The 57671-nt window shown below is 72.9% G+C and carries 48 protein-coding genes (2 of these 48 only partly in view); 16 read left to right on the forward strand and 32 right to left on the reverse strand.

The features are described 5' to 3' along the window. Both ACWDR0_RS04210 and ACWDR0_RS04215 read left to right on the forward strand, forming a co-directional pair. Positions 1–141, forward strand: partial view of an ABC transporter ATP-binding protein gene (locus tag ACWDR0_RS04210; protein ID WP_456350069.1) — the final stretch only. 1593 nt of this gene lie to the left of the window's left edge; 141 of the gene's 1734 nt are visible here — the last part of the coding sequence; the start codon falls outside the window, past its left edge; its stop codon occupies positions 139–141. Continuing rightward, entirely contained in the window at positions 138–2123 is a 1986-nt protein-coding gene (locus ACWDR0_RS04215; protein ID WP_456350070.1) for an ABC transporter ATP-binding protein, read from the forward strand. Before ACWDR0_RS04210 ends, ACWDR0_RS04215 begins: the two co-directional genes overlap by 4 nt. 76 nt (positions 2124–2199) lie before the next feature. Here the strand turns inward: ACWDR0_RS04215 and ACWDR0_RS04220 are convergent, their stop codons facing one another. From ACWDR0_RS04220 to ACWDR0_RS04235, 4 genes are all read right to left on the reverse strand, one after another. After that, a complete protein-coding gene (locus ACWDR0_RS04220; RefSeq protein ID WP_456350071.1) occupies positions 2200–3312 on the reverse strand; it encodes an RNA polymerase sigma factor in 1113 nt (370 codons plus the stop codon). Between the two features lie 418 nt (positions 3313–3730). Continuing rightward, complete coding sequence (dnaG, locus tag ACWDR0_RS04225; protein WP_456350072.1) at positions 3731–5668, reverse strand: DNA primase; 1938 nt, start codon at positions 5666–5668, stop codon at positions 3731–3733. Positions 5669–5745: 77 nt separating this feature from the next. Then, positions 5746–7020, reverse strand: coding sequence for an NAD(P)/FAD-dependent oxidoreductase (locus tag ACWDR0_RS04230; protein ID WP_456350073.1), 1275 nt, complete (start codon positions 7018–7020; stop codon positions 5746–5748). Positions 7021–7174: 154 nt separating this feature from the next. After that, positions 7175–8629 carry a deoxyguanosinetriphosphate triphosphohydrolase gene (locus ACWDR0_RS04235; protein WP_456350074.1) on the reverse strand — a complete coding sequence of 485 codons (1455 nt, stop codon included), beginning with the start codon at positions 8627–8629 and terminating at the stop codon, positions 7175–7177. 454 nt (positions 8630–9083) lie between these two features. On the opposite strand from ACWDR0_RS04235, the gene ACWDR0_RS04240 reads away from it, so the two are divergent. Together ACWDR0_RS04240 and ACWDR0_RS04245 are read left to right on the forward strand one after the other, a co-directional pair. Beyond that, the gene (locus tag ACWDR0_RS04240) at positions 9084–9851 is read left to right on the forward strand and encodes a SanA/YdcF family protein (protein WP_456350075.1); all 768 of its coding nucleotides are present in this window, start codon (positions 9084–9086) and stop codon (positions 9849–9851) included. Between the two features lie 79 nt (positions 9852–9930). Continuing rightward, positions 9931–10512 carry a TIGR03086 family metal-binding protein gene (locus tag ACWDR0_RS04245; protein WP_456350165.1) on the forward strand — a complete coding sequence of 194 codons (582 nt, stop codon included), beginning with the start codon at positions 9931–9933 and terminating at the stop codon, positions 10510–10512. A gap of 462 nt (positions 10513–10974) precedes the next feature. On the opposite strand, the gene ACWDR0_RS04250 is transcribed toward ACWDR0_RS04245, so the two are convergent. Next, positions 10975–11592 carry an NADPH-dependent FMN reductase gene (locus ACWDR0_RS04250; protein ID WP_456350076.1) on the reverse strand — a complete coding sequence of 206 codons (618 nt, stop codon included), beginning with the start codon at positions 11590–11592 and terminating at the stop codon, positions 10975–10977. A 158-nt stretch (positions 11593–11750) separates the two neighbouring features. Between ACWDR0_RS04250 and ACWDR0_RS04255 the strand changes: the two genes are divergently transcribed. The 3 genes from ACWDR0_RS04255 to ACWDR0_RS04265 all read left to right on the forward strand — a co-directional run bounded on the left by ACWDR0_RS04255 (position 11751) and on the right by ACWDR0_RS04265 (position 13930). Then, the gene (locus ACWDR0_RS04255) at positions 11751–12356 is read left to right on the forward strand and encodes a Uma2 family endonuclease (protein ID WP_456350077.1); all 606 of its coding nucleotides are present in this window, start codon (positions 11751–11753) and stop codon (positions 12354–12356) included. Between the two features lie 254 nt (positions 12357–12610). After that, positions 12611–13171, forward strand: coding sequence for a hypothetical protein (locus ACWDR0_RS04260; RefSeq protein ID WP_456350078.1), 561 nt, complete (start codon positions 12611–12613; stop codon positions 13169–13171). 135 nt (positions 13172–13306) lie between these two features. Then, complete coding sequence (locus ACWDR0_RS04265) at positions 13307–13930, forward strand: class F sortase (protein ID WP_456350079.1); 624 nt, start codon at positions 13307–13309, stop codon at positions 13928–13930. Positions 13931–14012: 82 nt separating this feature from the next. Here ACWDR0_RS04265 and ACWDR0_RS04270 read toward each other — a convergent pair whose 3' ends face one another. The 4 genes from ACWDR0_RS04270 to ACWDR0_RS04285 form a co-directional block, all read right to left on the reverse strand. Next, entirely contained in the window at positions 14013–14720 is a 708-nt protein-coding gene (locus ACWDR0_RS04270) for a ScbR family autoregulator-binding transcription factor (RefSeq protein WP_456350080.1), read from the reverse strand. A 206-nt stretch (positions 14721–14926) separates the two neighbouring features. After that, on the reverse strand, positions 14927–16522 hold the full coding sequence (locus ACWDR0_RS04275) for an MFS transporter (RefSeq protein WP_456350081.1): 1596 nt from the start codon (positions 16520–16522) through the stop codon (positions 14927–14929). A gap of 326 nt (positions 16523–16848) precedes the next feature. After that, entirely contained in the window at positions 16849–17742 is an 894-nt protein-coding gene (locus ACWDR0_RS04280) for a putative protein N(5)-glutamine methyltransferase (protein ID WP_456350082.1), read from the reverse strand. A 238-nt stretch (positions 17743–17980) separates the two neighbouring features. Next, the gene (locus tag ACWDR0_RS04285) at positions 17981–18640 is read right to left on the reverse strand and encodes a hypothetical protein (protein ID WP_456350083.1); all 660 of its coding nucleotides are present in this window, start codon (positions 18638–18640) and stop codon (positions 17981–17983) included. 206 nt (positions 18641–18846) lie between these two features. Here ACWDR0_RS04285 and ACWDR0_RS04290 point away from each other — a divergent pair, with 206 nt between their 5' ends. Beyond that, on the forward strand, positions 18847–20886 hold the full coding sequence (locus ACWDR0_RS04290; protein ID WP_456350084.1) for an APC family permease: 2040 nt from the start codon (positions 18847–18849) through the stop codon (positions 20884–20886). A 188-nt stretch (positions 20887–21074) separates the two neighbouring features. Here the strand turns inward: ACWDR0_RS04290 and ACWDR0_RS04295 are convergent, their stop codons facing one another. The 3 genes from ACWDR0_RS04295 to dusB form a co-directional block, all read right to left on the reverse strand. After that, positions 21075–22175: an ArsR/SmtB family transcription factor gene (locus tag ACWDR0_RS04295; RefSeq protein WP_456350085.1), complete on the reverse strand. Its 1101-nt coding sequence runs from the start codon at positions 22173–22175 to the stop codon at positions 21075–21077. A 542-nt stretch (positions 22176–22717) separates the two neighbouring features. Next, positions 22718–25447 carry a pyruvate, phosphate dikinase gene (gene ppdK, locus ACWDR0_RS04300; protein WP_456350086.1) on the reverse strand — a complete coding sequence of 910 codons (2730 nt, stop codon included), beginning with the start codon at positions 25445–25447 and terminating at the stop codon, positions 22718–22720. Positions 25448–25895: 448 nt separating this feature from the next. After that, on the reverse strand, positions 25896–27083 hold the full coding sequence (gene dusB / locus ACWDR0_RS04305) for a tRNA dihydrouridine synthase DusB (protein ID WP_456350087.1): 1188 nt from the start codon (positions 27081–27083) through the stop codon (positions 25896–25898). 73 nt (positions 27084–27156) lie between these two features. On the opposite strand from dusB, the gene ACWDR0_RS04310 reads away from it, so the two are divergent. Then, the gene (locus ACWDR0_RS04310) at positions 27157–28605 is read left to right on the forward strand and encodes an MFS transporter (protein ID WP_456350166.1); all 1449 of its coding nucleotides are present in this window, start codon (positions 27157–27159) and stop codon (positions 28603–28605) included. Positions 28606–28883: 278 nt separating this feature from the next. Here ACWDR0_RS04310 and ACWDR0_RS04315 read toward each other — a convergent pair whose 3' ends face one another. Both ACWDR0_RS04315 and ACWDR0_RS04320 read right to left on the reverse strand, forming a co-directional pair. Further along, entirely contained in the window at positions 28884–29111 is a 228-nt protein-coding gene (locus ACWDR0_RS04315; RefSeq protein ID WP_456350088.1) for a DUF6243 family protein, read from the reverse strand. A gap of 318 nt (positions 29112–29429) precedes the next feature. Then, on the reverse strand, positions 29430–30815 hold the full coding sequence (locus ACWDR0_RS04320) for a glycine--tRNA ligase (protein WP_456350089.1): 1386 nt from the start codon (positions 30813–30815) through the stop codon (positions 29430–29432). 175 nt (positions 30816–30990) lie between these two features. On the opposite strand from ACWDR0_RS04320, the gene ACWDR0_RS04325 reads away from it, so the two are divergent. From ACWDR0_RS04325 to ACWDR0_RS04340, 4 genes are all read left to right on the forward strand, one after another. Continuing rightward, entirely contained in the window at positions 30991–32037 is a 1047-nt protein-coding gene (locus tag ACWDR0_RS04325; RefSeq protein WP_456350090.1) for a metal ABC transporter substrate-binding protein, read from the forward strand. Then, positions 32034–32804, forward strand: coding sequence for a metal ABC transporter ATP-binding protein (locus ACWDR0_RS04330; protein ID WP_456350091.1), 771 nt, complete (start codon positions 32034–32036; stop codon positions 32802–32804). The genes ACWDR0_RS04325 and ACWDR0_RS04330 overlap by 4 nt, the downstream gene beginning before the upstream one ends. 2 nt (positions 32805–32806) lie before the next feature. Beyond that, positions 32807–33703: a metal ABC transporter permease gene (locus tag ACWDR0_RS04335; RefSeq protein WP_456350092.1), complete on the forward strand. Its 897-nt coding sequence runs from the start codon at positions 32807–32809 to the stop codon at positions 33701–33703. A 177-nt stretch (positions 33704–33880) separates the two neighbouring features. Continuing rightward, positions 33881–34324, forward strand: a complete 444-nt coding sequence (locus ACWDR0_RS04340; protein WP_456350093.1) for a Fur family transcriptional regulator — start codon at positions 33881–33883, stop codon at positions 34322–34324. Between the two features lie 92 nt (positions 34325–34416). Here ACWDR0_RS04340 and ACWDR0_RS04345 read toward each other — a convergent pair whose 3' ends face one another. The 7 genes from ACWDR0_RS04345 to ACWDR0_RS04375 form a co-directional block, all read right to left on the reverse strand. Beyond that, positions 34417–34968 carry a hypothetical protein gene (locus tag ACWDR0_RS04345; protein ID WP_456350094.1) on the reverse strand — a complete coding sequence of 184 codons (552 nt, stop codon included), beginning with the start codon at positions 34966–34968 and terminating at the stop codon, positions 34417–34419. Positions 34969–34987: 19 nt separating this feature from the next. After that, entirely contained in the window at positions 34988–35812 is an 825-nt protein-coding gene (locus ACWDR0_RS04350; protein ID WP_456350095.1) for an isoprenyl transferase, read from the reverse strand. 93 nt (positions 35813–35905) lie between these two features. Continuing rightward, the gene (recO, locus tag ACWDR0_RS04355; RefSeq protein ID WP_456350096.1) at positions 35906–36688 is read right to left on the reverse strand and encodes a DNA repair protein RecO; all 783 of its coding nucleotides are present in this window, start codon (positions 36686–36688) and stop codon (positions 35906–35908) included. Between the two features lie 29 nt (positions 36689–36717). Then, on the reverse strand, positions 36718–37449 hold the full coding sequence (locus ACWDR0_RS04360) for a response regulator transcription factor (protein WP_456350097.1): 732 nt from the start codon (positions 37447–37449) through the stop codon (positions 36718–36720). Then, complete coding sequence (locus ACWDR0_RS04365; RefSeq protein WP_456350098.1) at positions 37446–38981, reverse strand: sensor histidine kinase; 1536 nt, start codon at positions 38979–38981, stop codon at positions 37446–37448. Before ACWDR0_RS04365 ends, ACWDR0_RS04360 begins: the two co-directional genes overlap by 4 nt. A 92-nt stretch (positions 38982–39073) precedes the next feature. Next, the gene (locus ACWDR0_RS04370; RefSeq protein WP_456350167.1) at positions 39074–41179 is read right to left on the reverse strand and encodes an MMPL family transporter; all 2106 of its coding nucleotides are present in this window, start codon (positions 41177–41179) and stop codon (positions 39074–39076) included. A 273-nt stretch (positions 41180–41452) separates the two neighbouring features. Continuing rightward, a complete protein-coding gene (locus ACWDR0_RS04375) occupies positions 41453–42352 on the reverse strand; it encodes an AraC family transcriptional regulator (protein WP_456350099.1) in 900 nt (299 codons plus the stop codon). 474 nt (positions 42353–42826) lie between these two features. Between ACWDR0_RS04375 and ACWDR0_RS04380 the strand changes: the two genes are divergently transcribed. Continuing rightward, the gene (locus tag ACWDR0_RS04380; RefSeq protein ID WP_456350168.1) at positions 42827–44185 is read left to right on the forward strand and encodes an MFS transporter; all 1359 of its coding nucleotides are present in this window, start codon (positions 42827–42829) and stop codon (positions 44183–44185) included. 91 nt (positions 44186–44276) lie between these two features. On the opposite strand, the gene ACWDR0_RS04385 is transcribed toward ACWDR0_RS04380, so the two are convergent. Further along, entirely contained in the window at positions 44277–44972 is a 696-nt protein-coding gene (locus tag ACWDR0_RS04385; RefSeq protein WP_456350100.1) for a TerB family tellurite resistance protein, read from the reverse strand. A gap of 323 nt (positions 44973–45295) precedes the next feature. Then, positions 45296–47056 (reverse strand): 2-isopropylmalate synthase, encoded by a 1761-nt coding sequence (leuA, locus tag ACWDR0_RS04390; RefSeq protein WP_456350101.1) that lies wholly within the window; start codon positions 47054–47056, stop codon positions 45296–45298. A 400-nt stretch (positions 47057–47456) separates the two neighbouring features. Between leuA and ACWDR0_RS04395 the strand changes: the two genes are divergently transcribed. Both ACWDR0_RS04395 and ACWDR0_RS04400 read left to right on the forward strand, forming a co-directional pair. Beyond that, a complete protein-coding gene (locus tag ACWDR0_RS04395) occupies positions 47457–48518 on the forward strand; it encodes a M4 family metallopeptidase (protein ID WP_456350102.1) in 1062 nt (353 codons plus the stop codon). Between the two features lie 72 nt (positions 48519–48590). Further along, positions 48591–48863, forward strand: a complete 273-nt coding sequence (locus tag ACWDR0_RS04400; protein WP_456350103.1) for a protealysin inhibitor emfourin — start codon at positions 48591–48593, stop codon at positions 48861–48863. A 72-nt stretch (positions 48864–48935) separates the two neighbouring features. Here the strand turns inward: ACWDR0_RS04400 and era are convergent, their stop codons facing one another. The 9 genes from era to ACWDR0_RS04445 form a co-directional block, all read right to left on the reverse strand. Further along, complete coding sequence (gene era / locus ACWDR0_RS04405) at positions 48936–49889, reverse strand: GTPase Era (protein ID WP_456350104.1); 954 nt, start codon at positions 49887–49889, stop codon at positions 48936–48938. 181 nt (positions 49890–50070) lie between these two features. Further along, positions 50071–51108: a WxL protein peptidoglycan domain-containing protein gene (locus ACWDR0_RS04410; RefSeq protein ID WP_456350105.1), complete on the reverse strand. Its 1038-nt coding sequence runs from the start codon at positions 51106–51108 to the stop codon at positions 50071–50073. Positions 51109–51167: 59 nt separating this feature from the next. Next, complete coding sequence (locus ACWDR0_RS04415; RefSeq protein WP_456350106.1) at positions 51168–52559, reverse strand: beta-xylosidase; 1392 nt, start codon at positions 52557–52559, stop codon at positions 51168–51170. Between the two features lie 349 nt (positions 52560–52908). Further along, complete coding sequence (locus tag ACWDR0_RS04420; RefSeq protein ID WP_456350169.1) at positions 52909–53343, reverse strand: hypothetical protein; 435 nt, start codon at positions 53341–53343, stop codon at positions 52909–52911. A gap of 734 nt (positions 53344–54077) precedes the next feature. Further along, positions 54078–54458 carry a cytidine deaminase gene (locus ACWDR0_RS04425; RefSeq protein ID WP_456350107.1) on the reverse strand — a complete coding sequence of 127 codons (381 nt, stop codon included), beginning with the start codon at positions 54456–54458 and terminating at the stop codon, positions 54078–54080. A gap of 88 nt (positions 54459–54546) precedes the next feature. Then, complete coding sequence (locus ACWDR0_RS04430; protein ID WP_456350108.1) at positions 54547–54927, reverse strand: MmcQ/YjbR family DNA-binding protein; 381 nt, start codon at positions 54925–54927, stop codon at positions 54547–54549. After that, the gene (locus ACWDR0_RS04435; protein ID WP_456350109.1) at positions 54924–56219 is read right to left on the reverse strand and encodes a hemolysin family protein; all 1296 of its coding nucleotides are present in this window, start codon (positions 56217–56219) and stop codon (positions 54924–54926) included. Before ACWDR0_RS04435 ends, ACWDR0_RS04430 begins: the two co-directional genes overlap by 4 nt. Beyond that, positions 56216–56713 carry an rRNA maturation RNase YbeY gene (ybeY, locus tag ACWDR0_RS04440; RefSeq protein WP_456350110.1) on the reverse strand — a complete coding sequence of 166 codons (498 nt, stop codon included), beginning with the start codon at positions 56711–56713 and terminating at the stop codon, positions 56216–56218. The genes ACWDR0_RS04435 and ybeY overlap by 4 nt, the downstream gene beginning before the upstream one ends. A 13-nt stretch (positions 56714–56726) precedes the next feature. Then, positions 56727–57671: the 3' portion of a PhoH family protein gene (locus ACWDR0_RS04445; protein ID WP_456350111.1), read on the reverse strand. The gene runs 177 nt beyond the window's last position; 945 of the gene's 1122 nt are visible here — the last part of the coding sequence; its start codon lies beyond the right edge, outside the window — the gene reads right to left on this strand; it ends in the stop codon at positions 56727–56729.

Consider the following 57671-nt stretch of genomic DNA (forward strand, 5'->3'; position numbering starts at 1 on the left):
ACCATCCGGGACGCCGACCGGATCGTGGTCCTCGACGAGGGCCGGGTCGTCGGCAGCGGTACGCACTACGAACTGATGGAGCGGAACGACACCTACCGGGAGATCGTGCTCTCCCAGCTGACGGAGGCTGAGGCCGCATGAGCGGGCCACGCATGATGACGGCCGGCTCGGCGGAGCGGTCCATGGACTTCAAGGGGTCGGGCAAACGGCTGCTGCGGCGGCTCGCGCCGGACCGGGCGCTGCTGTGGGTGATGCTGGCGGCCGCGGTGCTGAGCGTCGGGCTCTCGGCGGTCGGCCCGTGGGTGCTGGGCCGGGCGACCGACCTGGTCTTCGCCGGGGTCGTGGGCCGGCAGACCGAGGGGGGCACCGGCAAGGAGGAGGTGATCGAGGGGCTGCGGGCCGACGGCGACGACGGACTCGCGGACATGCTCTCGGGCGTCTCCTTCACACCCGGCGAGGGCATCGACTTCACCGCGGTGGGGCAGGTGCTGCTGGTCGCGCTGGTGCTCTTCCTCTTCTCGGGTCTGCTGGCGCTGGTCGCCTCCCGCTGTTCGATCAAAGTGATCAACCGGGCGGTGTACCGGATGCGGGAGGACGTCCAGGCGAAGCTGGAGCGGCTGCCGCTGTCGTACTTCGACCGGGCCAAGCGGGGCGAGGTCCTCAGCCGGGTCACCAATGACATCGACAATGTCTCCCAGACCCTCCAGCAGACGATGGGGCAGCTGATCAACTCGCTGCTGACGATCGCCGGTGTGCTGGTGATGATGTTCTGGATCTCGCCGCTGCTGGCGCTGGTCGCCCTGGTGACGGTGCCGGTGTCGGTGGTCGTGGCGGCCCGGATCGGCAAGCGGTCGCAGCCGCACTTCGTCCAGCAGTGGAAGTCGACGGGCAAGCTGAACGCGCATGTGGAGGAGATGTACTCCGGGCATGCGCTGGTGAAGGTCTTCGGGCGGCAGGAGGAGTCGGCCCGGGAGTTCGCCGGGCAGAACGAGGAGCTGTACGAGGCCGGTTTCCGGGCCCAGTTCCACAGCGGGATCATGCAGCCGGTGATGTTCTTCATCTCGAATCTGAACTATGTGCTGGTGGCCGTGGTCGGCGGGCTGCGGGTGGCGTCCGGGACCCTGTCGATCGGTGATGTCCAGGCGTTCATCCAGTACTCCCGGCAGTTCTCGATGCCGCTGTCGCAGGTCGCCTCGATGGCGAACCTGGTGCAGTCGGGCGTGGCCTCGGCGGAGCGGGTCTTCGAGCTGCTCGACGCCGAGGAGCAGCGGCCGGACCCGGTGCCCGCCGAGCTGCCGGGCACGGGACCGGTGGGACTGCGCAAGTCCGCGGCCGGGACGGCGACCGGGGAGACGGGCGGGGCGGGGCGGCCCGCGGGCCGGGTCGAGCTGGAGAAGGTGTCCTTCCGCTACGAACCGGACCGGCCGCTGATCGAGGACCTGTCGCTGCGGGTGGAGCCGGGGCAGACGGTCGCGATCGTCGGTCCGACGGGCGCGGGAAAGACCACACTGGTCAATCTGCTGATGCGGTTCTACGAGGTCACGGGCGGGCGGATCACCCTGGACGGGGTGGACGCGGCCTCGCTGCCGAGGGACGAGCTGCGCTCCGGAATCGGCATGGTGCTCCAGGACACCTGGCTGTTCGGCGGCACGATCGCGGAGAACATCGCCTACGGCGCGGCCCGCGAGGTGACCCGGGCCGACATCGAGGAGGCGGCGCGGGCGGCGCACGCGGACCGGTTCGTCCGGACCCTGCCGAAGGGGTACGACACGGTCATCGACGACGAGGGCGCGGGTGTCAGCGCCGGTGAGAAGCAGCTGATCACCATCGCCCGGGCATTCCTCTCGGACCCGGTGATCCTGGTTCTCGACGAGGCGACCAGCTCGGTCGACACCCGTACCGAGGTACTGATCCAGAAGGCGATGGCGAAGCTCGCGGAGGGCCGGACGAGCTTTGTGATCGCGCACCGGCTCTCCACGATCCGGGACGCGGACGTGATCCTGGTGATGGAGGGCGGCCGGATCGTGGAGCAGGGCACGCACGGCGAGCTGCTGGCGGCCGGCGGCGCCTATGCGCGGCTGTACTCGGCGCAGTTCGCCCAGGCGGTGGCGGAGGTCGACTGACCGTCCCTTCCGGGCCGCGCCGGAACGGGCCGGGCTCCTGCGGAGGCCCGGCCCGGGGCGGTGCGGTGCGGTGCGGTCAGTCGAGGTAGCCGCGGAGCTGGTCGGCGAAAGCGTGGTCGCGGAGCTTGTTGAGGGTCTTGGATTCGATCTGGCGTATCCGTTCCCGGGTCACACCGAAGATCCGGCCGATCTCCTCCAGGGTCCGCGGTCTGCCGTCGACCAGCCCGTACCGCAGCTGCACCACCTTGCGCTCGCGCTCGCCGAGGGTGGAGAGCACGGCCTCCAGATGCTCCCGCAGCAGCAGGAACGCGGCGGATTCGACGGGGGACGCGGCATCGCCGTCCTCGATGAGATCGCCGAGCGCGACATCGTCCTCCTCCCCCACCGGCGCATGCAGGGAGACCGGTTCCTGGGCGAGGCGCAGTACCTCGCCGACCCGTTCGGGCGGCAGGTCGAGCTGGGCGGCGACCTCTTCGGCCGTGGGCTCGTACCCGCGTTCCTGGAGCATCCGGCGCTGGACCCGGACCACCCGGTTGATCAGCTCGACCACATGGACCGGGACCCGGATGGTCCGGGCCTGGTCGGCGAGGGCGCGGGACATGGCCTGGCGGATCCACCAGGTGGCGTACGTGGAGAACTTGTAGCCGCGGGCGTAGTCGAACTTCTCCACCGCGCGGATCAGCCCGAGATTGCCCTCCTGGACCAGGTCGAGCATGGTCAGTCCGCGTCCGACGTACCGTTTGGCGACCGAGACCACGAGCCGCAGATTCGCCTCGATGAGGCGGCGCTTGGCCATCCGGCCGAGGACGACGAGCCGGTCGAGGTCGACGGCGAGCCGGGAGTTGTTGATGTCGGGGGTGCCGGCGAGTTTCTCCTCGGCGAACAGTCCCGCTTCGACGCAGCGGGCCAGCTCGACCTCCTCGGCAGCGGTGAGCAGGGGGATACGGCCGATCTCCCGCAGATACTGCCGGAACAGATCGGAGGACGGCCCGCCGCTGTCGGCCCGGGTCAGCGTCCTGGCGGCCTCCGGCACATCGACGGCATCGGCCTCCTCCGTCCCTTCGGGATGCCCCGGCGGCAGGGCCTGCGCGGGGACGGCGGGCAGGGTGTCCGCCGGATCGCCCCGGGACCCGGTGGAAGTGTCGGCGGGGGGCGGGGGCTGGCCGAGGGTCCGGGTCCGGGTCTGCACGGGGCGACCTCCAGGGTGGTCACTGCCGGTCGAGGGCGTGCGGCAGCGGGACGGCTGCGGACGGGCCGCGTCCGTCCCGTACAGGGTGAGCGGATCCGCGGACTGGAGACCCACCTGCCGGTGGACCGGCCGCGCTCCGAGGACTCGGGCACCGCCCCCAGTGTGGAGTACGGCACATCCTCACCACGAGGGTCGTGCGATGTTTTTTTGAGTCCGTTCCGTGACCGTGCGATTACCCTGACGCTTCGCCTCCGGCGCGGCCGCGGATACGGGCCCGGGCCCGTCCGGCGGGCGCTACCCGGGGAGCGGGCGGTGCCGGGGAGCGGGCGCTACCCGGGGAGCGGGCGGTGCCGGGGAGCGGGCGGGCGCCGCCCGGGGCCGGGCCCCTCCGCAGGGGACGGCGCGGCCGGACCGGGGGTCAGAGCGCCGCGGCGCCGTGGTTGCGGAGGGACTGGGCGTACTGCTGGAGGACCCACAGCTCGTTCTGGACGGCCGCGTACTGCTCGGGGTCGGCGCTCTGGCCGAGGCGGGCCAGGGTGCCCTGGACCTCGGCGATCCGGCGGTCCACGGCCCGCAGCCGGACCTGGACCAGCTGGACCCCGGCATAGGTCTCGTCGATGGTGCGGCAGTGGATCGCCTCCACCGCCAGCTCCGTCACCAGGGCGCGGACCGTGTCGTCGGGGGCGGCGTCCCGGACCAGGGCGAGATAGCCGGCCGCGTCCGCGGTGCCCTGCTCGGCGCCGCCCGCCTCGGCGATGGTCTGCCGGACCGCCGCGTACGGCGGGGCGGTGAACTCGTCGATGCCGTAGGCGTCGAAGGCGGGCGAGACCAGCCCGGGGTGCTGGAGGGCCAGCTTGAGCAGTTCGCGCTCGGTGCGGTGGGCGGGGCTGCGGAGGTTGAGCGCGGGACCGGCGGCGGGCCGGTCGGCGGGTGCTCCGGCGGCTTCGGGACCGGGGCCGCGCCGGTCGCCGCCGGGGCCCTGCGGGCGGCCGGGGCCAGGGCCGGGGCCGCGTCCGCCGCGGTCGCGGGCCCAGCGGGCGAGCTGGGCGACCCGCTTGACGACGAACTGGGTGTCGAGGATCCCGACCATGCCCGCGAGCTGCACCGCGGACTCGTGCTGGATCGCGATGTTCTTGATGCCGGCGACGATCGGCGCGGCCTCGTCGAGGGCGGCGGCCCGGCCCGCCGGGGTCTCCAGATTGTGGCGCTTCACCAGCTGGCGCAGGGCGAACTCGAAGAGCGGGGTACGGCTGCCGACCAGTTTCCGGACCGCTTCGTCGCCGTCGGCGAGCCGCAGCTCGCAGGGGTCCATCCCGCCGGGGGTGATCGCGATGGAGGTCTCGGCGGCGAACTTCTGGTCGTCCTCGAAGGCGCGCAGGGCGGCCTTCTGGCCGGCCGCGTCACCGTCGAAGGTGAAGATCACCTCGGCGGTGGCATGGTCCATCAGCAGCCGTCGGAGGATCTTGATGTGGTCGCCGCCGAACGCGGTGCCGCAGGTCGCGATGGCGGTGGTGACTCCGGCCAGATGGCAGGCCATCACATCCGTGTAGCCCTCGACGACGACGGCGCTGCTGGTCTTGGCGATCTCCTTCTTGGCCAGGTCGATGCCGTACAGCACCTGGGACTTCTTGTAGATCGCGGTCTCGGGGGTGTTGAGGTACTTGGGGCCGTTGTCGGTCTCGTAGAGCTTGCGGGCGCCGAAGCCGACGACGTCGCCCGCGATATCCCGGATCGGCCACATCAGCCGGCCGCGGAAGCGGTCGATGGGACCGCGGCGGCCGTCCTGGGAGAGCCCGGAGAGGGTCAGCTCCTTGTCGCTGAAGCCCTTGCCGCGCAGAAAGCGGGTGAGGTGGTCCCAGCCCTGGGGGCTGTAGCCGACGCCGAAGTGTTCGGCGGCGGCCCGGTCGAAGCCGCGTTCGGCGAGGAAGGCGCGGCCGGTCTCGGCCTCCGCGCCGTTCTCCAGCTGGTCGATGTAGAACTGGGCGGCGACCTTGTGGGCCTCGATCAGACGGATGCGCTCACCGCGCTGGTGGGAGGGGTTGTACCCGCCCTCCTCGTAGCGCAGGGTGATCCCGGCCTTGGCCGCCAGCCGCTCGACCGTCTCCGAGAAGGTGAGGTGGTCGATCTTCATGACGAAGGCGATCGTGTCGCCGCCTTCCTGGCAGCCGAAGCAGTGGAAGAGCCCCTTCGCCGGGCTGACCTGGAAGGACGGTGACTTCTCGTCGTGGAAGGGGCAGAGGCCCTTCAGATTCCCGCCGCCCGCGTTCCGCAACTGGAGGTACTCGGACACGACGGAATCGATCGGGACCGCGTCCCGTACCGCCTTGACGTCGTCATCGTTGATCCTGCCTGCCACGCGTGAAGTCTACGGCGCCGCGGCGGCCCTCCCGGGGGCCTGTGGACAACCGTCCCCGGGAGGGCCGCCGGACCGGGTCAGCCGGAGTCGCGGCCGGTCAGCTCGGTCAGGGGTACGGACGGGTCGGCCAGCGCCTCGGGGTCGACCGGGGCGCCGGACCTGATCAGCTCCTGCACCGGCCCTGTGACGTCCCACACATTCACATTCATACCGGCGAGGACCCGGCCCTCCCGGAGCCAGAAGGCGATGAACTCGCGCTTCGCGGCGTCCCCGCGGAGCACGATCTGGTCGTAGCTGCCGGGCGGCGCCCAGCCGGAGTACTCCAGGCCGACGTCGTACTGGTCGGAGTAGAAGTACGGGACGCGGTCGTAGACCGTCTCCCGGCCCAGCATGGAGCGGGCGGCGGCGGGCCCGCCGTTGAGGGCGTTGGCCCAGTGCTCGACCCGGATCCGGGAGCCCAGCAGGGGGTGTTCGGCGGCGGCGACGTCCCCGGCGGCGTAGATATCGGGGTCGGAGGTGCGCAGGGCGGCGTCCACGGCGATCCCGCCGCCGTCCGCCCGGTCCACCACGGTGAGGCCCGCGGCCTCGGCGAGGGCAGTGCGCGGGGCGGCGCCGATCGCGGCGAGCACGTCGTGCGCCGGGTGCTCCTCGCCGTCGTCGGTACGGACCGCGAGGACCATGCCGTCCTGGCCGGTGATCCCGGTGAGCCGGGCGCCGAAGTGGAAGGCGACCCCGTGCTCGGTGTGGAGATCGGTGAAGAACTGGCCCAGCTCGGGGCCGAGGACATGGTGCAGGGCGGTCGGCTCGGGCTCGACGACGGTCACCTCGGCGCCGTAGCCGCGGGCCGCGGCGGCGACCTCCAGGCCGATCCAGCCCGCTCCGGCGATCACCAGCCGTCCGTTCTCCCGGCCGAGCCCGGCCAGCACCTGGCGGAGCCGGTCGGCGTGGGCGAGCCGGCGGAGGTGGTGGACCCCGGCCAGCCCGGTGCCGGGGACGTCGAGGCGCCGGGGTTCGGCACCGGTCGCCAGCAGCAGCTTGTCGTAGTGCAGGACCGTGCCGTCGCCGAGGCGTACGGAGTGGGCCGCGGGGTCCACCGCGACCACGGTCTGGCCCAGGTGCAGCTCCACGTCCGCCTGGGCGTACCAGGCGGGTTCATGGACGAAGACGCTGTCCCGGCTGTCCTTGCCCTGAAGGTAGCCCTTGGACAGCGGTGGGCGTTCGTAGGGGTGGTCGCGCTCGTCGCCGATCAGGATCACCCGCCCGGTGAAGCCCTCCGCCCGCAGGGTCTCGGCGGCCTTGGCCCCGGCGAGACCACCACCGACGATGACGAATGTCTGCTCTCCGTCGACCACTTGATGCCTCCTCTTGTGCCTTCGCGTCGCCGGCCGCGGCCCGCTCTGCCCGCCGCGCAGCCTGGTGCGAGCGTCCCGCACGGAGCGGAGCGGCGGAAGAGGGAGTGCGCCGGGCGTGTCTCCCCCGGGGCCCATTCCGCGGGCTTTCCGCGGGTCAGCGGTGGGCTGTGAGCTGGGCGTGCAGGGTCAGCGCGGAGGCGTCGGTGAGGGATGCGATCTGATCAACAATCACCCGACCGCGCGCCCGGTCGTCGGGCGCGGCGTCGAAGAGGGCGCGGAACTGGGGGTCGAGTCCGTCGGGGGCGCGCCGGGCGAGCGCCTCGGCCAGCTCGGCGACGACGATGCGCTGGTCGGCCCGGAGCACCTCCTGCTCGGCGCGCTGCATCACATAGCGGTCGGCGACGGCCTTGAGGACGGCGCACTCGTTGCGGGTGGCGCGCGGGACGACGAGTTCGGCGGCGTAGCGGGTGAGGCGGCCGGTGCCGTACGTCTGCCGGGTGGCGCCCTCGGCGGCCAGGCAGAAGCGGCCGATGAGCTGGCTGGTGGCGTCCTTGAGCCGGGCCTGGGCGGGCGCGGAGCCGTCGTAGTGGTGGGGCCACCAGTCCTGGTCGAGGAGGCGGTCGAGGGCCTCGGACAGCTCCTCGGGGTCGGTGTCGGCGGGGACGTAGCGGCCGATGGCGACCCGGCGGATCTCCTCCCGCTCGGGCTCGGCGAGCAGCAGATTGGGGTCGATGTGCCCGGCGTGGAGGCCGTCCTCGAAATCGTGGACGGAGTACGCGACGTCGTCGGACCAGTCCATGACCTGGGCTTCGAAGCAGCGGCGGTGCCGGGGGGCGCCGTCGCGGACCCAGGCGAAGACGGGCAGGTCGTCCTCGTAGACGCCGAATTTGCCCGATCCGGGGTCGGTGGGGTGGCCGCCGAGGGGCCAGGGGTACTTGGTCGCGGCGTCGAGGGCGGCGCGGGTCAGGTTGAGCCCGACGCTGACCGGGGTGCCGTCGCCGTCGGTGACGAAGCGCTTGGGCTCGATCCGGGTGAGCAGCCGGAGGGACTGGGCGTTGCCCTCGAAACCGCCCCACTCCCTGGCGACCTCGTTCAGCGCGACCTCTCCGTTGTGCCCGAAGGGCGGGTGGCCCATGTCGTGGGCGAGACAGGCGGTCTCGACGAGGTCGGGGTCGCAGCCGAGGGCGGCGCCCAGCTCCCGGCCGACCTGGGCGCACTCCAGGGAGTGGGTCAGCCGGGTGCGGGGGCTGGCGTCCCACGCCTGGTTGCGGGTGCCGGGGGTGACGACCTGGGTCTTGCCCGAGAGCCGGCGCAGGGCCGCGGAGTGCAGGACCCGGGCGCGGTCGCGCTGGAAGGCGGTCCGGCCGGGGCGTTTGTCGGGCTCGGGGGCCCAGCGGGCGGTGGCCGCCTCGTCGTATCCGTACACGTCGTCACTGTCACTGTCGCTGTCCCCGTAGCCGTAGCCGTCACCTGCACGGCCGCTGCCGCGGTGGTGCCCCGGGTGCTCCTGTGCGCCGCCGGGGCCGGGGGCGGCGGGGTGCCCGTAGGCATGGGGGTACGGGCCGCGGGGTCCGGGCCCGTTCGGTGTGCTGCCGGTCGTGCCTTCCATGCCCTGACGGTATCCGGAGCCACTGACGGCGGTCCCGGGGGGCGGGGTGGCCTCCGGCCGGGCAGCGGTACGGGGCGGCCTCCCGCCGGGGGGTGACTGGTCCGGGGCCTCGGGGCCGGGGCCGCCGCCTGCCCGGGGCGGGCGGCCCCCGGGCCGGGAGGCGGTAAGGGTCCGGTACGCGTGCGGGGGCCTCGGGCCGGAGCCAGGGCCCTCACGCCCGGGGGACGGGGTGGGCGGCCCCGGCCGGGAGCCGGTACGGACCGGGCCCGGACCCGGGGCGGCACGTTCCGGGCCCCGGGGACCGGGGCCGGTACGGGGTACTGCCCGGGTACAAGTACGGGTACGCGTTCAGGACCGGGGCCGGGGCCGTACGACCGCGGCAAGGCCCGCCGCCGCCCGCGCGGGCGCCCGGTGCCGGGAGAACCGGAAACCGCGTTCCCGCGTCTGACCAGGCATGAAGCAAACACTGCAAGGGCTGCGCGCCCGGCTGCGGGACCGGGCGCCCCGCGGCGACCGGTCCCGGACGGCGGCCCTGCGGGCGCTGCGGATACCGCGGCCCCGGCTGCCCCGGTCGCGGCGGGGGCAGCGGCGGCTGGCGCAGGCGCTGATGGCGGGTGCCGTACTGGCGCTGGCGCCCACGACCTGGCTGCACCTGGCGGCGGGCGACCGGGTGCGGACGGTCGCGGACGTACCGCCGCAGGACGTGGCGGTCGTCTTCGGCGCCGGGCTGTGGGACGGGAAGCCGACTCCGTATCTGGCGCACCGCCTCGACGCGGCCGCCGAGCTGTACCGGTCCGGGAAGGTGAAGGTCGTCCTGGTCACCGGGGACAACAGCCGCACGGACTACGACGAGCCCGACGCGATGCGGACGTATCTGACGGGGAAGGGCGTACCGGACGGCCGGATCGTCAGCGACTACGCGGGCTTCGACACCTGGGACTCCTGCGTCCGCGCCAAGAAGATCTTCGGGGTGGACCGGGCGGTCCTGGTCACCCAGGGCTTCCATATCCGCCGGGCCCTCGCGCTCTGCGGCTCCGCCGGGATCGAGGCGTACGGCATCGGGGTCTCCGAGCCCCGTGACGGGACCTGGTACTACGGGGAGGTGCGCGAGCTGGTCGCGGCGGGCAAGGCGACGCTGGACTCCGTGGTGCGGCCGGATCCCCGTTTCCTGGGCACGGAGGAGCGGGGCGTACGGGAGGCACTGGCCGCCGCGGGTCGCTGACCGGGCGGACCCGGCGGGGACACGCGGCCCCCTGCTCGCATCGCCCCCGCCGCCGCGCGACAGTGGGCCCATGCCCAATATGGAACAGGACGTGCCCACCCTGCTCGCCCGGCACTCCGCCGCCCTGGCGCTCTTCACGGAACGGGTCCATGCCGTCCGGCCCGCGCAGTGGGGCGAGCCGACGCCGTGCACCGAGTGGTCGGTGCGCGATCTGGTCAACCACCTCACGGCGGAACAGCTGTGGGTGCCCGATCTGGTGACGGACGGCGCGGACCTGGCGGAGGTGGGCGACGCGTACGACGGCGATGTGCTGGGCGACGATCCGCGCGCGGCCTGGGACGCGGCGGCCCGGGCCGCCCGCCGGGCGTTCGCCGCGCCGGGCGCGCTGGAGCGGACGGTGCGGCTGTCGTACGGGGAGACCCCGGCGGTGGCGTACTGCGCACAGATGACGACGGACGCGGTGGTCCACGCCTGGGATCTGTCCCGGGCGATCGGCGCGCCCGAACGGCTCCCGGACGATCTGGTCGCCTTCGCCCTGGACGAGGTCACCCCGTACGCGGCACAGCTCTCCCGGACGGGCCTGTTCGCCCCGCCGGTCGAACCGCCGCCGGGCGACAGCCACCAGACCCGGCTGCTGGCCCTGCTGGGCCGCCGCGCCTGACCCGGTGGAGGGCCCCGCGGGGGCGCCCACCGGCCGCGCCCGGCACAGGGCAACGGGCGGTCCGGGATCGGCGCCCACCGCCGGATGACGGGCCCGGGGGCACGGGCCGGGGCCCCGGCACCCACGGCCGATGGCGGCCTCCGGGGCAACGGCCCAACAGCCCGCCGCGGCACACCCGGCCGGTGGCCTGCCCCGGGGCGGCCGCCGCGCCCGGGGGCCGGCAGCGGCGCCGGGTGCCCGGCACCGGCGGCAGGGCCCCGGGTCGGCGGGTGTGCACACCCGGACGGAACCACGCGGGACCGGCCCCGGCGACACCCGGGCCTGCGGGGCCGGGGCCCGTGGTGCGCACGGCGGCAGGCGCGGGCGCGGCCGGGGCGGCCGGAGCCTGCACCGGCTCCGGGCGGCCCGCCCGGGTGGCCAGCAGCCACCCTGGCCCCCCGAGCCCGCCGCAGGCGTCAGGCGTCAGGTGCCGTACGGACGCACCGCTCTGGCTTCCCGCAGGGCCCGCCCCCACCACGCCAGCTGGTCCAGCAGCCCCTTGGCGGCGGCGTCGCAGTGCCGTGGGTCGCGGTGGCGGCCCCCGGTGTCGAAGTGGCCGTGGGCGTTGTGGAAGGAGACGGTGTCCCGGACGGTGACGGAGTGGAGTTCGGCGAAGACCTGCCGCAGATGCTCGACCGCGCGCAGCCCGCCGGACATCCCGCCGTAGGAGACGAAGGCGACGGGCTTGGCCCGCCACTCCGGCCCGTGCCAGTCGATGAGGTTCTTCAGGGCCGCGGGGTAGGAGTGGTTGTACTCGGGTGTCACCACGACGAAGGCGTCGGCCGCGGCCAGCCTCGCCGTCACCGCCGCGGCGCTCTCGGGCAGGGGCGCCCCGAGATCGGTGGGCAGTTCGACGGCGCCGAGGTCGACGATATCGGTCGTGAAGTCCTCGCGCCCCGCCGTATGTTCGAGGAACCAGTCGACGATCACGGGCCCGAACCGGCCCAGCCGGTTGCTCCCCGAGATCACGACGAGTCTCATCGGCCCGGTCCCGGGGGAGGACGGAACGGCCGCCGGATTCTGCTGAGTTGCGATGTCCATGCACCTGAGGCTGAGCCCTCAACCATGGTTGAGGTCAACTCCCCGCCACTCACCCGGACGGGTGAGCCCCACGGATTCCCGCCCCTCGGCCGTGAACCGGGACCTACGGTGCGAGCGCGCACCTGCGCGAGCGAGTACGGAGAGCTACCGTGACCACCATGACGGAACGGCCGGCGCCGGCGGGCGCCTCAACCGCCGAAGTGACCGACGCGAGTACCCCGGCGTACTTCGACAGCCTGCTCCGGACGGTGGAGGAGCTCGACACACCTGACGGCTACAAGGCCGAAGTCATCCGGGGGAAGATCGTCGTGTCACCGTGGTCGAGGCTGCGCTACAAGCGGCCGATGAAACTGCTCAGGCAGCAGCTCGCGGCCCACGCTCCCGACGGGCACGACGCGGACACGTCGCCGTTCCTGTTCGTCTTCCCCCACTCCGGCCGGGCCTTCGGGCCCGATCTTCATGTGGCCGACGAGCGCGCTTTCGACGCCGAGGGGCGGCACGCCGACGGCGAGGCGCTGTCCCTGGTGGCGGAGTTCACGTCGGTCACCACACGGGACGCCGACTGGGCGGACAAGCTGGAGGTGTACGGGCGCACGGTGCCCGTTTATCTCGTTCTCGATATGCAGAGCGACGAAGTCACGGCCTTCTGGGACCCCTCGCCGCAGGGCTACCGCTCCCGGACCACCAAGCCCTTCGGCAAACCGCTGCCGATTCCGGCGCCCTTCGGGTTCGACCTCGACACGGCAGGCTTCGGCACCGGCTGAGCCGCCGCCCGGCGCCCCGCGCTCCACCTCCCCGCACCCGGCCCGGCGGGCCGCCCGTCACCCGATCGGCGCGGCCCCCGCCGTAACTCGGGAGACCGCCCTGACCTGCGGTAACGTCCGGCGTCCAGGGCGACACGCCGGGTGAGGCGAGGCGATCTGACGATATTTCAGCAGGCGTGGGGCGCGGGGTGGGACTTATCTCGGAGGGGACGGACCCGAGGCCCGAGGGCCACCCGCGCTCCCCGGAGGAGACCATGCGCACCACCGCCCGACTGCTGACCAGCGCCGCGCTGGCAGTCGCGACCACAGGACTCGGCCTCGGCGCCGCAGGAGCGGCGTACGCCGGGGACCAGGGGTCGCTGGAGGTCTTTCCCTCCACCGCCGAGCCGGGGAGCACCGTCACGGTCAACACCACGGCCTGCGGGCGGGACGGGCACGGCACGGGTGACGCGCGGTCGCTCGGGGTGGACGAGTTCCATCTGTCGCCGGGATCGCACCGGGAGTCCGTGGTCGGGGAATTCCGGGTGCCCAGCGGAATCGAGGCCGGGAGCTACCGCGTCGAGGTGCGGTGCAAAAACGGCAAGCGCAGCTCGGGCGATGTGGTGATAAGGCACCGGAACAACGGGCACGGCACCGGTGAGGACTCCGGCGGATCGCACCACGAGCAGCCCAGCGGGCATGTCAGAACCGGGCTCGGCGGCAGCGTGGGCCCGGACGGCACCCAGGTCGCGGCGGGCGCGGCGGTACTGGCCGCGGCCGCCGTCGGCGGGGCCCTGCTGCTGCGCCGCCGGGCGAAAGGCGCGCAGAACGGCTGACGGGCCCGCCCCGCCCCCGCTCCCCCGGAGCCCGGCACCGCCGGGCGGTCCGGCGGGAGCGGGGGGTTCCGCCGTGCCCCGCGGTTTTCCCCCGCGGTTTTGCCCCCGCAGTCGCGATCGCACCGTGGAGGACCGTTGAGCGCCAACGCCAAGGGGTGGTGTCTGGCCGCCGCCGTCTGCGCCGGGCTCTGGCTCGTCCACGACGGCGCGCAGGACGTGACCCCGCCCGTCCCCTCCGCCGCCCAGGCCTTCGCGGCGGGCCCCCGCTTCCACACGGATGCCGCGGCCGACCCCCTGCCGCCGTCCCAGCCGCTGCGGTTCCGGATTCCGGACATCGACGTCGACACCCCGTTCGTCGGGCTGGGGCTCGGCCGGGACGGCAGTCTGGACGTCCCGCCCGCGGAGAACCGGAATCTGGTCGGCTGGTACCGGGAGGGCACCCCGCCGGGCTCCCGCGGCACTTCCGTGATCGCCGGCCATGTCGACAACGCGAGCGGCCCGGCCGCCCTCTACGCCCTCGGCGCCCTGGAGAAGGGCCACCGGATCGAGGTGGTGCGGGCCGACCGGCGGGTGGCCGTGTTCACCATCGACGCCATCGAGGTGTACGAGGCCGAGGCATTCCCGGACACCAAGGTGTACGGCCCGAAGGACCGCGCCGAACTCCGCGTGATCACCTGCGGCGGCGGCTTCAGCAAGAAGACCGGCTACCGGGGCAATGTGGTCGCGTACGCCCATCTCATCGGGGTCCGGAAGGCATGACGGCGCCATGCCTTCCGGACCCCGGTGAGCCGAAGGCTGAAGGGCAGCGCTCCGGCCGCGCCGCCCTCCGCCGTGCCCCCGGTCACCCCGCCGCGGGCGATGCCTCGCTGCCGCCGGTGCGCGGGGGCCGGGCGGCTCCCTTCACCGCCTGCTCGTACAGCCGCCGCCCCCGCTCCGTCGAGAAGTCGAGCCGGGCCAGCACACCGGGGACGGCGATCGACGCCATCAGCGAGCGGTGCAGATCGGCCATCCGCTCCGGCATGTCCTGACGGTTGGTCATGATGCTGGACATCACCTGGGTGCCGGTGAAGGTCGCGGTCATCATCCAGGAGACCGCCTCGATGTTCAGGTGCGGCAGCAACTCGCCGTTGGCCTGCGCCTCCCGGAATTTGATCTGGTTGATCTCGTTCCATGCCTGCATGGGAACCCGCCGGTCCAGCCCGTCCCTGGCCGAGCCCGCGTCCACGGTGAGCCGCACACTCCCCTGGAAGATCGGGTCACCGGTCTTCGGCTGGAGCAGATGCGAGAGCACCTGGGCTCCGTCGATCGCCTCCTGGAGCTTCAGCTCGTGCGGCGTGATCTCCGGCAGTACGTCGGCCTGGGCGTCGAGCACCGCCTGGGCGAGCTCCCGCTTGGACTCGAAGTGGAAGTAGAGGGCGCCCTTGGTCAGTCCCGCCCGTTCGAGAATGTCGGTGATCTTCGTCGCCTCGTATCCGACTTCGTCGAACACCCTGGCCGCTTCCACGATGATCTTCTGCCGTGTGCGGATGGCCCGCTCCTGTTGCGCCACAAGGCGCCCCCTAACCGCCGCTGCGTGAAAAAAGACCGAACGGTCTGATTCTAACGTGGCCCCTCGCGGTCCGGTATCGGCAACGTTCCGGTCGCCGCCCCGGACCACGGCTTACCCCCTCCCGCGCCCCCGGCCCGTGCGGGCCGGGGGCGGATCCGGTCCCCCGCCCGTACGGGAGCCGCGGGGAGGAAGGGAACCGGGCCGGGTCAGCGGTTGGGCAGCAGATCGCCGTCCGCCGCCGCTTCCGCGGCACCCGGCTCCCACTCCCCGCCGCCGGGACGGGCATCGCGCTCACCCCCGGACTGCGCGCCGTGGCCCGCGGGCGGCTCGCCGCGCCCGGCGTCGCCGGGGTTCCGGACCAGCATGGCCGCCAGGGTCGCGGCTATCAGTACCCCCGCGGCGCCCACCAGGAAACTGTGGGACATGCCCGTAGTAAAAGCGGCGGCCGCCACCTCCAGCAGTGCGCCGTCCTCGGTCCGTTCGGCCAGGTCCATCGCGTAGCCGATGGACTCGCGGGCCGCGTGGGGCACCGTGGCCGGCATCCCGTCGGAGTATCCGCTGGAGAGCACGGCACCGATGGCGGCGACACCGAGGGCCGCGCCCGCCTGCTGGACGGTGTCGTTGAGGGCGGAGCCGACACCGGCGTGCTCCTTCGGGACGGCACCCATCAGCGCGGAGATCACGGCCGGCATCGCGAGGCCGCTGCCCGCCCCCATCAGGACCATCGCCGCGACGAGCACGCCCCAGCCGTCGCCCCGGGAGAGCGTCGACAGTACGGCGAAGCCGGCCGCGATGGTGAGGAGCCCGGTCACGGCGACGACCCGGTTCCCGATCCTTGCCAGCAGGGCCGCACCGACGGCGTTGAACAGCAGGGTCGTCACCGCCAGCGGGGTGAAGGCGAGCCCGGCCGCGGTGGCGCTGTAGTCGAGGACGAACTGGAGGTACTGGGTGAGCACCAGCATCAGACCGCCGTTGGCGAAGGTCAGCAGGACGATCGAGAGGCTGGCGCCCGTGAAGACCTTGTTGCGGAAGAGGGAGAGCGGGACCATCGGCGACGCGGTGCGGGTCTCCCAGACCGCGAAACCGACCAGCCCCACCAGGGCGACGGCCAGCGAGACCTGGGTACCGGTGTGCCCGAGACCGCCCTTCGGCAGTTCGATGACCGTCCAGACCAGGGCGGTCATTCCGGCCATCGAGAGCACCATCCCGACGGGGTCCGCCTTCCGCCAGGGGCCCTTGGACTCCGGCATCAGCACCAGCGCCGCCACGATCGCCAGCACCGCGACCGGGATGTTGATCAGGAAGACGGCACCCCACCAGAAGTCGGCGATCAGCGCGCCGCCGAGGACCGGACCGCCGACCAGGCCGACCATCGCCACCGCGGACCAGGCGGCGATCGCCTTCGGCCGCTCGTCCTCGTCGAAGACGGTGACCAGGATGGAGAGCGTGCTCGGCATCACCAGCGCACCGCCGACGCCCATCAGCGTCCGGCCCAGAACGAGCTGTCCGGGGCTGGTGGCCCAGGTGGCGATCATGGACGCCGCGCCGAAGACCACCAGTCCGACGATCATCACCTTCCGCCGGCCGAAGCGGTCGGAGAGGCTGCCCGCGGTCAGCAGCAGACCGGCGAAGACCAGCATGTAGGAGTCGAGGATCCACTGGATGTCCCGGTTGGTGGCACCCAGGTCCTTGGTGATCGCGGGGATGGCCACGGCAAGCACCATGTTGTCGATCACCAGCACCAGAGTGCTCAGGCAGAGCACCACCAGAATCAGCCAGCGTCGCGGATGACGTTCCGTCACTTCAAGCCTTTCACAGGGCGTTGACCCCTGAGGGACCGGCCGAGGCCGCTCTCCCGGGGTGAGGACTGCGCCAATATAAAACCGACGTGGCGGTTTTCTCTACACCGCTGCCGGTTTCTTTGCGATCAACAACGGACCAGGGACCCAGCCTCGCAACCCGATCCGGAGGTGGCCCAACCCTCAACACACGCTGACTGAACAGGTGTTACTCGATGTCGGGGGATGAGGGTCCCGGCCGCGACGCATGCGTTCGCGCCCTGCGGCGGGGAAAAATTTACAGCCGAAAGAGTCTGTTTCTGAGACGGCAACCGCCGGGTGATGCCCGTTCAGGGGCTGGTGCGCGTCCCGATGACGACGGTCGCCCACCAGGTGTCGGAGTGCGCCGCCTCGGGGCTCAGCCCGGCGTCCGCCACGATGTCCAGGGCCCGTTCGGCCTGCCGGTCACCCGTCTCGAAGAGCAGACTGCCACCGGGCGCCAGCCACTCCCCCGCCCCGGCCGCGACCCGCCGCAGCACGTCGAGCCCGTCCGCGCCCCCGTCGAGCGCCACCCGCGCCTCGTGCTCCCGGGCCTCGGCCGGCAGCAGCCCGATCTCCCCGGTGGGTACGTACGGCACATTGGCCAGCAGCACGTCCACCCGCCCCCGCAGGGCCGGCGGCAGCGGGGCGTAGAGGTCGCCCTCGTACACCCGGCCGCCGAAGGGCAGCACATTGCGGCGGGCGCAGCGCACCGCGGCGGGGTCGATATCGGCGGCGTGGAGTTCCGCGCCCGGCACTCCGGCCGCGAGGGCGGCACCCAGCGCGCCGGAGCCGCAGCACAGATCGGTGACGACGGCCCGGGGCGGGGCGAGGCCGAGGGCCAGCCGGACGAGGAACTCCGTACGGCGCCGGGGGACGAACACCCCGGGGTCCACGGAGATCCGCAGCCCGGCGAACCCGGCCCAGCCGACGACGTGTTCCAGCGGGCGTCCGGCGGCCCGCAGCTCCACCAGTTCGGCGAGCCGGGCGGGGGTGTCCGCCGCGGAGACCAGCAGTCCGGCCTCCTCCTCGGCGAAGACGCAGCCGGCCGCGCGGAGCCGGGCCGCGACGGGGGCGGGGTCAGCGGAGAAAGCGGGGTCGACGGCGGGCGCAGGATCCACGGCGGCGTCGGAGGAGAACGCAGCAGGCGCAGCGGGCGAGGAGGTGGTGAGGGGGTCCGGGGAAAAGGGGTGCGACAAGGGCATGGTGGGGGCCTTCCGGGTTTCCGAAGGGCGCTCCACGGCTCTCACCTCTGCCGGTGGGCCGTCCCGGCCGTCGTCCGGCCGTACGCGAGGAGCACCCGGTCCTGCACAGCGGAAATCGGGCTCACCTCCTCGTTCGTCCGTCGTGGCTCCGTGCCCGCGTACCGTGCGGCACGGGGCTGCCGGACGCGGGACGGCCACTCTATCCCGGCGGTTCCCGCCCGGCACCGGGACCGCGCGCTCAGCTCAGTCCGGAGGCGTCGAAGACCGCGCGGGCCCGCTCCGTCTCGACATCGGCCATCCGTGCACGGAGTCCGTCCAGGACCCGGGTGCCGGTGCGCAGCAGCCCGCTCTCCCGCGAACGGCGTGCGCCCCGGTCGAGTTCGTGCCAGATCAGCGGGTTCGCGGTGAGGGTCATCGGGTCGACCTCCACCCGGCCCCCGGCCGCGTCGACCAGGACGACGCGCTGGGAGATGCCCTCGCGGCGGGCGACCCGGGTCAGCAGGTCGGTGCGGACGCACCGTTCGCGGAGCAGTCCGCGGACGGTCAGCCGGTCCCGGCACACCGTCACCCGGGGCGGGTAGAGCACGGCGAACAGCAGTCCGGCGAGGCCGGTCCAGAGCGCGGAGCGCGGGGCGTCGAGAGTGCCGCCGCCGAAGTCGACGATATGGAGCAGGATCAGCAGGGCGAGGGAGCAGAAGGCCGCGGCCCACAGATCGTGGGTCCACCGGCCGTCCTCGGCGAGTACGGCACCGGGGCCGGTGTCCCGGCCGGGGCACCGGCCGCCCCCGTCGAGCGGGGACCTCCCGGGTCCGTCGCGCTCGCCGCGCTCCTCACGTTGCCCGAATCTCCGGTACTTCCCGTGCTTTCCCGGCCCACCGTCCCGGCGCTGAGATCCCATGGCCCGGAGCGTAGGCCCGCGGGGCCCGTTCGTCGCCGTCCCGGTGGGCGTGCTGACGCTTTCCGTACGCATCGCGTCAACATCCCGTGAAGACCCGTCGCCGGGGCGCAAGGGACGTGACAAGACGGCCCGTGGCGGGAAATCGGCGCCTTCACTCTGGGGGCGGCCCCCGGCGCGGGGGCCGGGCCAGGAGGGGGACCAGCACGATGAGCAGAATCTCCACGCCGCGCGGCACGGCCGGGGATCCGGCGGGGCCGCCGTCCGGAAGGCCGGAACGGTTCGGGACGGACGCTCCGGCGGGCCTCGCGGCCCCGGACCGGCCGCCGGGACCGGACCGCCGCCCGGAGGCCGGGGGTCCGACGGAGGCCGGGGGGCCGCCGCTCGCGTTCCACCGCGGCCACCGGGAGCGGCACAAGCTGACCGCCCTCCAGGGGCTGGCCGCGCTCTCCCTGGACGCGATGGCGTCGGTGGCGTACGGGCCGGAGGCCATCGTCCTGGTCCTGGCGGCCGCGGGGGCGGCGGGGCTCGGCTACACCCTGCCGGTCACCCTGGCGATCGCCGCTCTGCTGGCCGTGCTGGTGGCCTCGTACCGCCAGGTGATCGCCGCCTTCCCGGACGGCGGCGGTGCGTACGCGGTCGCCCGCCGCCATCTCGGGCGGCGGACCTCGCTCACCGCGGCCGCCTCCCTCGTCCTCGACTACGTGCTCAATGTCGCGGTCTCCGTGACCGCCGGGGTCGCGGCCCTCACCTCGGCCTTCCCCTCCCTCTACGACGACCGGCTGCCGCTCTGCCTGGGGGTGCTGGTCCTGGTCACCGCGGTCAACCTGCGGGGCATCGTGAACTCGGCGAAGGCGTTCATCGTGCCGACGGCGGTCTTCGTCGGCTCGATCCTCACCCTGATCGCGGTCGGGCTGTTCCGGTCCGGCCCGGTGTCCACGGCGACGGCCGACGGACATGCCACGGTCCTGGGCGAGAACGCCACTGCGGTCGGCGCGCTGCTGCTGCTCAAGGCGTTCGCCTCGGGCTGCTCGGCGCTGACGGGCGTGGAGGCGGTCGCCAACGCGGTGCCGTCGTTCCGTGCCCCGGCCGCCCGGCGGGCCCAGCACACGGAGATCGCGCTGGGCGCCCTGCTGGGGGTGATGCTCATCGGCCTGTCGGTGCTGATCGGCCGGTTCCACCTCCAGCCCGTCGAGGGTGTGACCGTACTGGCGCAGCTGGCCGATGCCTCACTCGGCCACAACTGGGGCTTCTATGTGGTGCAGTTCGCGACGGTCGTCCTGCTGGCGCTGGCCGCGAACACCTCGTTCGGCGGGCTGCCGGTGCTGATGTCGCTGCTGGCCAGGGACAACTATCTGCCGCATGTCTTCCGGCTGAAGGCCGACCGGGAGGTCCACCGGCACGGCGTGGCGGCGCTGGCGGCGGTCGCCGCGCTGCTGCTGTTCTTCTCCGGCGGGGACACCAACACCCTGGTACCGCTCTTCGCCATCGGGGTCTTCGTGGGCTTCACGATCTGCCAGACCGGGATGGTGATCCACTGGCGTACGGTGCGTTCACCGGGGTGGGCCCGGCGGGCGGCGCTCAACGGGTTCGGGGCGGTGCTGACCGGAGTCAGCGCACTGGTGGTCACCGCGACCAAGTTCACCGAGGGCGCCTGGCTGATCGTGATCGCGCTGCCCGCGCTGGTGGTGCTCTTCGAGCGGGTGCACCGGGCGTACGGGCGGATCGACGAGCGCATCGGGCTGGGCCGGGTACCGGAGGCGCCGCACCGGGACCGGTCGCTGGTCATCGTCCCCGTATCGCATCTCTCCCGGCTGACCTGCGAGGCGGTGAACGCGGCGGTGTCGCTGGGGGACGAGGTGCGGGCGGTGACGGTCACGCACACCGACCCGGAGGACCGGGAGACGGCGCGGGCGCTGCGCCGGGACTGGGAGCTGTGGAACCCGGGGGTGGACCTGGTGGAGCTGCATTCGGAGCACCGCCGGATAGGGCGGCCGGTGTCGGAGTACGTCCGGCGGGTGTACAAGTACCACCCGAACACCCGGGTGACGGTGCTGATTCCGGAGGTGGAGCCGGACCGCTGGTGGCAGCGGGTGCTCCAGAACCAGCGGGGCGCGGTGCTGGCGCACGCGGTGCGCCGGGACACCGAGGCGGTGATCTGCCGGCTGCGGTTCCGGCTGGCGGACCCGGAGCGCCGGGCCGGTGGCGGGGCCGCGGACGGTCCCGGGGCCGGGGCCCGGGAGAGCTGAGCCGTACGGCCCCGGAGTACGGCCCCGGGGTGCGGGAGTGCGGGCGCCGGGGACTCACGGGTCCCCGGCGCCGCCCTGTTCCGGCCGGGTGGACCGGTGACCGGGACACCGGACGGTCCGGACCGTACGCGCCGTACGCGCCGGCCGGTGTACGACCGGACCGTGATGTGGTCCGCCCGGCCCGCCGCTCAGCCGGCGGTGGAGGCCTCCGCGGGGGCCCCGCCCCGCAGCAGGGCCGCGCCCAGCGGGGTGAGGGTGTGGAGTACGGCGTTCCCGTGGCGGAGGGTGAGGACGAGCCCGGCCTCCCGCAGTACGGCCGCGTGCTGGCTGGCCGAGGCGAGGGAGACACCCGCCCTGCGGGCCAGTTCACTGGTGGTGCAGCCGTGGCGGATGGCCTGGAGAACGGCCGAGCGGGTATGCCCGACGAGCCGTCCCAGGGAGGGGGCGAGCGCGGTGGCCGCCTCGCCGAAGACCGGGTCGGGCGGATGGTCGACGGGGTAGACCAGGACCGGCGGCAGCGCGCCGTCCCGCAGGACGACGGGGGTGTCCCGGCAGAAGAAGGAGGGCTGGAGCAGCAGCCCCCGGCCGTCGAGCCGGAGTTCGCGGTCGACGGGGTAGTCGGCTTCCAGCACCGGCGCCCGCCAGCGGAACACGGGCGGCAGCGAGCAGAGGAGTTCGGCGGCTCCCCCGTCGAGCAGCGCCCGGCCGCGAGCGGCGCGATCGGCTTCGACTCTGGCTTGAATATGCGGCCAGTACGGTTCCACCGCGGCCCGGTAGTAGCTGCGGACCGTGGTCAGCAGCCGGGACATGGAACCGGGCCGCCCCTCGGCGAGTGCGGCGACCGCGGGGGCCGGGGCGGGGGTGGCGGCCGGCGGCGCCTGGGGCCGCTCGGCGGTGCCGCCGGCTCCCGGCGCAGGTCCGGGCGCGGATCCCGGTGCACGGCCGCCTGCACGGGCGGATGCACGGGATGCTGAAGCCAGAGTCAGTTCGGAAAGAAGTCGGGCCGGGGCGGTGGCGCGTATCGCCGCGAGGCCCGATTCAAGACCGCCACCGCCTTCCGGCGGGGTCAGAAAGTCCGGAAAATAGCCTCTTGGCGGTACGACGGCGGCCAGCAGGCTTGTTTCACCATTCAACCTGGCCCGGGTTTCCGATCGCCATTCCCCGAACATCACCGCACGTCGGCGCTCCCTCAATCGATGAAAACTGAGAATGGTCTCCCACAGGACATCCGGTTTCGCGGCCATTCTCACTCGGGCCAGATCGTCGCCGGAGAAATGGATACGGAGCACTGAACCCCCACCTGTTGCATGAGCAATCGCCCCCTACCACTGAGTATGCACACCATCACAACCGGTTACCACGGAGTTTCAGCCAGAGTTGAAAAGCCTCGCCCGGGACGGGTGCGAACCGAAAGGCTGTACCGCGTCGGACAGGTTCCTTCTGTCTCCGATGGACGTAGCGAAGACCGTGGGGGGCTTTGCATCGTCCGGCGGCGGGTGACAGAAGGTGCGGCTCCCTGTCCGGCCGGGGTAATGGGGCGCGGCCCGAGGATGGGGATCCACGGGCCGCGCCCCGCCCGTGTCCCGGGGCGGAATGGCAACCTCCGTTAGTTAACGGACGGGGCTGCAGGGACGAATTCAGCAACGACTTTATGGAAGTCGCGCAAACAGTGGATGTACACCGGAAACGGGAGTTGCACAGAAGAGCCGACTAAGCAGCGAAGGAGCGGGCGCCCCGCACAAGGCGCCCGCTCCTTCCGTTCTGGGTTCCGGGACCGCCGCCGCCCGTTGAGGGATGGGGTACGGACGGCGGCGGGCCCGGAGTTCGAAGGTCAGCGCGAATCGCTGCCCCGCGACTCGATCGCCGCCCGCCCGGCCTCCAGCCGGGCCACCGGGATCCGGAAGGGCGAGCAGGACACGTAGTCGAGGCCCACCTCGTGGAAGAAGTGCACCGACTCCGGGTCGCCGCCGTGCTCACCGCAGACGCCCAGCTTGAGATCGGGACGGGTGGCCCGGCCGGCCGCCACGGCGCTGCGGACCAGGGAGCCGACGCCGTCCTGGTCGATGGTCTCGAAGGGCGATACCCCGAAGATGCCCTTCTCCAGGTAGGCGGTGAAGAAGCTCGCCTCCACATCGTCCCGGGAGAAGCCCCAGACGGTCTGGGTGAGGTCGTTGGTGCCGAAGCTGAAGAACTCGGCGGCCTCGGCGATCTGAGCGGCGGTCAGCGCCGCGCGCGGCAGCTCGATCATGGTGCCGAGGGCCAGCTTCAGGGTGGTGCCGGTGGCCGCCTCGACCTCGGCGATCACGGACTCGGCCTCGTCGCGGACGATCTCCAGCTCCTGGACCGTGCCGACCAGCGGGATCATGATCTCGGCGCGCGGGTCGCCCTTGGCGTCCTTGCGGGCGGCAGCGGCCTCGGCGATCGCCCGTACCTGCATGGCGAAGAGGCCGGGGATCACCAGACCGAGCCGGACCCCGCGCAGCCCCAGCATCGGGTTCTGCTCGTGCAGCCGGTGCACGGCCTGGAGGAGCCGCAGGTCGTTCTCGTTGTGGTCCTTGCGGGACTCGGCGAGCGCCACCCGTACCGAGAGTTCGGTGATGTCGGGGAGGAACTCGTGGAGCGGCGGGTCGAGCAGCCGGACCGTCACCGGCAGCCCGTCCATCGCCTCGAACAGCTCGGTGAAGTCCTTCCGCTGGAGCGGCAGCAGCCGCTCCAGCGCCTCGGCCCGCTCCTCGTCGTGGTCGGCGAGGATCAGCCGCTCCACCATCTCGCGCCGCTCGCCGAGGAACATGTGCTCCGTACGGCAGAGGCCGATGCCCTGGGCGCCGAACCGCCGGGCGCGGAGGGCGTCCTCGGCGTTGTCGGCGTTGGCCCGGACCCGCAGTCTGCGCACCCGGTCCGCGTACGCCATGATCCGGTGTACGGCGCCGACCAGTTCGTCGGCGTCGTCGGCGCCCGCGTGCATCCGGCCCTCGAAGTACTCGACGACCGGGGAGGGCACGACCGGCACCTCACCGAGGTACACCTTGCCGGTGGAGCCGTCGATGGAGACCAGGTCGCCCTCCTCCACCACGGTGCCGCCGACCGTCATCCGCCGGCGCTTGGTGTCGACCTCCAGGTCCTCGGCGCCGCAGACACAGGTCTTGCCCATCCCGCGGGCGACGACCGCCGCATGGGAGGTCTTGCCGCCGCGGGAGGTGAGGATGCCCTCGGCGGCGATCATCCCGTCCAGGTCGTCCGGGTTGGTCTCCCGGCGGATGAGGATGACCTTCTCGCCGGAGCGGGACCACTTGACGGCGGTGTACGAGTCGAAGACGGCCTTGCCGACCGCGGCGCCCGGCGAGGCGGCGATACCGCGGCCGAGCAGCTCGACCTTGGCGTCCTCGTCGAAGCGGGGGAACATCAGTTGGGCCAGCTGGGCGCCGTTGACCCGCTTCAGGGCCTCGGCCTCGTCGATCAGCCCCTGGTCGACGAGCTGGGTGGCGATCCGGAAGGCGGCGCCCGCGGTCCGCTTGCCGACCCGGGTCTGGAGCATCCAGAGCTTTCCGCGCTCGATGGTGAACTCGATGTCGCAGAGGTCCAGGTAGTGGTTCTCCAGCGTCTCCATGATCCGCATCAGCAGGTCGTACGACGCCTTGTCGATCGTCTCCAGCTCGGCGAGCGGCACGGTGTTGCGGATGCCTGCGACCACGTCCTCGCCCTGGGCGTTCTGGAGGTAGTCGCCGTAGACGCCCTGCTGGCCGCTGGCGGGGTCACGGGTGAAGGCGACCCCGGTGCCGGAGTCGGGGCCGAGATTGCCGAAGACCATCGAGCAGACGTTGACGGCGGTGCCCAGATCGTTGGGGATGCGCTCCTGGCGGCGGTAGAGCCGGGCCCGGTCGCCGTTCCACGATTCGAAGACGGCCTTGATCGCCAGGTCCATCTGCTCCCGGGCGTCCTGCGGGAAGTCCCGTCCGGCCTCGGTCTTCACGATCTTCTTGAACCGCTTGACCAGCTGCTTCAGATCGGCGGCGTCGAGATCCGTGTCCACGGTGACGCCCTTGGCCTCCTTGGCCTCCTCCAGCGCCTCCTCGAAGAGTTCGCCGTCGACCCCGAGGACGGTCCGGCCGAACATCTGGATCAGCCGCCGGTAGGAGTCCCAGGCGAACCGCTCGTCGCCCGCCTGCGCGGCCAGCCCGGTCACGGAGGCGTCGGAGAGACCGATGTTCAGGACGGTGTCCATCATCCCGGGCATGGAGAACTTGGCGCCCGAGCGGACCGACACCAGCAGCGGGTCGGCGGGCTCGCCGAGCTTTTTGCCCATCCGCCGCTCCAGGGCGTCGAGGTGCGCACTCACCTCGGACCGGAGGGCGGCCGGCTCGTCACCGCTGTCGAGGTAGACCTTGCACGCCTCGGTGGTGATCGTGAAGCCCGGAGGGACGGGCAGCCCGAGATTGGTCATCTCGGCGAGGTTGGCGCCCTTGCCGCCGAGCAGGTCCTTGAGGTCCTTGTTGCCCTCGGTGAAGTCGTAGACGAACTTCTGCTCGGACGTCTGATCGGGAAGGTCTCTGTTTTCCGACACGGCTCTCGACCCTTCGAGGCTCGGTGGCTGCCCTGACGGCCAGGAACATACCCAGATCGAAGGCGTCTGGGTACGTCCACTTGGTCGTCATACGGCCGTAACCACTCGTCCGCCACCGGATCGAAAGTTAACTGACGGGTAGACGGCTTTACCTTCCCCGTTCAGAGCTTGAACGCACCGCCACCTTCGGCAACGGATCGCACCCGGCGGATCGACGGATGGTGACCATGATCGTGAGAGGTCGAACGCATTCGGGTGGCACGGAGTGCCACCCTTGCGAGTTGTGCAGTCGATCAAAAACCGCTCATCCGAGCGGATGGGTTCTCAAGGGTGGCGAGAATCACGCATGGGAAGAGCCCCGGAATCCATCATCCGGACGCACGGGAACCGCCCGCCGCCAAAGTGGCGACGGGCGGTTCACAGGCCCGGAGATCGGGAGGAAAGGGCGTCAGCCGCCCGAGGTGTCCAGCTCGGCGTCCGCGGCGACGCTCGCGCAGTCGTACGGGTCCTTGAGCCAGCCGTCCGGGAGCACCACACGGTTGTTCCCGGACGTCCGCCCGCGCGGCCCGTCCGCGCCCTCGGGCCACGGCTGGTCGAGGTCGAGCAGCGAGAGCTGCTCCTCCAGCTCCGCCAGGGACGAGGTGACCGCGAGCCGCCTGCGCATCTCGGAGCCGACCGAGAAGCCCTTCAGATACCAGGCGACGTGCTTGCGGAAGTCGATGACACCGCGGGACTCGTCCCCGATCCACTCCCCCAGCAGTCGCGCGTGGCGCACCATCACCGCGGCCACCTCGCGCAGCCCCGGCTCCGTACGCTCCGTACCGCCCTCGAAGGCGGCGACCAGGTCCCGGAAGAGCCACGGGCGGCCCAGACAGCCGCGGCCGACCACGACACCGTCGCAGCCGGTCTCCCGGACCATCCGCAGCGCGTCGTCCGCGGACCAGATATCGCCGTTGCCGAGGACCGGGATCTCGGGCACATGCTCCTTGAGCCGGGCGATCGCCTCCCAGTCGGCGGTGCCGCCGTAGTGCTGGGCGGCCGTCCGGCCGTGCAGGGCGATGGCGGTGACTCCCTCGCCGACGGCGATCCGGCCCGCGTCCAGATAGGTCAGATGGTCGTCGTCGATGCCCTTGCGCATCTTCATGGTCACCGGCAGGGAGCCGGCGTTGCCGACGGCCTCGCGCAGGATCGCCCGGAGCAGGGGCCGCTTGTACGGCAGGGCGGAGCCGCCGCCCTTGCGGGTGACCTTGGGGACCGGGCAGCCGAAGTTGAGGTCGATATGGTCGGCGAGGTCCTCGTCGACGATCATCCGGACCGCCTTGCCGACGGTGACCGGGTCGACGCCGTACAGCTGGATCGACCGCGGGGTCTCGGTCGCGTCGAAGTGGACGAGCTGCATGGTCTTCTCATTGCGCTCGACCAGCGCCCGGGTAGTGATCATCTCGCTCACGAAGAGCCCCTTGCCCCCGCTGAACTCCCGGCACAGGGTGCGGAAGGGGGCGTTGGTGATCCCGGCCATCGGCGCGAGCACCACCGGGGGCCGCACCACGTGCGGGCCGACGGCGAGCTGCGCGGCGGCCGGGGCCTCGGGGGCCGGCGCGGCCGGGGCGGCGGGGGACGTGGCGAGCGTGGTCATCCGTCCATTGTCGCGTATGGCGCGTGGCAGACGGACAGACTTCGTTAGTTAACCGTACTATCGACCTATGTATGTGTCCGAGCTCACTTCGCGGCGCCGCCTGCTCGTCCTCGGCATCTGTTGCATGAGCCTGCTGATTGTCAGCCTCGACAACACCATCCTCAATGTGGCGCTGCCGTCCATCGGGCGGGAGCTGGACGCCTCCGTCTCCGGGCTCCAGTGGACCATCGACGCCTACACCCTGGTCCTGGCGTCCCTGCTGATGCTCGCCGGGTCGACCGCCGACCGGATCGGCCGGCGCCGGGTCTTCCTGGCGGGACTGGTGCTGTTCACGCTCGGCTCGGCCCTCTGCTCGCTCGCCCCGGACCTGGAACTGCTGGTGGTCTTCCGGATGGTGCAGGCGGTCGGCGGTTCGATGCTCAATCCGGTGGCCATGTCGATCATCACCAACACCTTCACCGACCCGGCCGAGCGGGCCCGCGCGATCGGGGTCTGGGGCGGGGTCGTCGGTATCTCCATGGCCGCGGGCCCGCTGGTCGGCGGGCTGCTGGTGGACTCGGTCGGCTGGCGGTCGGTCTTCTGGGTCAATATCCCCGTCGGACTGCTGGCGCTCCTGCTGACCTGGCGGTACGTCCCGGAGTCCCGGGCCCCGAAGCCCCGGCGCGCCGACCCCGTGGGCCAGGTGCTGATCATCGTCCTGCTGGGCTCGCTGACCTACGCGATCATCGAGACGGACCCGGTCGCCGGAGTGGTCGCGGCCCTGGCGCTGCTGGGGGTGCTGATCTACGAGCCCCGGCGCCGGGAGCCGCTGATCGACCTCCGCTTCTTCCGCAGCGCGCCGTTCAGCGGGGCGACGGTGATCGCGATCGCCGCCTTCGCGGCCCTCGGCGGCTTCCTGTTCATGAACACCCTCTATCTCCAGGAGGTCCGCGGCTACAGCGCCCTGCACGCCGGGCTCTACATGCTGCCGATGGCGGCGGTCACGCTGGTCGCGGCGCCGCTGTCGGGGCGGCTGGTCGGCGCGATCGGGCCCCGGGTGCCGCTGCTGGTGGCGGGGGCGGCGATGGCGGCGAGCGGGGTGCTGTTCGCCGCCTTCGACGCGGAGGCCACGAACACCCTGCTCTTCACGGGGTATGTGCTCTTCGGGCTGGGCTTCGGCCTGGTGAACGCGCCGATCACCAATACGGCGGTCTCCGGGATGCCGCGCGCCCAGGCGGGGGTGGCGGCGGCGGTGGCCTCCACCAGCCGGCAGATCGGCCAGACACTCGGGGTCGCGGTGATCGGTACGGTGCTGGCGGCGGGCGTCTCCCTCGGTCTGGGCACGGTGGCGCGGAGCGCCGGGCGGACGGAGGCGTTCCTCGACGCGAGCCGCCCCGCGTGGTGGATCATCGCCGGCTGCGGGGCCGTGGTGCTGCTCGTCGGCGCGGCGACCACCGGGCGCTGGGCCCGGCGCACCGCGCTCGGCTGCGCGGCCCGCCTCCAGGAGCCGGAGGTCGCCCAGGAGCCGTCGCGGGCGGGCTGAGGCAGGCGCACCGGGGCAGCCAAGGCCCGCGCGGCGGGAGAGGGGCCGGAAACGGGAAGCCCGTGCGGCGGGCGCGGGCACGGGCGCGGGACCGGAAACGGCCATGCGGCCGGTCGGGCAGTCGGACGGACGGCCGGTCGGGCAGTTCGGACGGGAAGACGGGCCGGGAACGGGCGCGGCCCCGGACCGCGGGCATCGCGGTCCGGGGCCGTCCCGGGTGTCACTGCGGTGTCGCCGCGGTGCCCCGCCGTTCGGCGGGCGGAGCACCTCGACCGGTTTCAGCCGTCCTGGCCGCCGGTCTCGGGCGCGGCCTCGTCGGCGGCGCCGTCCGCGGGGGCGGCGGTGCCCTGGGCCCGCGCCCGCATCCGGTTCAGCAGCTCGGTCTTCTGATCGGCCGCGACGCGGCGGTCGGATTCGCCGGTGAGGCCGGGGCCCTGCTGTCCGGGGCGGGCCGGCTTGCGGCGCTGTCCGCCGACACCGAGGAGGTTGTTACGGCTCTTGGCCATGGGGTGGTTCTCCCGTCGGGGTGAGACATGACTGGGGGGTCGCCGGAAGGTGGCGGGGCGGGGCGGTCGCCGCCCGGGCCGCCGCCGCGGCTCTCACTCGTAGATCTGGAAGAACGAGTACATGCCGCCGACGTTACCGGGCCGGGCGCACCGGGCGCATCCGGTTTTCCTCCGGCGCCGGAGGGGGGCGGGGTGCGGCGTTGGACCGCGTCCGCTCGGATCACCGGGGCGGGGTCCGCCGCGGCGGGGCCGGTGCGCCGGAGGCCGGCCGGACGTCCCGTCCGGCCGGCCTCCGTATGCCGTCGCTTCCCCGTGGGGTCAGCAGCCCACCAGGCGCGCGCCCAGGTAGCCCTGGATCTGGTCGAGGGAGACCCGCTCCTGCTTCATGGTGTCGCGCTCGCGCACGGTCACCGCGTTGTCGTCGAGGGTGTCGAAGTCGACGGTGACACAGAACGGCGTGCCGATCTCGTCCTGGCGGCGGTAGCGGCGGCCGATCGCGCCCGCGTCGTCGAACTCGATGTTCCAGTTCTGCCGCAGGTCCGCCGCCAGGCCCTTGGCCTTCGGGGAGAGCTGCGGGTTGCGGGAGAGCGGCAGCACCGCGACCTTGACCGGGGCGAGCCGCGGGTCGAGCCGGAGCACGGTCCGCTTCTCCATGACGCCCTTGGCGTTCGGCGCCTCGTCCTCGTTGTAGGCGTCGAGGAGGAAGGCGAGCATCGTCCGGCCGACACCGGCGGCGGGCTCGATGACATACGGCGTCCAGCGCTCGCCGGCCTCCTGGTCGAAGTACGACAGGTCGTGGCCGGACGCCTTGGAGTGCGCGTTCAGGTCGTAGTCGGTGCGGTTGGCGACACCCTCCAGCTCGCCCCACTCGCTGCCGCCGAAGCGGAAGCGGTACTCGATGTCGGCGGTGCGCTTCGAGTAGTGGGAGAGCTTCTCCTGCGGGTGCTCGTACCAGCGCATGTTCTCCTCGCGCAGGCCGAGGCCGGTGTACCAGTTCCAGCGCTGGTCCATCCAGTACTGCTGCCAGTGCTCGTCCTCGCCCGGCTTGACGAAGAACTCCATCTCCATCTGCTCGAACTCACGGGTCCGGAAGATGAAGTTGCCCGGAGTGATCTCGTTCCGGAAGGACTTGCCCATCTGCGCGATACCGAACGGCGGCTTCTTGCGCGACGCCTGCTGGACATGGGAGAAGTTGGTGAAGATGCCCTGGGCCGTCTCGGGCCGCAGGTAGGCGATGGAGCCCGAGTCCTGGGTGGGGCCGAGGTGGGTGGCGAGCAGTCCGGAGAACTGCTTGGGGTCGGTGAAGGCGCCCTTGGTCCCGCAGTGCGGGCAGTTGATGTCCGCGAGGCCGTTCTCCGGCGACTTGCCGCCGTGCTTCTCCTCGTAACTCTCGATGAGGTGGTCCGCACGGTAACGCTTGTGGCAGGAGGTGCACTCGGTGAGCGGGTCGGAGAAGGTGGCGACGTGGCCGGACGCCTCCCAGACCTCCGTGGCCAGGATGACCGACGAGTCGATTCCGACGACGTCCTCGCGCGAGGTGACCATGTAGCGCCACCACTGGCGCTTGATGTTCTCCTTCAGCTCGACACCGAGCGGTCCGTAGTCCCATGCGGCGCGCTGACCACCGTAGATCTCGCTGCAGGGATAGACAAAGCCACGGCGCTTGCTCAGGTTGACGATCGTGTCGATCTTGTCGGCGGCCACGGTGCTCTCTTCATAGGGACGACGGCTGGGCGAATGCTTCAGATTACCGGCGTGCGGGCCCCCGGGATCAAATCGAGGGCGATCAGGTACCCGGCGAGAAGCGGACCCACTCCTTCCATGCACCCGCCACCCATCTTGTTGACAATCGTTTCCAATTTTGTTGAAAATGACTGTCATGAACGTACGCCCTCTGATACCCACCGCCGTCACCGCCGGAGCCGCCGCCCTCGGTCTCCTCGCGCTGTCGGCCTGCTCCACCGCCGATGCCTCGGACGGCCGGGAGGACGGCAAGCTCAAGGTGGTGGCGTCGTTCTATCCGATGCAGTTCCTCGCCGAGCGGATCGGCGGCGATCATGTGAAGGTCTCCACCCTGACCAAGCCGGGTGTCGAGCCGCACGATCTGGAACTCAAGCCCCGCCAGGCCGCCCAGCTGGAGAAGGCGGGCTACATCCTCTACCTCAAGGGCGTCCAGCCCGCCGTCGACAGCGCCATCGAGAAGACGGACATCGACCACAAGACCGACGCGGCGAAGCTCGCGGACACCGAGCTGCACCCCGCCGAGGAGCGTGCGGAGCAGGCCGGGAGCGCGAAGGGCGGCGACGGCCACGAGGGGCACGACCACGGAGCCGAGGGCGACGGCCACGACCACGCCGCGGAGGGCGAGAGCCCGGCCGCGGAGGGCGACGGTCACGACCACGGCCCCGGCGATCCGCATATCTGGCTCGACCCGCTGAAGTACGCCCAGGTCGCCGACGGTGTCGGCGCCGCGCTCGCCAAGGCCGACCCGGACAACGCCGCCGACTACCGCAAGAACACCGACGCGCTGGTCGGCGAGCTGAAGGCGCTGCACACCTCCTTCGAGCAGGGCTTGAAGAACACCTCCACCCGCACCTTCCTCACCACCCACTCCGCCTTCGGCCACCTCGCCGAGCGGTACGGGCTCCAGCAGGAGGGCATCGCCGGGATCGCCCCCGAGGCCGAGCCCAGCCCCGCCCGGATCAAGGAGCTCCAGACCGTCGCCCGGCAGGACCGGGTGACCACAGTCTTCTTCGAGACCCTGGCCAGCGACCGGACCGCGAAGACCCTCGCCGGGGACGCCGGTCTGCGCACCGATGTCCTCGACCCCCTGGAGGGCATCACGGAGAAGTCGAAGGGCCGGGACTACTTCGAGGTCATGAACGCCAACCTCACGGCCCTCAAGACGGCCCTGGGGGCGAAATGAGCACCGCGGAGGCCCCCGCCGTCGCGCTGACGGGCGCCCGGGCCGCCCTCGGCGCCCGGCCCGTCCTGCGCGGCGTCGATCTGACCGTGGCCCGCGGCGAGGTCGTCGCCCTGCTCGGCGCCAACGGCTCCGGCAAGTCGACCGCCGTCCGCGCGGCCATCGGCCGGGTGCCGCTCACCGAGGGCCGGGCCGAACTCTTCGGCACCGAGCTGCGCCGCTTCCGCCAGTGGGCGCGGGTCGGCTACGTACCGCAGCGGACCACGGCCGCCAGCGGGGTCCCCGCGACCATCCGCGAGGTCGTCTCCTCCGGACGGCTCTCCCGCTCCCGGTTCGGGCTGATGTCCCGCGCCGACAAAGCCGCCGTCGACCGGGCGATCGGCCTGGTCGGGCTCGCCGAGCGGGCCGGGGACCCGGTGGAGGCGCTCTCCGGCGGCCAGCACCAGCGGGTGCTGATCGCCCGGGCGCTGGCCGGCGAACCCGAGCTGCTGATCATGGACGAGCCGATGGCGGGCGTCGACCTGGCCAGCCAGGAGGTCCTTGCCGCGACCCTGCGCGACCAGGTCGCGGCCGGTACCACCGTCCTGCTGGTACTGCACGAGCTGGGCGCGGTGGAGCCGCTGATCGACCGGGCCGTGGTGCTGCGCGACGGCTGCGTGGTCCACGACGGCCCGCCGCCGCGCGCCGTGGGACAGCACGCGCTGCCCGGACACGACCATGTACATCCGCATGCGGCCGACGAGCCGCTCCGCACCGGACTGCTGGGCTGACCATGGAAATCCTCGAAACGGCATTCATGCAGCGGGCGCTGATCGCGGCCCTGCTGGTCGGTATCACCGCCCCGGCGATCGGCGTCTATCTCGTCCAGCGCCGGCAGGCGCTGATCGGCGACGGCATCGGCCATGTCGCGATGACCGGTGTGGGCCTCGGCTTCCTGCTCTCCACCAACCCCATCTGGATGGCGACCCTGGTCTCCGTGGCCGGTGCCGTCACCATGGAGCTGATCCGGGCGTACGGCCGCACCCGCGGCGATATCGCGCTCGCGCTGCTCTTCTACGGCGGTATGGCGGGCGGAGTGCTGCTGATCAACGTCTCCGACACCGGCTCGACGGCCGATCTCAGCTCCTTCCTCTTCGGCTCGCTCTCCACGGTCTCCGACGCCGATCTCACGGCGATCTCCCTGCTGGCCGCCTTTGTGGTGCTGGTCTCGGTGGGGCTGCGGCGCCAGCTCTTCGCGATCAGCCAGGACGAGGAGTTCGCCCGGGTCACGGGGCTGCCGGTACGGGCGCTGAACCTGCTGATCGCCGTCACCGCGGCGGTCACCGTCTCGGTCGCCATGCGGGTCGTCGGGCTGCTGCTGGTCAGCGCGCTGATGGTGGTCCCGGTGGTCGCCGCCCAGCAGATCTCGCGCTCCTTCCGGGCGACCTTCGCCCTGGCCGTCGGCATCGGGGTCACCGTGGCGCTCGCGGGCACCACCACCTCGTACTACCAGGACGTACCGCCCGGGGCGACGATCGTGCTGCTGGCCATCGGCGTCTTCCTGCTGCTGACCGTCCTGGCGGCGCCCGTGGCCCGGCGGCGGGCCAAGGCGGCCGAGGCCGCGGTCGCCGAGGAGTGCCGGGTACCGCTGCCGGGCGTCCGGACGGCGGGTGACGACGTCACGGTGTAGCGCCCGCAGGCCCCTGCGGCCCGCCTCCGCCGGCCGTTCCGCCGGGCCGCCGACCGCCCGGCGGGCCCCCCTCCGGGCCCGCCCGGACCGCACCGCGGACGCCGAGGGTGCCGGGCGCGCTGCCGCGCCTGGCAGAATTGGCCGTGACACGTTGTGCGGCCGAACGAGGAGGCACCTGTGGCCACGGCGCCATCCGGCGGAAACACCACCCCTGTGCGAGGCCGGTCGACCCGGCAGCGCGCCGCAGTCGCGGCCGCGCTCAACGAGGTGGACGAGTTCCGCAGCGCCCAGGAGCTGCACGACATGCTCAAACACCGCGGTGACTCGGTGGGGCTGACCACGGTCTACCGCACCCTCCAGTCCCTGGCGGACGCGGGCGAGGTCGATGTGCTGCGCACCAGCGACGGCGAATCCGTCTACCGCCGCTGCTCCACCGACGACCACCACCACCATCTGGTCTGCCGGGTCTGCGGCAAGGCCGTCGAGGTCGAGGGCCCGGCGGTGGAGTCGTGGGCCGAGTCGGTCGCGGCCCAGCACGGCTATGTGAACGTGGCGCACACCGTGGAGATCTTCGGTACCTGCGCCGAGTGCGCCGCCGCCCAGCGGGCGGCCAAGAGCTGAGACACGGAGAAGGGCGGCGGGCCGGTGGCCCGCCGCCCTCCTCCGTATGTCTGCCGGAGAACCGGTACTCCCCCGGTACGCCCGGCAGCGGATCAGGTCCGCAGGGAGTGCTCGTCCAGTACGGCCCGGAGCCGGGCCTCGCCGTCCTCCCCGAGGATGCCGCGCTTAGGCAGCAGCGCGATGCCCAGGGACCTGCGGTCCGCGCTCAGCAGCACGAACAGCTCCGGGGTCTCCTTGTAGCGCGGCCAGGCCTGCCAGCCGAAGGACTGGTCGACCGCCGTGGAGACGAAACGTACGCCCGTGGTGTCGACGACGGAGCGGGTGTCGCCGTACTTCGCCAGCAGGCTGTTCAGCTGCCGCCCGATCAGCCACGGCCGGAGCGGGATCATGACGGCCACGGCCAGCCCGGCCACCAGCAGTCCGGCGGCGGCCGGCAGGTACTCGCCGGACCGCAGCAGCAGAAGAGCCGCGCCGACGAGGACCAGGGCCACGACGGCGTCGGCGAACCGCCGCGCCTGGCCGGTGACCGCCGAATCCCTGGCCCGGACGGCGGCGACGGCGTCGGACAGCCCGAGCCGGTAGTGCAGCTCCACCGCCGCCGGAACGGCCGTCGCGCGCTGTCCGTCACTCTGCTCCGTGCTCATGACGGACAGCCTACGCGGGTCAGCGCTGTGCCTGCGGCGGCACCTCGTTGGGCAGGGCACCGCCGAAGCGGCGGTCGCGCTGGGCGTACTCCAGACAGGCCCGCCACAGGTCGCGCCGGTCGAAATCGGGCCAGAGGACGTCCTGGAAGATCAGCTCGGCGTAGGCGCTCTGCCAGATCAGATAGTTGGAGGTGCGCTGCTCGCCGCTGGGGCGCAGGAAGAGGTCCACATCCGGCATGTCCGGGTAGTAGAGGTACTTGCGCAGGGTCTTCTCGTTCACCTTCGACGGGTCGAGGCGACCCGCCGCGACCTCCTGGGCGACCCGCTGCGCGGCATCGGCGATCTCGGCCCGGCCGCCGTAGTTGACGCAGAAGTAGAGCGTCATGGCGTCGTTGTCCCTGGTCTGCTCCTGAGCGACCTGAAGCTCCTGGACGACCGACTTCCACATCTTCGGCATCCGGCCGACCCAGCGGATCCGGATCCCCAGCTCGTCCATCTCGTCCCGGCGGCGGCGGATCACGTCCCGGTTGAAGTTCATCAGGAAGCGCACCTCGTCGGGCGAGCGCTTCCAGTTCTCGGTGGAGAAGGCGTACAGCGAGAGATTGCGGACGCCCATCTCCAGACAGCCCTTGAGGACGTCGAGGACGACGCCCTCGCCGACCTTGTGGCCCTCGGTGCGGGGCAGCCCGCGCTCCTTGGCCCAGCGGCCGTTGCCGTCCATCACGATCGCCACATGCTCGGGCACCAGCTCGCCGGGGATCTTCGGCGGGCGCGCACCGGACGGATGCGGCTCGGGGATCTTGTACTCACGGCGGTTACGGCCGAGGATTCCGCGTCGTGCCATGCGGCTACTCACTTCTCCTGTATGCGTGCGTTACCTGTGCTGCTGATGCTGCTCGTGCTCGTACTGCTGGTGCTCGTACTGCTCGTGCTTCGGCTACCGCGTGCTGCCGGCCGGACTGGCCCGGCGGTCGTCCTTCTCCACATACCGCAGGGAGCGCAGCCCGCGCTCCAGATGCCAGTGGAGATAGGCGGCGACCAGCCCGCTGCCCTCCCTGACATGCCGCGGCTCGCAGGCCTCCGCGGCGGGCCAGTCGCCGGTCAGCAGCGCACTGAGCAGCGCGATGGCCTCGGCCGACGGTACGACACAGCCCGGCACCCGGCAGTCGGCGCAGACCACACCGCCCGCGGCGGCCGAGAAGAAGCGGTTGGGCCCGTCCAGCCCGCACCGGGCACAGTCCACAAAGCTGGGCGCGTAGCCGTTCACCGCGAGGGAGCGGAGGAGGAACGCGTCGAGGATGAGGTGCGGGGCGTGCTCGCCGCGGGCCAGCGCCCGCAGCCCGCCGACGAGGAGCAGATACTGCTGGACGGCGGGCTCGCCCTCGTGGTCGGTGAACCGCTCGGCGGTCTCCAGCATGGCGGTGCCCGCGGTGTAGCGGGCGTAGTCGGTGACGATGGCGCCGCCGAACGGGGCGATCGTCTCGCTCTGGGTGCAGAGCGGCAGCCCGCGGCCGACCAGCTCGCTGCCGCGGGCGAAGAACTGCACGTCGACATGGGAGAAGGGCTCCAGCCGGGCCCCGAACTTCGACTTGGTGCGCCGCACCCCGCGCGCCACGGCCCGCACCCGCCCGTGCCCGCGCGTCAGCAGGCTGATGATGCGGTCGGCCTCGCCCAGCTTCTGAGTGCGCAGGACGACGCCTTCGTCGCGGAAGAGGCTCATGGGCCCATTCTCGCGTACGCGGCGGATGGCTAAGCCATGTCCGGCAGACCGGCTTCCCGGCCGCCGGGGACCACCAGGCCCGACTCGTAGGCGATGATCACCAGCTGGGCCCGGTCACGGGCGCCGAGCTTGCCCATCATCCGGCTGACATGGGTCTTCGCGGTCAGCGGGGAGAGCGCGAGGATCTCGGCTATCTCCGCGTTGTTCAGTCCCCGGGCGACCAGGGCGAGCACCTGGCGCTCCCGTCCGGTCAGATCGTCCGGCCCGGCCCGGCCGGGTGCCGGGGCCGCGGGGGCGGCCAGTACCCGGGCGATCAGTTTGGCCGTGGGGCCCGGTGAGAGCAGCGCGTCACCGGCGGCGACGGTACGGATCGCGGCGAGCAGCTCGGCCGGTCTGGTGTCCTTGACGAGAAAGCCGGAGGCTCCGGCGCGCAGCGCCTCGACGACGTACTCGTCGGTGTCGTACGTGGTCAGAACGAGGACCCGGACTCCGGCGAGGTCCTCGTCGGCGGCGATCAGCCGGGTGGCCTCGATACCGTCGAGCCGGGGCATCCGGAGGTCCATGACGACGACGTCGGCGCGTTCGGCGCGGGCCCGCCGCACCGCCTCGGCACCGTCGGCCGCCTCGCCGACGACCCGCATATCGGGCGCCGAGGAGACGAGGAGGGCGAAGGAGGCACGGACCAGTTGCTGGTCGTCGGCGAGCAGGACGCGGATCGGCGCCGAGGGGCCGCCGGACTCGGCGGGGGCCGGGGTGGTCATTGGGGGATCTCCGGTGACGGGAGCGGCAGGACGGCGGCGACCCGGAAGCCGCCGCCGGGTCGGGGGCCCGCGGTGAGGGTGCCGTGGACGCTGCGGGCGCGCTCCCGCATACCGGCGATGCCGAAGCCGGGCAGCGCCGCGGGGCCGGGATGCGGGCTGCCGTCGCCGTCGTCGACGACGGTGACATGGAGGGCGAGGCCGTGGCGTTCCACGGTGACGGCGACGGCGACACCGGTGCCGCCGTGGCGTACGGCGTTGGTGAGGGACTCCTGGACGATGCGGTACGCGGCGGACTCGACCGCAGAGGGCAGCCGGCCGTCACCGGCCCGCAGGGTGAGATAGGCGCCGGACGCGGCGGCGAGGCCGGGCAGGGCGCGCAGATCGGGCAGTGGCCCGCCGCCGTCCGGGGTCCCGGCGGGGCCGGGATGGTCCGGGTGGTCGGTGCGGAGCACGGTGAGCGTGGTGCGCAGTTCGCCGCGGGCGGCCCGGCAGGTGTCGGCGATGTCGTCGAGGGCCTGCGCGATCGCCGCCCGGTCGAGCCGGTCGGGGTCGACGGTCAGAACATGGGAGGCGACGGCGGTCCGCACCCCGATGAGGGTGATGGAGTGGGCCAGCAGATCGTGCAGATCGCGGGCGATCCTGATGCGCTCCTCGGCGACCCGGCGGGCGGCCTCCTGTTCCCGGGTCCGTTCGGCGTGCTCGGCCCGGGCCACCACGGAAGCAATGTAGTGGCGGTAGACACGGACCTTGGCGCCGACGGCGAGAACACTGACGACCCACCCGGAGGCGCGCAGCGTCTCCAGGCCCTCGTGGGTGCCGACACCGAACATCACCCCGGTCGCGAGGCCGACGACCGCACCGCCGAGGAGGGCGGTGTGCTTGAGCAGGGAGAGGGTGGCGAAGGTGTAGAGCAGGATCAGCGACCCGGGCAGCGGGGCGAGATGGGAGTTGTCCAGGGCGTGGTAGGGCACCACGAACAGGAGTCCGGCGAGCACCGCGGGGAAGGGGTGGCTGCGCCGCCAGGCCACCGGGAGGACCGCTCCGGCCAGCAGCGCCCAGCCGAGGGCGTCGGGCCGGCGGCCGTCCATCCCGGCCAGGGCGAAGGCGAAGGCGAGGAACAGGACGGCGGCGGCCAGGACGGCGTCGTTGCGGCGCAGGCGCGGTACGGACATCGGGTCCCGGCCGACGGTGTCGAGGAACCGCTCCCCGGGCCGCCGGGCCCGGTGGCCGCCGGCCGCCTGCCCGCCGGCCGCGGGCGGGCACGCCCCGGCGACGGCGGGGGCGGCGGGGCCGGCCGGCGGGGGCGTACCGGGTGTGGCGGGCGTACGCGGTGTGCCGGGGAGCGGCTCCGGGGCCCGTGGGAGCGGTACGGCGGCGGGCCGTGCCGCCGGGCCCGGCGGCACGGGCGCACTGTCCGGCGGCGGCGCGGTGCCCGCCACGGGCACGGGCGCGGCGGCGGGGGCACCGGTCGTCTCCGGTCCGGCGGCGGGCCCCGGAGCGGGTGGCGGCGGTGGCGGGGCGGCGGTGTCCATCGGCTCCATCCTCGGGTACGGGTACGGCCCGTGGCAGCCCCTCGGCACAGGAGGTGCCGAGGGGCCGGTCACAGGGGCACGGGCACCGGCGGTCAGCGGGCGGCGGTCCGGGGCTCCTCCGCCGTCCGCCCGCCCGGCGCGGGGACTTCCGGAGCAGCGGATTCCGAAGCGGGGACTTCCGGAGCAGCGGCTGCCGGGGCGGGGCCGCCGCCGGGGCGGGCCGTCCCGGCCGGGGCGCGGGAGAGCCGGCCGGGCCACCAGACGGCGCGCCCCAGCAGCAGGCTCGCCGAGGTCACCAGATACGTACGGACCAGGAAGGTGTCCAGCAGCACCCCGACGGCGACCAGGAAGCCCATCTCGACCAGCATCACCAGAGGCAGGGTCGTCAGGACCGCGAAGGTGGCGGCGAGGACGACGCCCGCGGAGGCGATCACCCCGCCCGTGGTGCGCAGGGCGATCAGCGCGGCCTCGGCGGGCTCCCGGCCCTTCAGCGCCTCCTCCCGCATCCGGTGCATCAGGAAGATGCCGTAGTCGACACCGAGGGCGACCAGGAAGACGAAGGAAAGCAGCGGGGTGCCGTCGTCGACGCCCTCGAAGCCGAAGAGGGGCCCGAAGACCAGTCCGCCCAGCCCCCAGGCCGCGGCCCAGACGGCGACCACCGCGCCCCCGAGGAGCAGGGCCGCGACGACCGAGCGCAGCAGGGCCACCAGGATCAGCAGAACGGCGCCGAGGACGAGCGGGACGACCACCCGGCGGTCGCGTTCGTTGGTCTCCTTCAGGTCGATCGCCTGGGCGCTCTCCCCGCCGACGTACGCCCCGTCGAGGGTCTTCCGCAGCTCCTTGATGGTGGCGGTCTCCCCCGCCGACTGCGGGGCGTCCTTCGCGAAGACGGCGACCTCGGTCCACTCGCGGGTGCTGCGGCCGCGCTCCACGGCGGCCACCCCGTCGTGGGCCCGGGCCCCGGCGACGACCGCGTCGGCCCGGTCGGTGGGCGCGATCACGCTGATGGGCCGGCTGCTGCGGCCGGGGTACGCGTCGGCCAGCCGCTGCATGGCCGTGATGGACTCGGGCCGTTCGGTGAAGGAGTCCTCCGTCTTGATCCCGCCGGGCAGGTTGAACGCGCCCAGGGCGAGCGCGCCCAGCAGTACGCCTCCGGTGACCAGGACGGCGAGCGGGCGCCGCCCGGCCGAGCTGCCCATGGCGGCGAAGAGGGAGCGCCGCTCGGCGGGTTCGGTGCCGTAGACGGGGATCAGCGGCCAGAAGACCCGGCGGCCGAGGAGGACCAGCAGCGCGGGCAGCAGGGTCATCATGGCGACCAGGGCCGCCACCACTCCGACCGCGCCGACCGGCCCCAGCCCGCGGGCGCTGTTGAGGTCGGCGGCGAGCAGGCAGAGCAGCCCCGCGGCGACGGTGCCCGAGGAGGCGAGGACGGCGGGCCCGCAGCCGCGCAGGGCGGCGGCCATGGCGTCGTACGGACGGCGGTGGCGGCGCAGTTCCTCGCGGTAGCGGGCGACCAGCAGCAGGGCGTAGTCGGTGCCCGCGCCGAAGACGAGGACGGTCATGATTCCGGCGCTCTGGCTGTTGACGGTGATGTCGAAGCCCTCGACGAGCCCGTAGACGGCACCCCGGCTCAGCAGCGCGGCGACCCCGACGCTGAGCAGCGGGACCAGCCAGAGGAACGGGCTGCGGTAGGTGATGATCAGCAGCACGGTCACCACGGCGACGGTCGCGATCATCAGGGTGCCGTCGATGGTGGAGAAGACCTCGTCCAGATCGGCCTCCAGCGCGGCCGGCCCGCCGACGTCGACCCGCAGGCCGTCCCCTCCGGCGACGGTCGCGCGGACCTCCTCGACGAAGGCCATCCGCCGTTCCTCGTCGTTGCCGGGTTCGAGGGTGGCGAGCGGCACCATCAGGACGGTGCCGTCGGCGGACGGTACGGCCTTCGGGGGCGCCACCAGCCGGTGGGCGGCGGCGACGGCGGCGGTCTGCCGGTCCGCCGCGGACCGGTCGGCGGCGGTCAGCCCGCCGTCGCGGCTGTAGACGAGGACGACTTCGGTGGTCTCGCCGCCGGGCAGGGCCTGTTCGACGGCGGCGACCTGGGTGGAGTCGGCGCCGTCGGGCAGATAGTCGACGACGTTGTCCCGCTGGACGCCCTCCAGTTCGCCCGCGAAGGGCAGGACGACGGCGACGACGGCCATCCACAGCAGCAGCACGGCCCAGGGCAGGGTCCGGCGGCGGCGACGGGCCGCGGGCCCGGCGGGCGGTGGCGGGACGGCGGGCGGCCCGGTGTCCTCGGCGGTGCTCGGCGGCAGGGTGGACCTCATGTGCTGCTCCCCCATTTTCTGGTCGTCCGGTTCGGCCTGCGGGCGCGGGTGGCGGCGCCGTTGACCACCCTCCCGCCGCCGGGCGCCGTCCTCGTCCCGCCGGGGAGCGAGATCCCGCGTACTTCCGCGGGCGCAGCGGCGGCCCGCTTACTCCCCCGGGAGTACGCCGGGCGCGGCAGCGGCCCCGCCGCCCGCCGGAGCGGAGGGCCCGGAGGAGCCGGAGAAACCCGGGGAGCCGGGCGGGAGAGGGCGGGAGCCGGGCGGGAGGGCACGGGAGGGCCCGTCGGGCGAGCCCTGGAGATAGCGGCCCGGGGAGGTGCCGACGGTCCGTTTGAACGCGGCGAGGAACGCGCTGGCGGTGGCGTAGCCGACGGTGTGCGCCACCCGGGAGACCGGCTGTCCCTCGGCCAGCAGCGGCAGGGCGGACCGCAGCCGCAGATGGGTGCGCCAGCGTTCGAAGGTCAGCCCGGTGTCGGCGGTGAACAGCCGGGTGAGGGTACGGCGGCTGACCCCGGCGGCGCGGGCGTGGGCGTCCAGGCTCCGGGGGTCGGCGGGGTCGGCGGCGAGCGCGCCGGTCACGGCCCGCACCCGCTCGTCGCGGGCGTCCGGGACGTCGATCGGGGCGGCGGGCAGCGGGCGCAGCAGATCCGGGACGAGGGCTTCGGCCCGCAGCCGGGCGGCCTCGGCCAGATCGTCGCGGCCCAGGTGGACGATGAGTTCGGCGAACAGCCCGTCGACGGCGACGGCGGTGGGTTCGGTCCAGTCGACGGGACAGCGCCCGGGGTCGATGTAGAGGGAGCTGAGCAGGGCGCCCCGGGTGGCGCCGGGCCGGTGGACGATTCCGGCCGGGATCCACAGGGCGCGGCCGGGCGGCAGCACCCAGTAGGCGTCGCCGACGGCGATGCCGATGACTCCGCGGCGGCTCCAGGCGAGCTGGTGCTGGGGGTGGCTGTGGGCGGGGAACCACTCGCCGGAGGTGAGGGGGAAACTGCCGACGACGATGGCGCCGATACCGCCGGGGGCGGGCCAGGGCTCGGGGTGTTCCACGGGTGCTCCTCCTCCGCCGCGCGGGCCCGGGCCGTGGGGGCGGGCGGCCCGGCGGACCGTGGGACGTCCTGGGCGCCCCGACGCGCGGCTGTGGGACGTCCTGGGACGCCCTGTCGCCCGGCCGCGTACCGCCGTCGGCGCCCCGCCCCCAACTGCCTGTCCCCAACGCGCTATTGCCTGTCCCGGTAGCGTATCGCGGCCGCGGAAGCCGCTGCATAGCGTCGCCGTATGACGACTGCGAACACCCCGAACACCCCTGACAGTACGGACAGCACGGACAGCACGGACAACGCGCCCTGCCCGCGCAGCCGGACGCCTCCGGTTGCCCCCGGTGTCCCGAGCGCGCCGGATACACAGCTCTCCCCGAACCCTGCGGGACCCCCGGGTTCTCCGGGTTCTCCGGATCCCCGATGCCCACGGCGCCCCGGCCCGCCCGGCCGCCCGGCGGAGCCGGTCCGGCGGCGTACCGCGGCGCTGCTCCTGCTCTCCGCCGTCCACTTCATGCTCGTCCTCGACGACTCGGTGGTGAACGTCGCCCTGGCGACCGTCCGGGACGATCTCGGCTTCGGGACGGCCGGGCTGGCCTGGGTGGTCAACGCCTACTTCCTCGCCTTCGGCACGCTGCTGCTGCTGGGCGGCCGGGCGGCCGATCTGCTGGGCCGCCGGACCGTGTTCACCGCCGGGGTGCTGCTCTTCGGCGCGGCGAGCCTGCTGTGCGGGCTGGCGCAGGAGCCGTGGCAGCTGATCGCGGGCCGGTTCGCTCAGGGCGCGGGCGCCGCGCTGGCGAGCCCGGCGGCGATGTCCCTGATCACCTTGATGTTCCCGGGCGGCCGGGAGCGGGCGAAGGCCATGGGGGTCTGGGGCGCGGTGGCCGCGCTCGGCGGGACCACGGGGCTGGTGGTCTCCGGGGTGCTGACCGGACTGCTCTCGTGGCGCTGGGCCTTCTTCGTCAATCTGCCGGTCGTCGTGGTCGCGCTGCTGCTGACGCCGAGGCTGCTGCCGGCCGCCCCGCCGGTGCGCGGGGCGCGGATCGGCCTACCGGGCGCGGTGCTGGGCACGGGAGCGCTGCTGGCCCTGGTCCACGGGCTGCTGCGGGGTGCCGAACACGGCTGGGACATCCGGGCGGCCGGACCGCTGCTGCTCGCCCCGGTGCTGGGCGGGGCGTTCCTGCTGGCCGAGTCGCGGTCCGCGGCCCCGCTGGTGCCGCCGGGGTTCCTGGCGGTACGGGAGCGGATGGTCGCGATCGGGGCGGCGCTGCTGTTCACGGCGGCGTTCTTCGCGCTGTCGTTCCTGGTGATGCTGCATCTGCAGAATGTGCTGGGGTACGGCCCGCTGCGGGCGGGCCTGGGCTTTCTGCCGTACGCGGCCGGAGTGCTGGCGGGCGTACGGCTGTCGTCGTGGGCGGTGCCCCGCTTCGGTGTCCGTACGGTGCTGACGGTGGCGTTCCCGGTGAGTGCGGCGGGGCTGCTGATGCTCTCGGGCATCACGGTGGCGAGCACGTATCCGACCGGGGTGGTCCCGGGGGTCCTGGTCGCCTCCCTCGGGTCCGGTCTCGGTTTCCCGGCGCTGGCGATCGCGGCGGTCGCCGGCACCACCGAGGAGGACGCCGGGCTGGCCTCGGCCCTGCTCGGCGCGGTGCAGCAGATCGGGGGCGCGGTGGGGATCGCGGCGCTGGTCGGGGTCGCGGCCCGGCACGGGGCGGTGGCGGACGCGGGCGGGGACCCCGCGGCGGCCACCGACGGATTCGCCCTGGCGATGCGGGTCGCGGCGGGCGTGCTGCTGGCGGGCGGGGCCCTGGTCGCGGCGCTGATGCCCCGGGGGCGTACCACGTGAAGGGCCGCCCGGGTCGCCCGGAGGTCCGGCCGCGTCGGGGGACGGGGGTGCCAAGGTGACTGCGGGCAGGGCGGTGCCCCGGGTTCAGGGTTCAGGGGGACGGGGTGCGGGCGGTGCTCAGCAGCCGGACCGTATCGGCGGGCCGCAGCTGGAGTGCGGCGCCGACCGTGGTCAGCACCTCCCGCTCGGCGGGGGTGTAGGGGCCGTCCGCAAGGGCGATCCGGGCGCCCTGGAGGAGGATCGACTCCCGCCCGGCCGGGGCCAGATGGGGCGACAGGGGCTCCAGCGCCTCGTGGAGTTCGATGGCGAGAGCGGCGCCGCACGGGCCGGTGGAGCCGACGAACCGGCCGGTGTCGGCGGCGAGCGCCTCGATGAGACCGGTGAGCTGCTCCTCCGTACAGTCGTGCAGTCCGGCGGCGCGGACGGTGGCCACGGCGGTCTCCCGGACCGGCCGGGAGTCGGTGCCTCCCGAGGCGAGGACCGCGAGGGCGACCGTGTGCACCGCGTCCCGCAGCATCGCGGAGAACCGGGCGGTGGTGGGGTGGTCGAGGACGTCCATGCCGAAGTGCCCGTGACAGGAGGCGCATTCGACGACCGGCCCGGCCGAGCCGCGCGGCAGCAGCGGAATCCCCAGGAGGGTGAAGCGGCGCCGTCCGGTGCGGCGGCGGTAGTTGCGGTCACCGCCGCAGGCGGCGCAGAAGAACTCGCCGTCGCCGATGGTGTTCCAGGCGGTGGATACGCCGCAGACCAACAGCCTCCGACCGAATACGCCCCGGTCCGTCCGCATCTCGCACCTCCGCCGACCTCACCCCGCGGGCTGGGGGCCACGGGCGTTACTGTGCCGCGGCACAGCCGCGTTGGCGTGATGTTAGCCACACGGACGGTGGCCCGTCAGCACCCCGGAGGCTCCCGGTCCGCACATGGCCGATTACCGACGACGGCGCCCCCGTGCCGTACGCCCTCCCGAACTGCGGGAACGGAAGGGCGGTGGCACAGGGGCGCCGGAACAAACGGACGGGGGTCATACGGAAGTACGAGGCGCGGATGCGCCGCACGGCCGACCGGACCCGGCCGGACCCCGGCGGACCGGGGCCGGTGCGGAAGTCCGGGTCAGCGCGCGGCGCGGTTGACCGCCGATACGACGGCCTTCAGCGACGCCCGGGTGGTGTTGGCGTCGATACCGACACCCCACAGGACCCGGCCCTCGATGGCGCACTCGATGTACGAGGCGGCCTGGGCGGAGGCGCCCTCGCTCATGGTGTGCTCGGTGTAGTCCAGCAGGCGGGCGTCGACGCCGATGCCCTGGAGGGCGTCGAAGAAGGCGGAGATCGGGCCGTTGCCGGTGCCCGTCAGCACGGTGTCGGCGCCGTCGACGACGGCCTCGACGGTCAGCGCGTCCACCCCGTCGGTGTCGGTGGTGGACTGGCCGGAGCGCAGCTGGATCCGGCCCCACGGGTTCTCCGGGTTGGGCAGGTACTCGTCCCGGAAGACCGTCCAGATGTCGGCGGGGGTGACCTCGCCGCCCTCCGCGTCGGTCTTCGCCTGGATGATCCTGGAGAACTCGATCTGCATCCGGCGCGGCAGGTCCAGCTTGTGGTCGTTCTTCAGGACGTACGCGATACCGCCCTTGCCGGACTGCGAGTTGACCCGGATCACGGCCTCGTAGGAGCGGCCGACGTCCTTGGGGTCGATCGGCAGGTACGGCACGTTCCACTCGATGTCGTCGACGGTCTTCCCGACGGCGGCGGCGTCCGCCTCCAGCGCGTCGAAGCCCTTCTTGATGGCGTCCTGGTGGGAGCCGGAGAAGGCGGTGTAGACCAGGTCGCCCGCGTAGGGGTGGCGCGGGTGGACCTCCATCTGGTTGCAGTACTCGCTGGTCCGGCGGATCTCGTCGATCCGGGAGAAGTCGATCTGCGGGTCGACGCCCTGCGAGAACAGGTTCATGCCCAGGGTGACCAGGTCGACGTTGCCGGTGCGCTCGCCCTGGCCGAACAGACAGCCCTCGATCCGGTCGGCACCGGCCATGATCGCCAGCTCGGCGGCGGCGACGGCGGTACCGCGGTCGTTGTGCGGGTGCACCGACAGGCAGACGTACTCGCGGCGGGACAGGTTCCGGGACATCCACTCGAAGCGGTCGGCGTGGGTGGAGGGGGTCGACCGCTCCACGGTGGCCGGCAGGTTCAGGATGATCTCGCGGCCCGCCTCGGGCTGCCAGACGTCCATCACGCCCTCGCAGACCTCCAGGGCGAAGTCCAGCTCGGTGTCCGTGAAGATCTCGGGGCTGTACTGGTAGCCGAAGACCGTCTCGGGCCCCAGCAGCTTCTCCGCGTACTCCATCACCAGCCGGGTGCCGTCCACCGCGATCTGCCTGACCTGGTCCTTCGAGCCGCGGAAGACGACCCGGCGGAAGGTGGGGGCGGTGGCGTTGTACAGATGGACGGTGGCCCGGTGGGCGCCCTTCAGGGACTCGACGGTCCGCTCGATCAGCTCTTCGCGCGCCTGGGTGAGGACGGAGATCGTCACGTCCTCGGGGATCGCGCCCTCCTCGATGATCGACCGCACGAAGGCGAAGTCGGTCTCGCCGGAGGACGGGAAGCCGACCTCGATCTCCTTGTAGCCCAGCCGTACCAGCAGGTCGAACATCTCCCGCTTGCGGGCGGGGGACATCGGGTCGATCAGCGCCTGGTTGCCGTCGCGCAGGTCCGTGGAGAGCCAGCGGGGGGCCTTGGTGATCCGGTTCTCCGGCCAGGTGCGGTCGGGGATGGTGACGGCCTCGTACGGGCGGTACTTGTGGACCGGCATCCCGGACGGCTGCTGGGCGTGGGTCGCGTTGGTGATCGGGGTGGGGCGGCCGATGGCGGCGTCGGACATGATGCGCGGGCTCCTCGGAATCCGGTGGGAAGATCAACCGGCCGACGATTCGAAGCAGCAGCTCATCCCGCGGGGAGGGGGTCGGCCTACGACTACAGGCCCTCGCCGCGGCAGCTAAGAAGAAGCAGCCCGAAACGCATGATGCCGGGGAGCATATCCGACGGACCGGGCGTACGCCGCTCGCGTATCACCATACGGGACGGCGTACGGCGGGGACGCTCCGGAACCGTCCCCGGCGGCCGCGGCACCACCGGGCAGGACGCCCGTCCGGCCCCGGCCGGGCCGCACCCGGCCGGCCGGCCCGGTCACTCCGGTCAGTCAAACGGCGCGCTTCACTCCATTTCACTAATACCGCTCGCCGCTAGTGACAGCGCGGTGCCCCGGTGTCACATTGCCATGCATGGCATTCCACACCGTCTTCTGCACCGTCGTCCCGCCGCATCTGCTGGACAAGCTGGCGCGGGCCGAGAATCCGCAGATCGCCGACCGCGCCCAGCGCACCCTGGAGCAGGACGCCGCCCAGCGAACCCGCCGCCGGATCACCACGGTCCGCGGCTTCGCGGCCGCCGTGGCACCGGCCGTCCCGGCGGAGGACGCCCAGCCGCGGCGCACGATCTACGACTGCGAGAACCGCACGGTGCTCCCGGGCCGCAAGGTCCGCGGCGAGGGCGACCAGCCGGGGCAGGACGCCACCGTCAACCGGGTCTACGCGGGCCTGGGCGCCACCTTCGAGCTGCTGCTGAAGCAGTACGGGCGGAACTCCCTCGACGACGCCGGGCTGAAGCTGGACGCCAGCGTCCACTACGACCGGGAGTACGGGAACGCCTTCTGGGACGGCTCCCAGATGGTGTTCGGCGACGGCGACGGCGAGATCTTCCTCGACTTCTCCATCCCGGTCGACGTGATCGCCCACGAGCTGGCCCACGGCCTCACCCAGTACACCGCCAATCTGGAGTACTTCAGCCAGTCCGGCGCGCTCAACGAATCCGTCTCGGACGTCTTCGGCGCCCTGGTGAAGCAGTACGTCCTCGGCCAGACCGCCGACCAGGCCGACTGGCTGATCGGCGAGGGGCTGCTGGCGCCCGAGGTCACGGGCGTGGCGCTGCGCAGTATGAAGGCCCCGGGGACCGCGTACGACGACGATGTCCTCGGCAAGGACCCGCAGCCCGCGACGATGGACGACTACGTCCGCACCGGCCGGGACAACGGCGGCGTCCACATCAACTCCGGCATCCCCAACCACGCCTTCTATCTGCTCGCCACCGAGCTGGGCGGCAAGGCCTGGGAGCGGGCCGGGCAGATCTGGTACGACACCCTCACCGGCGGCGAGCTGTCGACGGACGCGCGGTTCAGCGAGTTCGCCGGGCTGACGGTCGCCGCCGCGCGGGCCCGCTACGGCGACGGCGCCGAGTTGCAGGCCGTGCAGAAGGCCTGGTCGACGGTCGGGGTCCCGCACTCCTGACGCCCGTTCCCGACTCCCCCGGGCGGGGCGGTCCGCTACCGCCCCGCCGGGATCCGTGAGAGAACGGATGCCATGCGTATCCAGGTACGGCGCACCGGCGGCTTCGCCGGTATCGAGCGCCTCGCGGCGGTGGACACCACCGGGCGGCCCGACGCGGACGAGTGGCGGGCGCTCGCCCGGGCGGCGGTCGGGGAGAGCGGTCCCGCGGGCCCCGTCCCGACCGGTGTGCCGGACGGTTTCGCGTACGAGATCACCGTCGACGGCCGGACGGTCCATACGGCCGAGCCCCGGCTCGGCCCGGCCCAGCGGAAACTGGTCTCCCGGGTGCTCCGGGAAGGCGCCTGAGACAGCCGGGCAGGGGCGCCCCCGGGATGCGGCCGGGGCGCGCCGGGCCGGAGCCGCGGCGCGCCCGGCGGCTCAGAAGCCGAGCTTGCGGAGCTGCTTGGGGTCGCGCTGCCAGTCCTTGGCGACCTTGACGTGCAGATCGAGGAAGACGGGCGTGCCGAGCAGCGCCTCGATGTGCTTCCGGGACTTGGTCCCGACCTCCTTCAGCCGCTGCCCCTTGGGGCCGATGATGATCCCCTTCTGGCTGGACCGCTCGATGTACACATTGGCGTGGATGTCCAGCAGCGGACGGTCCTTCGGCCGGTTCTCGCGGGGGATCATCTCCTCGACGACCACGGCGATGGAGTGCGGCAGCTCGTCGCGTACGCCTTCGAGCGCGGCCTCGCGGATCAGCTCGGCGACCATGACCTGCTCGGGCTCGTCGGTGAGGTCGCCCTCCGGGTAGAGCGCCGGGCCCTCGGGCAGCAGCGGCACCAGCAGATCGGCGACCAGCTGCACCTGCTTGCCGCCGACCACCGACACCGGGATGATCTCGGCCCACTCGAAGCCCAGCTCCCGGGCGAGCTGGTCGACGGCGATCAGCTGCTCGGCGAGGGTCTTGGAGTCCACCAGGTCCGTCTTGGTGACGATGGCGACCTTGGGGGTCTTCTTGATGCCCGCCAGCTCCTTGGCGATAAAGCGGTCGCCGGGGCCCAGCTTCTGGTCCGCGGGCAGACAGAAGCCGATCACGTCGACCTCGGCCCAGGTGGTGCGGACGACGTCGTTGAGCCGCTCGCCGAGCAGGGTGCGCGGCTTGTGGAGGCCGGGGGTGTCGACCAGGATCAGCTGCGCGTCCGGGCGGTGCACGATGCCCCGGACGGTGTGCCGGGTGGTCTGGGGCCGGTTGGAGGTGATCGCCACCTTCTGGCCGACCAGAGCGTTCGTCAGGGTCGACTTGCCCGCGTTGGGGCGGCCGACGAAACAGGCGAAGCCCGCCCGGTGGGGGGCGGACTCGGTGGGCTCGATACGCACGCTCATGCCGTTCATTCTCCCCGATCCGGGCCGCCGCCGTACCCGCTCCCCCGCCGGGCCGCTCCCGGGTGTCGTGGTACGGGGGCGTACGGGCCCCGGACGGCGGCCTTCCGGGCGGCCCGGGGAGGCCATGCGGGGCCGGGCGGACGGGGCCTTCGCCCAGCTCGGGGCGGCCCCGGCCGGCCGTCCCCGCCGCTCAGGGTGCCCGGACCGGCCGGGGCGCGGTCCCGGCCCGGCGCACCCGGCGGCGGGCCCGGACCAGCAGGACCCCGCCCGCGGCGAGCAGCGCCAGCAGCGCGCCCGGCAGCCAGGGCACGGCGGCGTACCGGGCCCCCGCGGAGTCGCGGACGTCCCCGGCGGTCGCGGTGATCCGTATCTCACCCCATTCGGCCCGCGGCGCGCCCTGCCAGCGCTCGGTCAGCCGGATCCGCTGGCGGGGCAGCAGCTCCGACGGGACGCCCGCCGCCGCCCGGCGGAGCAGGGTGCGGCCGAAGAGCCCCTCGGCCCGGAGGGCGACCGCCGGGCCGAGCGTCGTATTGCCGCGGTTGTGGAGGGTGTACGAGATCAGAGCGCTGCTCGCGCCGGTGCCGGGCAGCAGCGGGCCGTCCCGGCGCACCACGATGTCCTCGACGGAGAGCGCGGGCACGGCGGGGCCGTTCACCCGGAGGTGGACCCGGGCTCCCACGGCCTGCCGGACGCCGACCGCGACGGGCCCCCCGGTGGTGGCGATGCGCTCGTCGAGGGCGACCAGGGCCCCGGCGTGGTCGCCGGGTTCGGCGTCCGCGGGGACGGTCAGGGTGTACGGGACGGTGACGGCGCCGCGCGGGGGCACAGTGATCCGCTCCCGGGCGGGCCGGGCCCAGGCGCCGATACCGCGCTGCCGTTCGGTGACGGCCCGGACGGCGAACCCGCCGTCGCGCCGGGTGTTGTAGGCGTCGGCCGCGTACAGCCGGAAGGAGAGGGGCGCAGCGGTCTTGTTGGTGACGGTCACCCGGTCGGTGAGGGTGGCGCCGGGCGCGGCCGCGAGATGGAAGTAGGGGCGGCCGCCGGGCCCCGGGGCGACGGGGTAGACGGACCATTCGCCGTTCTCGGCGGCCCGGGCGCCGGGGCCGGCCGGGACGACGGGCAGGACCGCCAGGGCGAGCAGCAGAACGACCGCCGCGGCGCGGCGGGCGGGGCCTCGCCGGCGGGGTACGGCGGGCCGGACGGTTCGGTACGGGAACGGCCTGGGCACGGGTGCGGTCCCCCGGGGTCGGGGCGGCGGGGCGGGTGCGCGCCCCGGCCGCCGGGCGGTCAGGTGAGGGTGAGCGTGAGCACTCCGGCGTAGGCGCCGGGCGCGGTGAACGCGGGCACGTTCAGCGAGAGCTTCGCGTCCACGGTGAACTCGCCGCCGGTCAGGGCGCCGTCGGGGGTGGACGCCAGGGTGGCGCCCTCGGCGCCGACGGTCCCGGCGGATCCCGGGGCACAGGTGCTGGGGCTGCCCGTCCCGGTGGTGCAGGCCGGGGTCCAGCTCAGGGCTCCGGCGTCGATCCGGCCGCCGGGTCCGGTGAAGTCGGTGACCTTGCCGGTGAGGGACCAGCCCGCGGGGCCGCCGCGGAAGTCCTTGACGGTCACGGTCCGGAGGTCGCCGGTCGCCGTCCCGCCGGTCCCGAAGTCCACGGCGGACAGCTGGACGGCGTCCCCGGCCTGGGTCATCGACAGGGTGCCCGCGGTCACGGAGGCGGTCAGCCGCTGGCTGTTCCGCGGCAGCGGGGTGTCGTCGACGACGGTGTACGCGGCCGGGCCCGCGCCCTTGCCGGCGGTCCAGGCCGGTCCTTCCCAGGCCACGATTCCGGTCGTGGCCTTGTCGTTGACCTTGAGCCGGGCGGTGAAGCCGCCGTTGGCGTCGGCCTTGAAGGTCAGCTTGTCGGCGGTCTCGGCGGCCCCCGCCCGGCCGGCCACGGTGATATCGGCGAGCGGGGTGAACCTGCTGCCGGTGACGGTGACCCGCTCCCCCGGCTTCCCGGAGGCGGTGGCGAGGGAGATCGCGCGTTCGTTGGCGCCCGGCCGCTCACCGGCGACGATCGTCCGCGAGACCGGCGCGGGCGGGGCGGAGACCGTACAGGGGGTGTCCAGCTCCATGATGTAGCTGGTGTGGATGTTGTAGTCGCCGGGCGAGAGGGTGATCGAGCCGGCCGTGGTGACCGTGAAGGTGCCGGTCATCGAGAACGGCGGGAACTCCCCCTTGCCGGGCACCGGCGGGTTCTTCTTCGGCCCGGCGACGGTGAGGCCGCCGGACTGCGCGCCGCCCAGGGTCACCTTTCCGGTCGGCGTCATGATGTCGGCGGGCAGGGCGAGGTCCACCGGATTGCTCGCGGCGGGCCTGGTCACCCGGTAGGTGACGGTGACGACATCGCCGACCTGCGGCGTGGCGTTGTCGACGGTGATGTCGGCGGTGGTGGTGCCGTTGATGGGCGGGATGCCCGCGATGGGCGGCGGGACGCAGCGGGTGGCGAAGTCCACCGCCGCGGCGGTGGTCGTCGCTGCGGTGGTCGCCGCTCCGGCGGGCGCGGTGAGGACGGCGGTGGACGCCAGCAGCGCCGCGCCGCCGAGTGCCGCGGCCCACCGGAGCGGACGGCCCGGGACCGGTCCGGCGGCCGGTCTTCCGGCTGGTCTTCGCCCGGCGGTCCGGGTGGCAAGGGCCATGGATATGCCTCCTTCGGAAGGCTGCACGGGTTTCGGGGATCCCCGGGGCCGGGTGCCCGGGGATCCCGGACGCCGGGGAACCCGGGAGGCGCGGACGGCCATTGACGAGGGGGGACGGGAAGAAGTCAAGGCGGACGGACCCCGTTGACTGATGACCCATCAGATACTGTCAAGATCCGGGACAGGAGCGCCGGGACCGGGCGGCAGGGGCGGCGGCCGGGACGGGGAGTCCGCCGCGAACGGCGCCGCCCCCGTCCGGCAGGAGGCACCGGACGGGGGCGGGCCGCGGCCGGGACCGCACCTGCCTGCGCGCGGCGGCCCCGGACCGGCCGGCCGGAAACCGGCCGGGTCAGAACACGAACGGACCCGGCGACTGGGAGGTCACCGCGTCACAGCTCACCGGGAATCCGAAGATCGTCATCGTCAGCGCCGGTCCGGCGAAGTACGAGTTGAGCGTGTCACCGGGCGCGACGGTCGCCGACAGCGGCCCGATCTCCACCGGACCCCAGGCGGGCAGCGCCGGATTCCGCGTCCCGGTGAAGGACTTCGTACCGCCGCCCGCCTTGGCAAAGGTGAGCGTCGCGTTGATGGTGTCGGCCCCCACGGCCACCGGGGTCGTCACCGCGGACCGCAGGGTCATGGTCGCCCTGGTCCCGGACTGGGTGGCGGTCAGCCTCGCCTGGCCGCCGCCCCAGGTCCCGCAGTCGTAGTCGGCCGTCGCCAGGGTGGGCGTGACCGCCCCGGCACCGGGGGCGTAGGCCAGCGACAGGGCGGCCAGCGCCATCGCCGTCACCGCACCGGCCCCCGCGATCCGGCCCCGTCCGCCGGACCGGGCCCGGCCGCCGCCTCCGCCCGTGCCCCTGTCCCTGCCTGCGCCTGTGCCTGTGCTGTCTCGCATGCGTACCCCTTTCGCTCCCCGTGGGGATCCGTCGGTGCAGCCCGCCGGGCACGGGCACCCGGCCGTTGACACGCTTCAGTGCAGGGCGTGAGCGGACGGGCACACCGCGCCGGAGGCTGCGGTCACAAGGGTGTGCGTGGATCGCCGGTGAACTCCGCGGGCGGGGTGCGCACGCCGCACGGCAGAAACGGACGGCCGGAACCGGCCCGGAACCGCGGCTCGGGTCCCGGACCCGACCGCCGGGGAAAATCTGACGATCCGTCGGTCGAGCTGCTGTTCATTGATGCGCAACCGGCCGGGGATTGCAAGACGGATCCCCCGGTTTTCTGGGCCGATTGCCCCTGCGCCCTCCGGGCCGCCCGGGCTCAGACGCCCGAGGGACCACCGGTGGGACAGCGCCCGAGACGTAGAAGGCCGCCGGACGGAACGCGGGGGAAGGGCCGCCGACCGGCCCACCGGCGGCCGTACCCGGCAGCGGGGCGGACCGTCGTACGGAGCCGGTCCCGGCCACGGTCCGCTCGCCGGAGGCGGCGGCAATGGGCGGCGTCCGGACGGAACAGCGCCCGGGGAGCGGGAGGGCGGGACGGCCGCGCCCCGGCCCCGGGCCCCGACTTCTGCCGTCAGCCCGCGAGTACCGTCGCGACGAGCTGCCCGTCGGCCCCCGCCAGCAGCACCGGCGTCTCCGGCCCGCCCAGGTCCCGTACCGCGGCCCGGTCCTCCTCGGAGAGCGACCCGCTCTCACCGACCACCGCCGCCGCCTCCAGCGACTTCGCCCCGCTCGCCACCGCCATCGCGACGGCGGTCCGCAGCGCGCTCAGCCGCAGCGACGGCAGGGCCACCGTCCCGGCGACGTACGTCCGCCCGGTCTCGTCGCGTACGGCGGCACCCTCCGGCACCCCGTTGCGGGCCCGCGCGCTGCGCGCCAGCGTGATGATCTTCCGGTCCTCGGGCCCGGGCCCGGTGGCCGCGCCGGTGTCCTGCGGTTCACTGCTCTGCGTCATGCCCAGAGCATAGATCGCGGGGTCCGGGGCGCGGCCCGCCCGGACGAGGGGCGGACCGCCCCGGCCGTGGCGGCGTGGCCGGGGACGGTCAGGGGCGATCGAGCGTCAGCCGGACCGCCCTCGGGAGCCCCGCCACCACCAGGTCGTACGAGTCCTCCACCAGCTCCCGGACCAGCCGCGGCGGCAGCTCGCCGACCGTCAGCGTGTTCCAGTGGCGCTTGTTCATGTGGTAGCCGGGGACGATCGCCGGATGGGCGGCCCGCAGCCGGACCGCGTTCTCCGGATCGCACTTGAGATTGACCTTCAGCGGGGCACGGTCCAGCCACGCCAGGGCGAAAACCTTTCCCGCGACCTTGAAGACGGAGACCTCGTCCCCGAACGGGAACTCCTCCACGGCGGCGTTGAAGCCGAGGCAGAACGTCCTCAGCCCGGCCGCCCCCAGCGGGCGGCCGCCCCCGCCCCCGGTCATGCCGCCGACTCCTCGCCGGGCGGCGGAACGGGCTCCACCAGAACCGTGACGATGCGGTTGCGCCGCCCGGCCGGTGACTCGGCGGTGAGCTTCAGCAGCCGGCCGCCGGGCAGTTCGAACCGGCCCGCGGCACCGGCGATCGGCACCCGGCCCAGCGCCTTGGCCAGCAGTCCGCCGACGGTCTCGACATCCTCGTCGTCCAGCGCGTCCACCCCGTACAGCTCGCCCAGATCCCCGATGTCCAGCCGGGCGGTCACCCGGAACCGGTCGTCGCCGAGTTCCTCGACGGGCGGCAGCTCGCGGTCGTACTCGTCGGTGATCTCACCGACGATCTCCTCCAGGATGTCCTCGATGGTGACGATCCCGGCCGTACCGCCGTACTCGTCGACGACGACGGCGACATGGTTCCGCTTCTGCTGCATCTCGCGCAGCAGGTCGCCCGCGTTCTTGGTGTCGGGGACGAAGACGGCCGGGCGCATCGCCGTGGACACCACATCGGACTCGGCGTCCCGGTTGACATGCGTCTTGCGGACCAGGTCCTTGAGGTAGACCACGCCGACGACGTCGTCCTCGTTCTCCCCGGTCACCGGTATCCGGGAGAAACCGGAGCGCAGCGCGAGGGTCAGGGCCTGGCGGACGGTCTTGTGCCGCTCGATGCAGACGAGATCGGTCCGCGGCACCATCACCTCGCGCACCAGGGTGTCGCCCAGTTCGAAGACGGAGTGCACCATCCGGCGCTCGTCGTCCTCGATGAGCGACTCCTGCTCGGCCAGGTCGACCAGGGCCCGCAGCTCGGCCTCCGAGGCGAACGGCCCCTTGCGGAAGCCCTTGCCGGGGGTGAGGGCATTGCCCAGCAGGATCAGCAGCTGCGGGATCGGGCCCATGATCCGGGCCAGCGGCAGCAGGACGTACGCGGCGGCGGTCGCGGTGCTCAGCGGGTGCTGGCGGCCGATCGTGCGCGGCGAGACGCCCACCGCGACATACGAGACCAGGACCATCACCGCGATGGCGACGAGCAGCGCCTCCCAGGTCTCGGGGAAGGCCTGGAGACAGCCGTAGGTGACCAGCACCCCGGCGGCCGTCTCGCAGGCCACCCGGGCCAGCAGGGCGACATTGAGATAGCGGGTCGGGTCGGCGGCGACCTGGGCCAGCTTCGCCGCCCCGCGCCGCCCGGAACGCAGCGCCTCGGCGGCCCGGAAGCTCGACACCCGGGCGATACCGGCCTCGGCGCAGGCGGCCAGCCAGGCGACGACGACCAGCAGGACCGCCCCGGCGATCAGTGCGCCGCTCATGACACGGTCGGGGCCGGGGAGGGCCCGGTGAGCCCCCGCTCGCCCCGCCAGCCGTCGACGATGGCGGCCTGGAGACCGAACATCTCCGCCTTCTCGTCGGGCTCCTCGTGGTCGTACCCGAGGAGGTGGAGCACTCCGTGGACGGTGAGCAGTTGCAGCTCCTCGTCCATGGAGTGCCCCGTCGGTGCCTCCTGGCCCTGCTTCTCGGCCACCTCCGGGCAGAGCACGATGTCACCGAGGAGGCCCTGCGGGGGCTCCTCGTCGTCCTTGGCGGGCGGCCGCAGCTCGTCCATCGGGAAGGACATGACATCGGTCGGCCCGGGCAGGTCCATCCACTGGATGTGCAACTGCTCCATGGCCTCGGCGTCCACGACGATCACCGACAGTTCGGAGAGCGGGTGGATGCGCATCCGGGCGAGGGCGTAGCGGGCGATGTCGAGCACCGCCTGCTCGTCGATCTCGATTCCGGACTCGTTGTTGACGTCGATCGACATGGTCTGGTTCGTACTACTTCCCGTGGGAGCCTCGGCCGTCGTGCGGATGCGGCCGGCCGTGCTGCTGGGCACCGCCGGCCCGCTCGCCCGCGCGGCCGTCGTACTTCTCGTACGCGTCGACGATACGGCCGACGAGCCGGTGCCGGACGACGTCCTGGGACGTGAGCCGCGAGAAGTGGACGTCCTCGACACCGTCGAGGATGTCCTGGACCTGACGGAGACCGCTCTTGGTCCCGTTCGGCAGGTCGACCTGGGTGACATCACCGGTGATGACGATCTTCGAGTCGAAGCCGAGGCGGGTCAGGAACATCTTCATCTGCTCGGGGTTCGTGTTCTGTGCCTCGTCGAGGATGATGAACGCGTCATTGAGCGTGCGACCCCTCATGTAGGCCAGCGGCGCCACCTCGATCGTCCCGGCCGCCATCAGACGGGGAATGGAGTCCGGGTCGAGCATGTCGTGCAGGGCGTCGTAGAGCGGGCGCAGATAGGGGTCGATCTTCTCGTAGAGGGTGCCGGGCAGGAAGCCCAGGCGCTCGCCGGCCTCGACGGCGGGGCGGGTCAGGATGATCCGGGTGACCTGCTTGGACTGCAGGGCCTGGACCGCCTTGGCCATGGCGAGATAGGTCTTGCCGGTGCCCGCGGGGCCGATGCCGAACACGATCGTGTGCTTGTCGATGGCGTCGACGTAGCGCTTCTGGTTGAGGGTCTTGGGGCGGATGGTCCGGCCGCGGCTGGAGAGGATGTTCTGGGTGAGCACCTCGGCCGGGGTCTCCCCGCCGTCGCCGCTGCCGTTCGCCTCCGCCCTGAGCATGGCGATCGAGCGTTCCACCGCGTCCTCCGTCATCGGTTGTCCCGTGCGGAGCACGAGCATCATCTCGTTGAAAAGCCGCTGGATCAGGGCGACTTCCGAGGGATCCCCGACCGCGCTGATCTCATTTCCCCGGACATGGATGTCGGC

The sequence above is a fragment of the Streptomyces sp. NPDC003691 genome (genome assembly GCF_053981115.1).

Bases quoted from the DNA above. Each gene is read 5' to 3' on its own strand.
- ACWDR0_RS04325 (WP_456350090.1), top strand. From the start codon at position 30,991: ATGAACGTACGCCCTCTGATACCCACCGCCGTCACCGCCGGAGCCGCC.
- ACWDR0_RS04415 (WP_456350106.1), bottom strand. From the start codon at position 52,559: ATGGCCCTTGCCACCCGGACCGCCGGGCGAAGACCAGCCGGAAGACCG.
- ACWDR0_RS04215 (WP_456350070.1), top strand. From the start codon at position 138: ATGAGCGGGCCACGCATGATGACGGCCGGCTCGGCGGAGCGGTCCATG.
- ACWDR0_RS04235 (WP_456350074.1), bottom strand. From the start codon at position 8,629: ATGGAAGGCACGACCGGCAGCACACCGAACGGGCCCGGACCCCGCGGC.
- recO (WP_456350096.1), bottom strand. From the start codon at position 36,688: ATGAGCCTCTTCCGCGACGAAGGCGTCGTCCTGCGCACTCAGAAGCTG.
- ACWDR0_RS04350 (WP_456350095.1), bottom strand. From the start codon at position 35,812: ATGGCACGACGCGGAATCCTCGGCCGTAACCGCCGTGAGTACAAGATC.
- dusB (WP_456350087.1), bottom strand. From the start codon at position 27,083: ATGACCACGCTCGCCACGTCCCCCGCCGCCCCGGCCGCGCCGGCCCCC.
- ACWDR0_RS04385 (WP_456350100.1), bottom strand. From the start codon at position 44,972: ATGCGGACGGACCGGGGCGTATTCGGTCGGAGGCTGTTGGTCTGCGGC.
- ACWDR0_RS04245 (WP_456350165.1), top strand. From the start codon at position 9,931: ATGGAACAGGACGTGCCCACCCTGCTCGCCCGGCACTCCGCCGCCCTG.
- ACWDR0_RS04255 (WP_456350077.1), top strand. From the start codon at position 11,751: ATGACGGAACGGCCGGCGCCGGCGGGCGCCTCAACCGCCGAAGTGACC.
- ACWDR0_RS04345 (WP_456350094.1), bottom strand. From the start codon at position 34,968: ATGAGCACGGAGCAGAGTGACGGACAGCGCGCGACGGCCGTTCCGGCG.
- ACWDR0_RS04240 (WP_456350075.1), top strand. From the start codon at position 9,084: ATGAAGCAAACACTGCAAGGGCTGCGCGCCCGGCTGCGGGACCGGGCG.
- ACWDR0_RS04290 (WP_456350084.1), top strand. From the start codon at position 18,847: ATGAGCAGAATCTCCACGCCGCGCGGCACGGCCGGGGATCCGGCGGGG.
- era (WP_456350104.1), bottom strand. From the start codon at position 49,889: ATGAACGGCATGAGCGTGCGTATCGAGCCCACCGAGTCCGCCCCCCAC.
- ACWDR0_RS04360 (WP_456350097.1), bottom strand. From the start codon at position 37,449: ATGACCACCCCGGCCCCCGCCGAGTCCGGCGGCCCCTCGGCGCCGATC.
- leuA (WP_456350101.1), bottom strand. From the start codon at position 47,056: ATGTCCGACGCCGCCATCGGCCGCCCCACCCCGATCACCAACGCGACC.
- ACWDR0_RS04280 (WP_456350082.1), bottom strand. From the start codon at position 17,742: ATGCCCTTGTCGCACCCCTTTTCCCCGGACCCCCTCACCACCTCCTCG.
- ACWDR0_RS04420 (WP_456350169.1), bottom strand. From the start codon at position 53,343: ATGGCGCTGGCCGCCCTGTCGCTGGCCTACGCCCCCGGTGCCGGGGCG.
- ACWDR0_RS04425 (WP_456350107.1), bottom strand. From the start codon at position 54,458: ATGACGCAGAGCAGTGAACCGCAGGACACCGGCGCGGCCACCGGGCCC.
- ACWDR0_RS04435 (WP_456350109.1), bottom strand. From the start codon at position 56,219: ATGAGCGGCGCACTGATCGCCGGGGCGGTCCTGCTGGTCGTCGTCGCC.
- ACWDR0_RS04285 (WP_456350083.1), bottom strand. From the start codon at position 18,640: ATGGGATCTCAGCGCCGGGACGGTGGGCCGGGAAAGCACGGGAAGTAC.
- ACWDR0_RS04250 (WP_456350076.1), bottom strand. From the start codon at position 11,592: ATGGACATCGCAACTCAGCAGAATCCGGCGGCCGTTCCGTCCTCCCCC.
- ACWDR0_RS04395 (WP_456350102.1), top strand. From the start codon at position 47,457: ATGGCATTCCACACCGTCTTCTGCACCGTCGTCCCGCCGCATCTGCTG.
- ACWDR0_RS04365 (WP_456350098.1), bottom strand. From the start codon at position 38,981: ATGGACACCGCCGCCCCGCCACCGCCGCCACCCGCTCCGGGGCCCGCC.
- ACWDR0_RS04370 (WP_456350167.1), bottom strand. From the start codon at position 41,179: ATGGCCGTCGTCGCCGTCGTCCTGCCCTTCGCGGGCGAACTGGAGGGC.
- ACWDR0_RS04400 (WP_456350103.1), top strand. From the start codon at position 48,591: ATGCGTATCCAGGTACGGCGCACCGGCGGCTTCGCCGGTATCGAGCGC.
- ACWDR0_RS04260 (WP_456350078.1), top strand. From the start codon at position 12,611: ATGCGCACCACCGCCCGACTGCTGACCAGCGCCGCGCTGGCAGTCGCG.
- ybeY (WP_456350110.1), bottom strand. From the start codon at position 56,713: ATGTCGATCGACGTCAACAACGAGTCCGGAATCGAGATCGACGAGCAG.
- ACWDR0_RS04430 (WP_456350108.1), bottom strand. From the start codon at position 54,927: ATGACCGGGGGCGGGGGCGGCCGCCCGCTGGGGGCGGCCGGGCTGAGG.
- ACWDR0_RS04315 (WP_456350088.1), bottom strand. From the start codon at position 29,111: ATGGCCAAGAGCCGTAACAACCTCCTCGGTGTCGGCGGACAGCGCCGC.
- ACWDR0_RS04330 (WP_456350091.1), top strand. From the start codon at position 32,034: ATGAGCACCGCGGAGGCCCCCGCCGTCGCGCTGACGGGCGCCCGGGCC.
- ACWDR0_RS04335 (WP_456350092.1), top strand. From the start codon at position 32,807: ATGGAAATCCTCGAAACGGCATTCATGCAGCGGGCGCTGATCGCGGCC.